Here is a 47789-nt window from a genome sequence, read left to right as displayed (position 1 = left end):
GAACGCTCTGTGTGCGGTCTGTCCGATTGCGGGCGGTCTGAATGCTCACCCTGGGGACGAGGACGGCTGGTATGCGTCCGATCATCTCTGGATCCTGCACTTCGCGAGGGGCTGCTCTCGCCCGCCGCACCATGATGCTCGCCGTGCCACACGTGCCCTTCCTGCCCACGACTGCTGGACCGCTCGGGACGATCGGGTCTTTCCTGATCGGCAGCGGCCATAGGCGTTGAAGGAGTCCTGTGCACCTCATGAGTGTCTTCTTCTGTCCTGCGGCGCCAATGGGCATCGTCCTCTCCCTCAGGCGCTATGTCGAACATCCCGAAGCCATGAGAGTTCTTGCCTCCCAGGCCGGATTCGTACAGGAACGACAACAGCTTGGCATCTCCAGTCAACTGGAAACGTCCGGTATAGCCATGCACGGGCGTGTCCTTGAACGAAATGACGGCAAGATGCGGCGTATGGTCGAGACAGCTGATGCTGAACCCATCGCTGGGGGCCTTCTCCTGTGTCCAGGCGTAGTACTTGCGAACGGCATTGTCCAGGACAAGCTTGGCGAACAGCGGGTCATCGGGCGCAAAGTAGTGTGCGGAGTTGCTGTCCTTGCTCTCGCTCTGGTACACGGTGATGGGGCTGATGGTGCGAATTCGCCATGTGACCAGCCCGTGAGTGGGGATGGTAACGGGGTAGGCAGCAACAACACGTACCGATTGCACGAGGTTCCGCTCGAGGTGAAGGTCGTGGGCCTGCTGCAGGCGAGGCGTGAGTGCCTCGATAAACTCGGGACTGGGCGACGACAGGTAGAACCAGACAGGTGATGACATCACCAGCTGATAGTGAACGTGTCCGTCCGCTTCAACTCCATCACGCGGGGCGATGTCGATACGTTCCACCGACTTCGCATACAGCTGTGAGAAGGTGAAGAGCTTGAAATGGGCTTCTTCCGTGCCCGTCGCGATGCCAGACCACTTGATGTCTTCGGGGATGCACGCATTGACAAGCCCCTGCACGTAGGGGTTGTACCCCTGAGGCAAAATGAACTTGTCGAGAGCGCTCTGTACTTCGATCCTGATACGCATAGAAACCTCCACTCAATTCAGAGAACAGACAACCGGAAAGGTGAGCCATTATGGCCATGACGCGCCCCAGCCACTGGGGTGCTCGTTCGAATGTCCTGCTGTAGATATATTATTATAGGAGTTGTCAGGCGCGGTGCAACCACAACTTCAAGAGGAACCGGCAAGACCTGCCCGCAGACGCTTGATGACATTCCCGGGCCACATATACTCAGCTCATGAATCTGCGTACACGGATCCAGAAATCATTCAACGGTCATACTCCGCGTCTTCAGGCATTGGAACTCCTGAAGTACATTGGTCCCGGCTTTCTCGTCACCGTCGGCTTCATCGACCCCGGCAACTGGGCATCGAATGTTGCTGCAGGCTCGCTTTATGGTTATCGCCTCCTGTGGATGGTGACCCTGTCGACACTGATGCTTATCGTCCTGCAGCATAATGCCGCCCACCTGGGCATCGTCACGGGTCTATGCATCTCCGAGGCAGCCACGAAGTTCATGCGTCCCTGGTTCGCCCGCCTTGTTCTCGGATCGGCTGTTGCCGCCTGCATCTCCACGGCCCTTGCGGAGATCATGGGAGCCGCTATTGGGCTCAACCTGCTGTTCAAGCTGCCTCTGCGTATCGGCGCCATTCTCGTGTCGGCCGCTGTCATCTGGCTCCTTCTCAGCAACGGTTACCGGCGCATCGAGAAGCTCATCATCGCATTCGTGTCGCTGATAGGGCTTTCTTTCCTGTATGAGTTGTCGCTCGTGCGTATCCCCTGGGCAGAGGTGGCGACCGGGTGGGTTACCCCCGCCATACCCCTGGGCTCCATTCCTGTCATCATGAGTGTCCTCGGCGCCGTCGTCATGCCGCATAACCTCTTCCTGCACAGCGAGATCATCCAGAGCCGCCAACTGAACCAGAAGGGTGCAGACGTCATAGAAAAGCAACTCCGGTTCGAATTCGTGGACACCCTGAACTCCATGGTGATCGGCTGGGCCATCAACAGCTCCATGATCATCCTTGCCGCAGCGACATTCTTTGTCAGCAGAACCGCCGTCACAGAACTTGGACAGGCTCAAGCCATGTTGCAGCCGATGCTGGGCCGGGCAGCCGCCATCGTCTTCGGTGGAGCACTTCTCATGGCCGGCCTCTCATCTTCAGTCACTGCGGGCATGGCTGGCGGCAGTATTGTTGCGGGCATGTCCGGGGAACCCTATGATCCGTCGGACAATCACACCAGGTTGGGCATCATGATAACACTGCTTGGAGCTCTGCTGATTACGCTCGTGATCACCAACCCGTTCAAGGGCCTGATCTTCAGCCAGATAGCACTCTCCATTCAGCTCCCGTGGACGATCGTCCTGCAGATTCTGCTCACCTCAAACCCGCGCGTGATGGGAAAGTATGTGAACACTATACTCGACCGCGTCTTCCTGTGGACGACGACCGTCGTCGTCAGTGGCCTCAACGTCCTTCTCCTGGTCGACACGCTTCGCAATCTCCTTCGTTAGCGGTGGAAGGAGCAGATTACATTCTTGCGCTCTTGACAAGACAACCGGCTTGGCTTTAATGAACTTGGCAGAAGGGAAGGGCTCCCCTTATCTGGCCATCCTAAGTCGGACCATGTGGGAAGTAAGGAGTTGTACTGTGACAAACTCGAAAGCAGAAGTACGCTGGAGAAGGCAGATTGCCATTGTTCTGGCCATCATCGTGGCGACAGCCTCCTCGGTAGTTCTTGCTCCTGCCCCACGCGTCAGCGCTGGGACGTACAACCCTCTCAAAGCTATCCAGTATGCGAACCAGTGGTGGAACAAGCGCAATCCCAAATTCCAGAGCTACGGTGTCGGTGATTGCGCCAACTTCGTTTCACAGTGCCTTATTGCAGGCGGACTCAACCTGCGAGCAAGCGCTTCGGCCGACACAAGCGGAAGCATTGGGGAGTGTGTGAACCTGGACGCCTTCCTGACGAAAACTCTCAAAGCCACTATCTGGAAGACGTCCTCGAGGTCGCGCGCGCCGACTGGTCTGCAACCTGGTGATGTCGCCATTTTCGGCAACTGGCTCGGTCTGCGTCACGCGGTCATTGTCTCGGCCAAACAATCGAACGGCCAACCCCTTTTCAACGCCCACACCTTTGACCGGAAGAATACAACTCTCGGCTGGCTGTTCAGCGCCTGGACGTATGTGAAGTACTACCACATCGTCAAATCGCCGATCACGGTCGCGGTGGCTTCCAAGCCCGCGGCCTCTGCAAAAACAGCTGTTGTGACTCCCAAACCTGCAATTTCCGCAAAGACGGCCGTTGTGGCCCAGCCTGCCGTGACGTCAAGAAGTTCAGTTCATGCCGCTGTTCTCGACCCTCAACTCGAATCAGTCAAGCCCGCAAATCTCGTCACAACGCTGGCTCCATCATTAGTAATGTTAACGTCGGCAGTGCTGAACGGAGTCATCAAACCTGATAGTCAGCTAGTTCTCTGGTTCTTCGAATATGGCGTTTCAGAAACTTATGGCTTCGCCACCAACAAGCAGGGGCCGCTCCTCGGAAACATGACCAATGATATTCATTTTGCAGTCACGGGACTCCAGCCGGATACACTGTATCACACGCGTCTGGTGGGAGTTGCCCTGGACGGCAGCCTCACGGCAGGATCGGACACCACGTTCCGGACCGCAGCGACTCCGCCCGCAGCAGCCACAGTCGAAGACTGACAGCAGGCCGGAAGTAGTAATCTGCTGCTGTTCACGATTCTTCGTTGCATTCCCTGTCTCCGAAGTACACTGACTGTCGACGCCCCACCACGACCGAAAGCGTGGGGAATGCCCGGGGAGGCAATGGCACTATGACAGCGCGAACGTTTACCGTTCACAACAAGAGTGGGTTGCATGCACGTCCCGCCACGTTGTTCGTTCAGACAGCGGTGCACTTCAAGTCAAAGATCAGAATTACTCGTGAAGGTCGTACAGTAGATGCCAAGAGTATCCTCGGCGTCCTTTCCCTGGGCGCTGGCAAGGACTCTGTCATCGAAGTGGAGGCTGAAGGAGCTGATGAGACTGCAGCACTCGACGCTCTGGAGACTCTGCTGACAACCACCATGGGCGAAGAAGAATGAGCACCCTCAAAGGAATTGCTGCATCAGCAGGCATCGCCGTCGGTCGAGTGTACATCTATCGCCCGGATGACGTCGTTCTGGATCTCGAATCTCACGACTCCATCTCCGCGGAGGAGAAACTCAAGGCGATCAGTCTGGCAAACGAGAGCGTCCATCATCAGGTCGAGGCACTGCACGCACGTATGGAAGAACAAGGCAAGAGCAAGGAAGCCGAGATCTTCTCCGCGTATCAGATGTTCCTGGACGACCCGACGCTGCAGGAGGCCATGGAACGGTATGCGCGAGAAGGATACAGCACCGCAGCAGCCGTACACCGCGCCTATGAGGACAGTGCCCAGCTTATGGACAACCTGGCCGACGCCTACTTCCGTGAGCGAGCCAAGGATATCCGGGATGTCGGGGATCGTGTGGTCCGCGCCCTCCTGGGAACGCCCAAGGCCGACCTGCGCGCCCTGCCGTATCGGGCGATCGTCGTTGCCCGTGACCTTGCTCCAGCGGATACCGCATCCGTCGACCGCGAGAATGTGCTGGGCTTTGTGACAGAACAGGGTAGCACAACAAGCCATACGGCCATCCTTGCTCAGGCACTCGGCCTTCCCGCCGTTGTCGGCTTGGGAACGGCGCTTGCAGGCGTCGACGAACACGCACGCCTGGGCGTCGACGGAGCCGCCGGGACGGTTGTTCTGGACCCCACCCCCGAGGAACGTGCGACCCTCGAAGAGCGCGCCCGCGCCCTTGCGGCAGAACAGGAGCTCCTGACCCAGTACAAGGATAAGGAAGTGGTCCTCGGAAACGGCAAGCATATTGAGGTTTCTGCCAACATCGGCGGCCCTGGTGATGTCGCCACAGCCCTGCGGTTCGGCGCGGACGGGGTCGGCCTGTATCGTACGGAGTTCCTGTTCCTCGACCGGGACAGCCCACCCACCGAGGAAGAACAGGTCGAAGCATACCGCTCTGTTCTCACTGCGTTTGGCACCAAACCCATCATCATCCGCACCCTGGATATCGGAGGAGACAAACAGATCCCATACCTGCACCTGCCCGCTGAGTCCAACCCATTCCTCGGCGTGCGCGCGACCCGTCTTGGTCTGCGCAGACCAACACTGTTCAAGACTCAGCTGCGCGCCATTCTGCGGGCGAGCACGGCTGGCAAGACGCGGATCATGTACCCAATGATCGCTGTCGCTGAAGAAATCGAACAGGCCAATCTTCTGCTCCAGAGCGTGCGCAAGGAACTGGACGCAGAAGAAATCGCGTATGACCACAACCTCGAGGTCGGCATTATGGTGGAAATCCCGTCTGCAGCACTCGATGCGGAGCGTCTTGCCGACAGAGTCGACTTCTTCTCGATCGGTACCAACGACCTGACACAGTACACCTTTGCCGCCGATCGAACGAACCGCGACCTCAACTATCTATACCAGCCGTTGCACCCAGCTGTACTATCACTCATCCGCATGACCATCGAAGCGGCACACGCCCATGGCAAATGGGTGGGCGTCTGTGGTGAACTGGCGGGCGACCCGCAGGCAATTCCTGTTCTTATCGCCATGGGCATCGACGAACTGTCCATGTCCTCCGCAAAGATCCCACGCGCCAAGCAGATCATCCTGTCCCTCTAGGCATCTCTTTTCTCGCAGAACAACAACCGGCCCCGTTCAAAGACGGGGCCGGTTCTGCTACTGCCATGAAACAATGGGGAAAGACCTCTTTCTGCTACACCCGGGCGACGAAGAAGACGCGGGGCTCGGACTCCGGGTCAGCAAGAGGTACGGTCAGGTCTGTGGCACGCGCCTGGTAGACCGCACTGAACCCGACCTCCAGCAGCGCCGTGGTCACCTCCCGCACCGACCAGGCGTTTTCCATGAATGTCTCGTCGAAGCGAAGCCAGCTGTCCGACTCCTGCCGGACAAATCCGGAGATCTTGATGCGCCCCTGACGCTTGCCTTCATCGTACATGCCGCGATTGATGACCATTGCATCCAGGGCGTCCTCCACAGTCATATTGTTCCAGCGTCGCAGTCCCATCACCGTATTGAGGTCGAACACAAACAGGCCTCCAGGCAGCAGGCATTGGTGCACACAGGCGAAACAGGACAGCAAGGTGTCGATGCCGGACAGGTGGTTGAGGGCATCGAACGTCGACACCGCAAGCCCAAACCGCGAGGACAGCGAGAAGTCGGCAGCGTCACCCTGGACAAGGGACACCTCGCCAGAGGATACGAACGAAGCGCAATTGATGCGCGCATGGGCTAGCATGGGTTCCGAATTGTCCAAGCCTGTCACGATGTACCCCGCCTGCAGAAACTGCAGCGCCAGCTGCCCAGTGCCACAGCAGACGTCGAGCACCGACCGCTCGCCCCGGGGGCAGACTTGCTCGTACAAGGTCCGCAGCCTCGGCCCGACCAGCGTCACGAACCCGGTCCACCGTTGATTGTATGCCTGTGCAAATGGTGCCGTATAGGACGACTCCATGCAAACCTCCCACCAATGCGCTTTCAGCCAATCTAGCACCAGCACGCCCCTGGGTCAACAACGTTGGGAACCGTATATCTTGTCCCTGCGTCCAAATCGCATAGAATATTTCGCATTACCAGATTGGCAAGGACAAGGTTCGGTGGAAAACATGAAACGAACAATGAAAGCAGTTCTTGTTGCAGTGATGATCCTGGCAGCACTGACCAGCATCATGCCTTCAGCGAAGGCCGTCTCGCGTTCCCCGGATATGGCGAAGCCACTTCCAGGCAATTCAATACGTATCGCCCTCGTTCGCCTTGAGGACGTCAGTCCGTGGTACGCTCTTAACCCAAAACGCCTCGAACTCCTGCGATATATCGCTGATTATCTGGCTTCGCGCCATGTTCCATTCCAAGTGGCGATGATCCCCATATATCTGGATCCTGCGACAGGTATCCGTATTGGCATCGATACTCCGGACGATCTACGCGTGAAGGAATTCATTACGACAATCCACTATATGATCAGCAAGGGTGGTGAAATAGGTCTGCACGGTTATACACATCAAATGGGTGAAGGAGTAACCGGAGACAGTATAGAATTCTCCAATAATCAACACGCTATTGAGGGCACTGTGGCATATATGGCCGCACGTGTAGACGCTGCCCTGGCAGCCGCCAAAACAGCCGACATCCCAATCACTTTCTGGGAAACGCCTCACTATACGGCGTCGCCGGAACAGTATACCTATCTGGAGAGCCGGTTTTCCATCATCTATGAGCCGGGGCCGACCAACCATCGCACAAAAGAGCCGTTTCTTCGCAGCAGTTCCAATCCAGCTACAGGAAAGGTTTGTTTTGTCCCTACTCCTCTCGGCATGGTGGAGGGACCAAAGCAAACCCAATCCATCGTTTTATTCGCTGATGACTCGCATCGACAAATACTTGCTTCTCTGTTTTTCCACCCCTTCCGCGAACGGCTACCCTCATCGGATGCAGCACCGTCCTCGCCAGAGGATGAAACAGGCGCCTATCTGGAGCGAATCATTCCTGCATTTCAGTCGCACGGCTTTGTTTTCGTTTCTGTCACACAGGTACGGAAACAACTCCTTGCCAAGACCCAGTCTCATCACGCCAAGGCTGCACAACCTACATTGCCGTAAACAAAAAGTCCCCTCCTTCGGAGGGGACTTCATATGTAAGAGCTGAAGCCGTCTTGAAGTAATTAACCGACAATACCCCACTGCGACGGCTTGACCTCGTCGCCGAAGGTCTTCTGTGCTTCCAGCAGACGCGCACGCTGGGCTTCGAGCTCAGTGAACAGGACCTCGGGGGTGTCGTGCGTGCTGTTCTTCCAGCTCGCGATGACGCGGTCGATCTTGCTCAGGTTCTCGGGGATGCGGAGTGAGAACTCGGCCTCATACTCCTCGTACGTGTACTCGCGATCGATGATGTCTTTGAACAGCGGGGCAAGGTCTTTGTACTCCGGGATCCAGCCCGTTGCGGTCTTGATAGCCTTGACATCACCGTTGCAGCGCAGCTCCATCCACTTGTACCAGACCTTCTTATCATTCTTACCATTGAGGAACTTGCCGTCGCGGCTCTTGAGGAAGTAGTTGACGCCGAAGATCTTTGGCAGCCGCTTGGCTCCCTTGGCGAAATCGACGTTGATCTGCAGGTACTTGCCCAGCGGGATGGACAGGAAGTCCAGGTTGGACATCGGGTTGTGCTGACGCACGCCGGCCTTGCCAATGGTTGCTGCTGTCGTTTCGGACTCGATAGAGGCACCGAAGGCGACGACGCCATGAGCCCAGTCGATGGACTCCTGTACTGGGACCCAGGTGTCCGAATCGCGACCGCCGTAGACATATGCACTGACCTCGACACCGTCAGGATTGTCAGCATTCTTGTCCAGGTTCTCAAGCATGCTCAAGCTGAGCGTGAAGCGGGCATTTGCATGAGAAGCGGGCACGGCCTTGCCATCCTTGTCGAGCTTGCCCGGGGTCCACTCGCCCTTGAAGTTGACGCCGTGCTCAGGAACCGCCGCGTCCTTGCCCTCCCAGTACACGCCGCCGTCATCTGTCTTGAGGACGTTGCTGAAGATGACTTGATGACCGGGAGCATGAAGCGCCTTCCACTGGATGGGATCGTCCTTGCTGTTGACGCCCAGGATGATGCCAAACATGCCGTGCTCGCAATTGACTGCACGCACGACGCCATCGATCTTGCGGAGATAGGCAATATCGTCGCCGACGATGCTCTCGCCGTCCAGCATGGCGGTCGAGGTCTTGCCACACATCGAAGGGAACGCGCCCGTGAAGTAGGTGACGCGGCCGTGAGGCCCGTGGATGCCCATGACCAGCATGTGCTCGCACAGCCAGCCTTCCTGCGACCCGCGGTGGATGGCGAGACGCATGGCCATCTTCTTCATGCCCAGCGTGTTGCCAGCATATTGGGTGTTGGCGCTGTAGACAATATCGTCCTTCAGGTCGATGTAGATGCGGCGTTTGTCGATGTTCTTCGTCGTCTTGCTCTCGGTCAGTTCGCCCTCGGAGTGCACGAACTTGAAGAAGTGTGCCTGCTCACTCTGACGGATAAACTCCTCATAGCCGGGCCGATACAGCAGCTTCTCCGAATGTGCGACGTAGGGACTGTCGGTAAGTTGAACTGCTGGGATAGCAAACTCGGAACCGTTCGGCCCGAGCGTAGCAAAGACGATCAGCATCTGACGTCCGCGCATGATACCGTCCATGACCTCGCTTATGTCTTTGAGACCTTCTGTGCGGTCACGCGTGGAAATTTGGGGACCCATCTCTTCGCCCGGGTCCACCAGGATGTTCGTATGCTCCTTATCTCGGCCCTGGTCGAGAGGCGAATCAAAGTGAATCGTATGACCATTCATTGCCAGGCGCTGCTCCTCACCATCGTGGATAGCCTTCTCGCTGATGTAGGAGAGATCCCCGGTCGAGTCATCACAGACGAAGACACTCGCTGGATCGAGCAACTTGATGAAGTGGGCAATGAAATCGTATAGCTTGCCATTTGAGATCCTGCTGAGCTTCGCGTACTGCTCTCCGCCGAGCCGTTCCTCCAGGAACTTGGCGACATTGTCGTTCATGCATACACCTCCGTCGATATTGGCCCACAGGTCATTGTCATTACTTTAATATAGTACACCATTGTGGAAAAACGCACAGGTCGCAGCCATCGATTGACCGGTCAAATCATCAGTCCACAAGCTCTTTTTGGTTGAACTGCCGTGTGAAGTCGGCGACAGCTGTGCTATCGTGAAACGGTTTTGCGTCTCCCTCCAGGTGTCAGGACCGGATCATCGTCAGCAACCAGATACATGGTTCCAGTGCATCGACAGCATGGATGGCGCCAGCTGGCATGACGATAGCGTCCCCCGCTGCCAAGATATGATGCACGCCATCCAGGATAATGTCGACACTCCCCTGCAGCGACGTCACCAGTGCATCGAATGGAGCTGTGTGCTCGCTCAGTTTCTGCCCCTTGTCAAACGCAAACAGTGTGACGGTCCCCGTTGGCCGCTCGATCAGCGTCTTGCTGACAACCGCACCTGGTTGGATTATAATGAGATCGACTAGTCGGGCCGATTGGCCGTAAAGTTCGTTTGTCGCCATGGAACACCTCCGCCTCGATTGTATCAGGATACGCGATGCAGAGCAACAGTCCGCATGCGGCGAGCGTAGTCCCGAGAGACGCGTCGGCACTCCGTACGTCCAAGGAATGACGGTCGCAGACACCGGCTGGTTCAAGGAGATGAGATCATGAAGAGAAAAATGCTGTTTGTCGTCGTGACTGTGGTGGTACTGGCGGTTGCCGCCGCGGTCGTTACTCTGGTGCTGACCCGAACCTCTCAAGGAAACAAAATCACCGGGGACACATTCGAAACGACCACCGGGAAGACGTTCACCATCGCACTCGACGCGAACGCCACCTCCGGATACAACTGGAGTCAGACGACAAAAAACACGAACGTCGTTGCATACGTCGACATTGCATATGTGGCAACAGCCTCCAGTACCCAAGTTGTCGGAGGGAGCGGCACCGTTACCTTCACGTTCAAGGCTGTTGGCAAGGGAACGACCACAATTTCCCTCGCCTACGCCCGTCCCTGGGAGAGCGTTCCCCCTGCCCAGACCAGGACCATCACAGTCACCGTCAAGTAGAACAATCGCGAGACCCGAACCGCCTCACAGCCTACCACGGCAGGCGCGGCAGTTTGCGTGAACGTCCTGGTACGCTCGTAGCCGGACACCGGCAGCAGGGAAAGTCCGGCACCATGTTACAGTGAATGCTCCTCGCCTTGTCCGAGCAAGGCCAACTCAGAGAGCTTTGCATGCAGAACTGCGACATGTTCATAGGTTTCAAACAGAACTCGACTGTGCATGTCACGGAATGCTGTCAAAGCGATCTTGTCCACAAATTCGCGCTGCCGTAAGGCGTCAGCTACAATGTAAAAGCGAGCAGCGAAGTCCTGCAATTGCACGAACTTTGACAGTGCATTCAGCATATCCGTCGAGTTCTCGACCTCAAAAAAGGCGTCAGGCATCTTCCTTTCGTTGAACCACACAACGTCCACAGTCTGAGCCTTTCTCAGCGTCTCGTCATACGTGAATTTGTACATCGCCGGGACAGTTGTGACCGATGCCAAGGTTCCTTGCATGAACGGCTTATTCTTGTCCTGCAACGGCACAAAAGTCTCCATGTGGCGCATAGCACCAACTTCGACAATGAGCCCCTGGTAGTATGCATGAGTGTTCTCGCTTACTTTGGCAACAGGGGTCTTCCCGGATGGCAAGACACTTTCAGGCAAGCGATCTCGAGAGTCGTTCAGTGCCCAAAGGCCCGGACGAATTCTGAAGAAGAAACGCGGGTCCTGCACGATCCTGCGAATCGATGCGAAGGGCGTCTTTGTCCCCCATGCGCACTCTGTGATGGTTGGTACAACCTGATAGAGTCGCCCGAGTGTCGCATATCCACCCTCGCGCTCCATCGCCTCAATAACGGCTTCGTGCTGCTTCATATTGGTCTTCTCCTATCTTCTTCGAGCAGGTCTCTCGGACGACTCCGACGCGTCGAACAGGCTTTCGGTCTCCAGTTCTCGTGACGCAGTCGGACCTTCCTCGCCGAGGAGCCAGTTGTGGTCGGACAGGAAGGCCATGAGCTCGCCCTTGCGGCGCTCATACAGATCGGGACGGAGGACCGGGTGCAGCTTCTGCACTGTGATGGGTGGGTCGAGGTAGTAGATGAAGTTGGCCCCGGACCGGCCGTGCTCGAGCACCTGCTCGGGAATTTCCGCGTCCAGCCGTGAGACTCGCATCAGCGCTAGATAACCGTCCTGCAAATCTTCGAAGTAGGCCAGCGGCGCCGAGGGGTTCCACAATGAGAACCAGCCCTCAGCGCACAGTCCCGCAAATACGTCGTAGTTGACAGGGACATGCAAGTAGTTGTCCACTTCGGCCAAGTAAGACAGGACATACGCGGTCTGATTGGCTGTCTCCTGAGCTGTGGCACCGAGCTGCGACAACTGAAACCGAGGGCGACCCTTGCGCGGGTCGAGGACGAACGGCCCACGGTGCCCGATGGGACGCTTCTTGCAAACGAACAACTGTGGCTCCAGGCGTATGCCCATGCTCACGCCGCTCAGAGCGAACACGTTGACCCGTTCGTCGCGCCACGCCATTTCGATCTGCATACGATATACCTCCGCCTTCGACACACCTGTACTAATCATGCTAGGCTGGCTGAACAAAACGTCAACACCTCTCTGTGGAACTCTGGTGCCCCGGGCAACGTCAGTGTTATTGGAGCTTCATCGCTTTTCCAAGGTTGACGCGGCGCCGGATGTGGTACAATGAACCATCCATTTGACAACACTATGGGGGTTTTGCTGAATGAAAATCGCAATCAAGGTGCTGGTCGTTCTCCTGGCTGTGCTGATCGTGGCAGCTGGGGTCGTATGGTACATGCTCGGCCACGGAGGCCTGCAAGGAGATACGAATGCTCCTGCGGCGGATATCGGCCCCGCCCGGCAGCTCCTGAGCGACCTGAAGACAAACAGCAGCCTCAAGTTCTCCATGGCTGTGCCGCACAGCTTTGACTGGTATGTCGCCACCGGCCAGGGCAACCCGACGCAGCTGAACCTCTCGGGCGTCGTCATGATCGCCAAGTCGGCGACCTCGGACGAAGCTGTGAACATCGACGCGTGGCTGCGCCAGCAAGGTTTCGCAGGTGATGCCGAAAACAATAGTTTCGGTGACACGACAGTCAGTGAGGGGTATGCCAAAGACTCGGTCGTGGTCCTGGTTGTGACGCCGGTTTCATCCAATGGTACAACAACGCAGGCGACGCAGCTCATCGTTTATGCAGGCGTGTTACCGAAGACCTCGGCCGTCAACTGACCTCAGGATACAGGAACTGTACAAGGCGGGAGCATGACTGCTCCCGCCTTTTTCATTGCATATGTTTCCTTCTGGCTACTCCGGCATCACCACGACGATGGGTGTCATGGAGTCGTCGTTGCCCGCCGGGTTGTCCTCCAGTGACCGCCTGAGCCAGTCTTCGTCGACGCCCTCGGTCGACGCTACGATCTCGGCACCAAAGACATCGTTGACGTCGACCACGCTGATACGAGCCCCCTTGCGTGCCAAGGCAGCGATACTCGCCTCAACGTCGAGCGGGCCGGGGACGAGGCACGCGTCGTAGGGCATCACTTTGTCACTGTCCACAGCCTTGGCCATGGGACCAACGACCGCATAGAACCAGCCCTTGCGATGGAACAGCTTTCCCAGTACCGTGGCGCCCGCCCCGAGAAGAACACGGAAGGTTCCTGCCAGCTCGATGTATGCCTGAACCTTCCATGCTGCTTCCATCGGATAGGTGTACCAGTGAATAAACTTTCCGCCGCCGTGCCCTGTGTACGGGCCGAGGAACCGCGCCAGGCGTGACGGCTTGAACGTCCCAACCCACATCAGTGTCCCTTCGCACATGGTCATCACGCTACTGGCAATCGTAACGACGCCCGTCGGGTGCTCCTGGTGGACCCTGTCCACGATCGACGAGAGGTCGCTCGCCTCGGTGAGCAACCCGGTGTACACGTTGTGTCGAACGGCCGCAGTCCCAGAGGTCTTCACCTTGTACGGAGGAAGCTGGCCAAATCCGAGTCTCTCCCAGCACGCTGTCAGCATCGGATCCCCGCGATAGAGGTAGAAACCACGGTCGAGCATCTCCCTCGCCTTGTCCAGCTCGCCACGCGATGCCAGGATGCCGACATAGTTGACGATGTCCTGTTGGCGGAAGTTGTCGGTGTCCAGTTCCGCAAACCGCTCGAGCAACACAGGGTCGCTGGTGATGCGACACAGCCTCTTGAGCAGGAGACGCGCGGGATTGTCCAGTTCGCGGGCGCTCTTCCAGTCCACCCTCTCATACGCCTTGCGCCACCATTGAGCTCCCTCGTTCTCGCGGTGAAGAAAAAAGTACAGCAGGTCACCCAGGAAGACCTCTTCCCAGATACCCATTGGAGGACTATAGAGCTGAACGGCTTTCTCGGGGTCCCGACGAAGGTACAGTGTTGCCAGAAGCCGCTTGGTACGCTTCCATTCGGGATGAACGGCGCGTACACGCGTCAGGAGGCCCAGTGCCTCCTCGTCTTTGCCGGACTCCATGAGACCGACCGCTCCCCACCATGCGGCGTAGTCTGAACGTGGAGCAGCAGCGAACAATCGCATGGCGACGCGCTTGGCGCCAAACCAGTCGCACAGCCAGGCAATGGCGTAGATCATGGTTTCTCCCGTCCGTTGCCGGCTATTGTGACTTCTTTTCCGAAATGGTGACTCCGATCATGTCGGGCCCCGAATACGTCCCGACGACAGGCCCAAGCTGGGCCAGAATGCTCGGCAGGCTGTACCTGGACATAAACTCTCGCTGAAAGCCTTCAACCTCGGCCCGGTTGGCACCGTAGTGGAACCCAATATATTCGATCCCCTTCTGCAGGTGCTTATCGATGATTGCCCAGAGATGTTCGAACGCAACTTTCTTGGTACGGGGACGGTCCACGACATCCGTGACCCCCTCGATGTAGGTGAGCACGGGCTTGATCTTCAGGATGTTGGCGGCGATGGCGGCGGCCTTTCCAATGCGCCCGCCTCTCTCGAGGTACTTAAGGGAATCGAGCACGAAGTAGGTATGGGTCCGCAGACACAGCGCCTCCACCTCAGCGACGACCTGCCACAGCGGGGCCCCGGCTTCGGCGAGCTCCACTGCCCGCATCACCGGAAATCCGATACCGAGAGCAGCATTCCAGGTGTCCACAAGCCGGACATGAACCGTATCCAACTGATTGCGCCCGGTGAGAGCCGAGTTGAGTGTGCCCGACATACGCGAACTGATGTGAATCGAGACGATGTCGCCCTGGGGGTCTTTGTCCAGAATCGCGCGATATGCACACGCGAATTCGTCGGGTGACGGCTGCGTGCTGGCGACTGTTGCGCCAGCCACGAGGCGGCGGTAGAACTCGTCGTTTGTAATGTCGATGCCGTCGCGGAAATACTCGCCGTCGAGTGAGACCTTGAGTGGAACGACCGTGATGCCGTGCTCTTCGGCATACCCTTGCGGCAGACACGCCGTGCTATCCGTTACGATGTGGATGGCCATTATCGACTCCTTCTCCGCTTGCGCATTCGTCCCGCCAGCGGAGACAGCGGGACTGCTCACATGGTTGCTGTACAAGGGGAAGGCTTCTCTCCCCATTTCACATTACACTACTTTGTCGACGATGACAACCCCCAGCGTCTCAGGTCCTGTAAGGCACCCGAGGACAGGGCTCAACTGGCTGAGGACGGATGGAATACCTGTGCGCCTCGTGAACTCAGTTTGCATGGCCTCGACCTCGGCTCTGTTGCCCGCATAGTGGAACCCAATGTACTCGATACCCCGTACGACTGCCTGGTCGATAAGTACCCTGATGCGCTCCTTCGCGACACGCATGGTTCGCGGCCGGTCGAACACGTCGACGATACCGTCCTTGAACGTGAGGATAGGCTTGATCTGCAGGATGCTGGCTGCGACGCCTGCTGCCTTGCCGATGCGCCCGCCCTCGACGATATACTTCATTGTGCCGACGAGAAAGTAGATATGCGTGCGTGGTTGCATCCCGTCCAGCACCGTGATGGTGTCGTCGATGCCGGCTCCGCCCTCAACAAGCTTGACGGCCTGCATGACCATGAACCCGAGTCCAAGAGCTGTCATCCGCACATCATAGAGATGGACGCGTCTGGGATCAGTCTGCTCGGCTGCAATGTGGGCACTGTTGAGTGTTCCACTCGTGGCGGACGACAGGTGAATGCTCAGCACTTCGTCGCCCGGGTTTGCAAGCAACCTGGTGTAGACCGCGATGAAATCCTCGGGGCCGGGCTGCGTGGTGCCAGACTTGGCTCCAGCTTTCTGCTTCGCGTAGAAGGCATCAGGAGATATCTCTGCAAACTCCCGGAAGAATACTCCGTCGACCGAAACCTTGAGCGGCACGACGGGAAGGTCGTGCTGTTCGGCAAAACCAGTGGGAAGGCAGCTTGTGGAGTCCGTTACAATGTGAATAGCCATAAACTCCTCTTAGTCGAGAATCCCGGACGCCTTGACGATGCGCACGTCCTCGACAGGATGTGAACGTTCACCCCGCGTCGCCTGGGTGACAGGTCTTGTCCTGGTTCGCCGCTACGTCCAAATTGGCCTTCTTGTTCAAACTGCTTTGTCGACAATGACGACTGCCATGGCCTCGGGTCCTGTATGACATCCGATGCAAGGACCCAGCTGGGTGAGGACGGACGGAATACCCGTTCGCTTCGTGAATTCAGCCTGCACTGCCTCAACCTCGGCTCTGTTGCCCGCATAGTGAAACCCAATACGCTCGATGCCCCGTACGACTGCCTGATCGATGAGTGCCCACATGCGGTCTCGAGCTGTCCGCATGGTTCGCGGCCGGTCGAACACGTCGACGATACCGTCCTTGACCGTGAGGATGGGCTTGATCTGCAGGATGCTGGCTGCCACGCCCGCTGCCTTGCCAATGCGCCCGCCCTCAATGAGGTACTTCATTGTACCAACGAGAAAGTAGAGATGCGTGCGTGGCTGCATCCCGTCCAGCATCGTGATGATGTCGTCGATGCCGGCTCCGCCCTCAGCAAGCTTGACGGCCTGCATGACCATGAACCCGAGTCCGAGACCTGACGTCCGCACATCATAGAGATGGACGCGTCTGGGATCGGTCTGTTCAGCTGCAATATACGCGCTGTTGAGTGTTCCACTCATGCCGGATGACAAATGAATGCTCAGCACTTCGTCGTCCGGGTTTGCGAGCAACCTGGTGTAGATCGTGATGAAATCCTCGGGGCCGGGCTGTGTGGTGCCAGACTTGGCTCCAGCTTTCTGCTTTGCATAGAAGACATCAGCAGATATCTCCACAAACTCCCGGAAGAATACTCCGTCGACCGAAACCTTGAGCGGCACGACGGGAAGGTCGTGTTGTTCGGCAAAACCAGTGGGAAGGTAGCTTGTGGAGTCCGTTACAATGTGAATAGCCATATGGGCGTTGCCATTCCTCCTAGTCGAGAATCTCGGACGCCTTGACGATGTGCACGTCCTCGACAGGACATGAACGTTCGCCCCACGGCGCCTGGGCGACGGGTGTCGCCGCGATGGCCGCCAGAACGTCCATGCCTTCAGAGACATGCCCGAACGCGGTGTAGCTGCCATCCAGCTGATCGGACGTGCTGGTCATGATGAAGAACTGCATGTCGGATTGGTCGACGTGCGCCTGCTGAGCAGCCATGCTGATGACGCCGGGAACGTGCTTGACGTCGGAGCCCTCGAACTTGACGTTGCCGCCGCCCGTGCCGGTTCCCTGTGGGTCGCCGCCCTGAACCATAAAGTCCTTGATGATGCGATGGAACTTGAGGCCGTCATACTTGCCGGCGTTGACCGCCACCATGAACCGCTCGACGGTCTTGGGCGCCCGAGCGGCGTACAGCTCGAGTGTCATCGTGCCCTTGGACGTCTCCATACGGACAACTCTGTTCTTTTCTTCCATGTGACGCTCCTAGTTGGCGACTTCGGTCGCCCGGATGATGGTGATTTTCGTGAGAGGGGCCGACATCTCGCCGGGCTTGCTGGGATTCTCTCCGACCGGCACGTTCGCAATCTTGTCGACGACGTCCATGCCCTCAATGACCTTGCCGAACGCAGGATACTGACCATCCAGAGAGGTTGTGTCTCCCTGCATGATAAAGAACTGCATGTTCGACTGCGTTACGCCTGCCTGTGACGCTGCCATGGAGATGACGCCCCGGACATGGCTGATGTCGGTTTTCTCAAAGGAGACCGTTCCGCCTCCCGTACCGTTGCCATTTGGGTCCCCGCCCTGGATCATAAATCCCTTCATGACCCGATGGAAGGTAAGTCCATCGTACTTGCCACCCACGACGTTCTCGAGAAACTGGGTGACGGTCCTGGGAGCCTTGTCCCCGTAGAGTTCAAGCTTGATCGTGCCCATGCTTGTCTCCAGCACAACGTACTTGTTGCCCACCACCTGCGGAGCCTGAGGCTTCCTGAGGAAGGCGAATACCAGCAACAGCGACAGGATGACTGTCGCTGCCAGCGTGATGACTACTGTCCGCGTGCTCGGCGGAATGGGCTTGTGGCCCGGATACTTCTTCTGCAGCTCCTGCGTCCGACTCAGTTTCGGTGTGGCTTTCCTGTTGTTGGTGCTCATCTGTGTTTTTACTCCTGACACTCTCCAAGAGACTTCGGCCGATAAGAAACGTCGCCGTCGCCTCGGTCACGACCTCACCGGTTGCAAGGTCTTTGATGCATGCTTCTGTCGCCTTGATACGGCTGCCACGGTCTTCGGCCAGCCTGGCCTCGACCCGGTACTTTCGGTTGGAATACATCGGCCGGTGGTAGCGCACATGGATGTCGACAGTGAACGCCGGAAGCCCCGTGCCGAAAAAGATGTTGGCCATTGCGTCATCCAGGATTGCCGCCTGGATGCCTCCATGCGTCACGCCACGATACCCATCGAACGTCGAATCCAGCAGAAACTCAGCTGTGCTGGTTCCGTTCCCCACGTCAAAACGGAGATGGAGACCAGCCGGGTTGTCTGACGAACAGACAAAGCAGTTGTCGATGCGCGCTTTCATGCGCCGTCAGACACGAAGGGGCCTGCCGGAGCAGACCCCATGACTGTCTTTCTAACGCTAGTAATCCTCCGACTTGACCTGATAGAAGCTCTGCGCATGGTGGCACGCCGGGCACACATCCGGAGCCTCCATCCCCTCATGAACATACCCGCATTCGCGGCACACCCAGATGATCTTGTGGTCTTTCTTGAAGACAGAAAGCCCTTTGACTTCCTTGAGGAGCTTGCCGTACCGCTCCTCATGGTGAGCTTCAGCGACAGCGATGGCACGCAGACGCGTCGCGATTTCCTTGTAGCCTTCCTGATCAGCGACGTCCGCAAAGCCCGGGTACATCGTTGTGGTCTCGTAGTGTTCACCGTCGATTGCGGCCTGCAGGTTCTCGGCCGTTGTTCCAAACCCTAGCGGGACTTCTGCATTTGAAAGCTTCAGTTCACCACCGTTCTCGGCCTTGATGTCCTGGAGAAAGTGAAACAGGACAGTAGCATGCTCCCGCTCCTGCTCCGCGGTCTCGGCAAAGATACCAGCTATCTGCTCATATCCCTCGGTCCGTGCTACCTTGTTGTACATGGTGTACCGGTTACGAGCCATGGATTCACCTACAAAAGCTGCACCAAGATTGAGAAATGTCTGTTTCAACGCTCACCTCCATGCACGAGTTGTGTTGCTACACTCCATTGTATCCAATCAGCACGGACGCCACAGAGCGGAATATTCACAGTGCCGGTCGGTTTCGGTGGATTAGCGAAGACCAGTGATCACACCGTCTCCGGTCACGTCAATATTCACCATCGCAGGGACCTTGGAGAGTGCCGGCATCGTCTGCATCGTCCCACCCAACGGATACAGGAAACGCGCACCGGTCGCGGCACGAATGTCGCGGATCGGGAACAGGTATCCAGAGGGAGCGCCCTTGACATCTGGATCATGGCTGATGGACAGATGCGTCTTTGCCATACAGATGGGCCACTTGTCATAACCGGCTGCGGTGAACTCCTTGATACGCTCGACCGCCACAGGCGTCAGATCAATGTCACTGGCACGATAGATGGTACGAACCAGCTTGCGCATCTTCTCCTCGATGGTGTCGGTCAGTTCATAGGGATAGTGGATGGCACCCACCTTGGATGTCGATGCAACTTCCTGGACTGCGCGTGCCAATTCCAGACCACCATCGCTTCCGTCAACGAAGAACGTATGAGGAACGGCGGCCAGCGCACCAAACTGCAGGGCTTTGGCCTGAACCATCGCCACCTCTTCGGCGGTGTCGTCCGGGAATCTGTTGACAGCGACAACAACTGGCAGGCCATAGGAACGAACATTCTCGATATGCACCCGGAGGTTCTCGCAGCCCAGTTCGAGTGCCGGCATATTGACAGCTGAAACAAGGGCGGGATCAAGCTTCTTGCCTGGCTTGATGGTGTACGCGCCACCGTGCATCTTGAGCGCGCGGATCGTGGCGACGATGACGACGCAATCAGGCCCCTTCATACCGGCCTGTCGAAGCTTGATGTCCATGAGTTTCTCGAAACCCATGTCGGCACCAAAGCCGCTCTCCGTCACAACATAATCACCAAGTTTCAGGGCAATCTGGTCAGACAGCACCGAGTTGTTGCCGAAGGCGATGTTGGCAAACGGTCCAATGTGAACAAAGGAGGGCGTGCCTTCTTCGGTCTGGACCAGGTTAGGATAGATGGCATCCTTGAGGACGGCAGCCAAGCCCCCGGTTGCCCGCAGATCCGCAACCGTCACGACCTTTCCACTGCGGCTGCGCGCAACGACGATCTCCGACAGGCGCTGGTGCAGATCTTCGAATCCGGTCGTCAGGCCCATGATGGCCATGATCGGCGAAGCCGCGGCAATGTCGAAGCCGGTATCGTACGACGTCTCAGTCTTGACGCCATCTTTCTTCTCTGTCAGATGAATCGTGAGCTTGCGCATCGACCGGTCCTCTACGTCCATGGTCCGGCGCCAGCTAATGCTCTGAGGATCGATGTCCAGTTCATTTCCCTGAAAGATGTGGTTGTCCACTACCGCGGCCAGCAGGTTAGTAGCCGTCTCTACTGCATGGATATCACCCGTAAAGTGCAGGTTGATCTGCTCCATCGGGAAGAGAGAAGCCTTGCCACCGCCTGTTCCACCGCCCTTGATACCAAAGACTGGACCCATGGACGGTTCACGCAGTGCGTTCACCGTCTTGAACCCCAGCTTGTTCAGCGCCATGCCCAGGCCAATGGTCGTGACGGTCTTGCCTTCGCCAAACGGTGTCGGCGTGACAGCTGTCACATCGATGTACTTGCCATCCGGCTTATCCTGCAAGCGGTTGAGGATATGGTAATCAATCTTGGCCATGTATCTGCCAAAGAAATCGATTTCCTCATCGCGAATACCCAGCGACAGCGCAAGATTGCCAATGTCTTTCTTGTCAGTTGCTTTTTCGAACATAGGTCACACTCCTCTTTTACGTGGTACGTTTTATTATTGTACCCTCAATTCGATTCCTACGCACCGGGCAACGCTCAGATAAGTCCGAAATAGTGGGCTGCAAACGTGAAAACTGCCGCGGCAACACAATACAATGCAAACCATTGCATCTTGCCTTTCCGCGCAACCTTGAGCAGCAACCCGATCGCGACGAGGCTGGTCAGTGCACTGACGACGACACCGATGCCGATATCGGTGAGAGCACTTGAGGACATCCCTGCTTGCAGAAAGTCCTTGAGCTTGAAGATCGCGGCGCCCGCAATGGTCGGGATCGCCATGAGGAAACTGAAATGGGCAGCATCCTCCTGCTTGAGGCCCCTGTAAACGCCAACAGACATCGTCGTCCCGCTGCGCGAAAGACCCGGCAGCAGCGCAAATACCTGGCCGATACCGATAGCTAGCGCATCCTTCCAGCCGACCTCGCGGATAGTTCTAGTCGTCGACGCAAAATGCTGCAGAAACAGCAGGGCAGCAGTGACCAGGAACATGGCCGCTACAACGTACAGACTAGCAAAAGCCTTCGCGATGGTCGCACTGAAAAGGACACCGATGACTCCAGACGGAATAATGGCCGCGATAATGAGCCAGAACATGTTGCGCTTGCGCGCTTCCTCATGAGACAGTCTGCCGCGGAAGGTCGCAAGGAATCCCCCGAACAAGCCCACAATATCACCCCAGAAGAAAATCACGAGCGCGATAAGGCTACCGAAGTGTAAGGCCACATCAAAGGCCAGCGTCGAATCGGCCTTGAGGAGTCCCGAGAACACGACTAGATGCCCCGAGCTGCTGACAGGCAGGAACTCAGTCAGCCCCTGTACAATTCCAAGCACGATGCTTTTCCACAGGACCATCAGTGGTACCTCCAAGTATGACCTCAAACATATGCAATATGGTAGACAAACGCCTCCAAAAAGCAAAGGCGCAGCTTCCAGGAAACCGCCGAATCCTTCTGCGGGGCGGTCCCTGTGCCCCCGATTCAGACCAGCGAAACGAGTGTGTGACCTGCAGGCGTCAAGACAGCCAGTGAGCCATTGGGCAACTCCTCCCAGGAAGCGGCGCCCAAGGGTTCACTGGCGACGAGCTCCCTGCCACTCTGATGCTGCAGGTACATGCTGTGTCGCTCTGGATCAGTGCTGTAATGGAAGGCATACATGCATCGTCCGTCGCACAGGAGGAAGTTGAGGCCAGTGAAATCTCCGACAGACGCCACCTCATGGACAGCATCCCTCAGAGCGTCGAGGGGGTCAGTCTCCGACTCAAGGTGCTGCAGCAACAAGGCGAAGTAAACTTCACTGTCGTTTTCACCCTCGAGACCGTTCCTGAACTTGGGCAGGAGATGCTCCATCAGACGCTCGCGCGAGCAGTGCCCGTTGTGGCAGAATGCCCAGCGTCCTGCGATGAACGGGTGCGTGTTGGCGAGCACAGACGACGTGCCGCTGCTGCGGCGGATGTGAGCAAGAGCAACACAGGCGCTGACTTCGCGAGCGGTCTGCTCAAACAGCAGCGATTCGTATGCGGGTCCTGGGTCCTTGACAACATGCGGAGCGTCCTGTTCGCCATTATACCATGCGATACCCCAGCCGTCAGGATTGGCCTCACCAGATTTGTCGGCAATCGCAAGTGAACGCAGCGAAGGCTCGACGTCGGTCATCCATGGAGCTATCGATTGTGGCATCGTGGCAACTATTCCGAACATCCTGCACATCAGCATTCCTCCACTAGCAGACCATCCATGGTCGCCATGCATTCAGGATACGTCGACAGCGTCATAGCGCAATTGTGAATACCGAAAGTACCTGGTACAATGGTCTTCACAATTGAAGACGACTCTCTTCAGCGCACAAGGCTGTTTGCGAACAGGGAACCCGCGATTGCAACGACGACGATGGAGATGACCCAGCCAATAAATAACCCCGAAAATAGCCGCTTGCGCTCGCCTTCAGTCATGTTGCGCAGGCCGAGGAACATGAACCCGAAGACGCCGGACAAGACGGCAAGGGTCAGGCCTGCCTTGAGGTTGACCTGATGCCAGACAGCCGGATCGGCGAACGTCGCAGGCACGCGAAACCCAAGCCAGGGATTGGGCGTAGAGAACGCCGACAGGACCCCGGCGATGGCGACGGCAAGACAGCCGATGGCGACCAGGACCGGTGTGGTCCTGCCAACCTCCATGTCACGGGCAGAAACGCCCGTGTCTCGCGCAACCCGTTCGGAATAGCGCCACAGCCAGACACTCGCGATGAGGACATAAACCACGAGGGCTCCCGTAACGTACAGTCCCACATCCCGCGTGACGACGCCGGCGACGGCAAGCACGTCGACAATCCCTGCCGCTGCTCCCCCCGCGACAAACACAAATCCCATCTTCCGATTCACGACATCCCAGACGCGGTCGTCTGCCATGGTGGCAGGGAACCGGGCGCCGTACAGGCTGTTGCGCTTCACCTTGCCCAGCATCAGCGGGATCCCGAGTGCCAGAAAGAGCAACGCTAGCCCAAGGCTTATCAGAAGAGTTTCCATCAGCATTCATCTCCTCGCCGGAGCCCCGGGCCCCGACACGGTGCTTGCTCATCACGTCCACCTGACATTATATATATTACTATACACATCCTTGGCGTGGAAACCACGATGACTCCTGCAAACGAAGACCTCAGGGACTCTTCGCCAAGTCCCGGAGGAAAGCATTACCCCGAGAGTGAGACGACGCGAGTGGCGGCCTCGCGCGCCGTCTCCACAACGTCACCTTGACTCATCTCCACGCAACCCTACAATGGAGGCGCGCTACATCTACTATTAGTATGTACGAATGGAGGTCGACTTACAGATGAGAATCGGAATCCTGACAGGCGGCGGGGATTGCCCCGGACTCAACCCGGCGATACGCGGTGCAGTGTTCAGAGCGCTCGACTATGGAGACGAGTGTGTCGGTATCGTTCAAGGCTGGCAAGGACTTCTGTCCTGTGAGACGGAGCCCCTTGATCTGGCCCGCGTCGATGACATCATCGACCGGGGTGGCACCATTCTGGGCACCTCCAGAACCAACCCGTTCAAGGACCCCGCACTTGTCCAGCAGACCATTGCCAACATTGCGGCCCTGGGTCTGGATGCCGTCATCGCCATCGGCGGGGACGACACGCTGGGCGTAGCCGCCAAACTTGCAGCGATGGGCGTCAAGGTCGTCGGCGTCCCGAAGACGATGGACAATGACCTGTCAGGAACAGACTCCACATTCGGGTTCGACACGTCAGTGAATGTCGCTCTCGACGCTTCGCGAAGGTTGAAGGACACTGCTTTGTCCCATCGGCGCATCATCGTCCTGGAAGTCATGGGCAGGTACGCCGGATGGGTCGCACTCTACACCGGCATTGGCTCAGGAGCCGATTACACACTAATCCCCGAGGTCCCCGTCGACTGGGATGCCATGGTGCAGCAGGTCATGACCGCCTACAAGCGCAAGAAGTACGCCTTCATCGTCGTGAGCGAGGGAGTACAAGTCACGCCGGCCACCAGCGAGAGTCTGGACGACTTCGGCCACATGCTGCTGCAGAACAGGGGTGTGGGGCCGGAAGTGGCCAGGATCCTGGAGGAGAAGACGGGAGTCTCAACGCGTTCGGCCACGATAGGGCACATCCAGCGGGGAGGCAGTCCTACTCTGTTCGACCGCATCCTGGGATCCCGCGTCGGTGTGAAAGCCGTTGAGATGATCCATGACGGCGAATTTGGCAAGATGGCTGCTCTCCGCGGTACCGAAATAATTGCAATTCCGCTTACTGAAGCTGTTGGCAAGCTCAAGACGGTGTCTCAGGAGTGGGTCGACCTCCTGAAGGTCTTCTCCAAGTAGCCATGAAACGCATCGGACTTCTGACGAGCGGCGGCGATGCCAGCGGTATGAACGCTGCCATCCGCGCAATTGCACGAACGGCTGCGTCTATGGGAGTCGAGGCAATCGGGTTCGAGCGCGGCTACGACGGACTGGTATCCAACACCTGGATAGAACTCAACGCACGCAGCGTCTCCGGCATCCTGGAACTCGGAGGCACGATGCTCAAGAGTGCCCGCAGTGAGCTGTTCCGAACTGAGGAAGGCCGTAAGCAGGCAGCGTTCGTCGTCCAGGAGAACCAGCTGGACGGCATGGTCATCATCGGGGGCAACGGCTCACAGACTGGTGGTTACCTGCTCGGCCAGTTGGGTGTTCCCGTCGTCGGGGTCGCCTCGACCATCGACAACGACCTGTATGGCTTCGACTACACCATCGGGTTTGATACTGCCGTCAACATCGCCATTGACGCTATCGACCGTATTCGCGATGTAGCAGAATCTCACGACCGCGTGTTTGTCGTTGAGGTCATGGGCAGAGACAATGGCTCCATTGCACTCGAAGCTGCTCTGGCGACTGGCGCCGACATCGTTCTGACTCCGGAACTGCCCTTCAGCATCCCCAAACTCATCACCCGCCTGCACGACGACGTCATGGCACACAAGAAACACCACATTATCGTCATGGCAGAAGGCGCAGGGCATGCAGAGGAACTGTCGCACTACATCAATGCCAACCTGCCCGTGGAGTGCAGGGCGACCGTCCTTGGCTATGTCCAGCGAGGGGGGAGCCCCACACGCTTCGACCGCATCCTGGCCAGCACATCGGGCGAAGCGGCAGTTGTCGCTCTCAGTGAAGGCCACTCAGCTGTCATCGCAGGAACACGCGACGGACATATTGTCCTTCAGGAGACGCTCGAAGCAGTCAACCGGCGCAACCTTCTCAAACCCGAGCTTGTGGAACTGCTGAAGAGAATATCCATCTAGCCTTGTTTCATCCCGGGAGGGCCAATTGGGTCGAGTCTTCAAGTCGCTGACTTTCCAGATCATCGTGACTGCCCTGCTCATCGTGGGTGTCTCGATGGCGATTCTGAGCAACCGTCTCATTGCTGAGTTTCAGAACGAACTCGTCAGCAAGGAGAGCGAGACCCTCCAGGCCATAGGATCACAGGCCGTCGAGCGCTGGAACCGCATGTACCGCGAACTGTTCAACAGCTACAAGTTCGACAGTTTGAGCCAGACCAAGCAGAACGAACTGATGAGCATCTTCCTCTCCAAATCCTATTATGACTATATCAACGTGTTTAAGGACAACTTCCCCAGTGTCAGCATCGGGTATCAGGTTAGCCTCTTCACCCCAAGCCTCGTCTACCTGACCGACGCGTCGCACAACCCATTACCCAAGCTGACCGTCGCTCTTCCTTTGAAGGCAGGCACACAAACACTCGGCTACCTGGTCGTCGACAGGGACATGCCTCAGGTCCTCGCTCCCTTGCAACGCGTCCGCTTCGAGGCCTTCAAGACTTCGACTGTCTCCATCGGGCTGAGCGGCGCAGCAACCATCGTCCTGCTGACCTTCTTCCTGATACGGCTGCTGTCCCTGCGCCGCAGCGTCGTCCGACTCAAGACCAACCTGGACACGCGCGTGCCACGCGGTGGAGGGGAGCTGGGAGAGATCTCGCGCGCTGTCGCCGACCTGGCACACTCACTCAAGCGGAATATCGAAGAGGCGAAGCAGACCGAGGCCCTTAAGACGCTCGGCATCTTTACGACCGGTATCGCCCACGAGGTACGCAATCCGCTCACAAGCATCAAGGGATATGCAAGCCTTCTGGAGAAGAAACTGCAAGGGCGTCCCGAAGCCAAGTACATCATCCCCATCCGCAGCGAAGCCGACCGCCTGGAAGCGCTGGTCAAGGACCTCCTCACCTTCGGGCGCCCGTCGCCGGTCCAGCCGATCGAATTCGATCTCCATGTGTTCTTTGTTTCGCTCGGCGAGCTCATGGCACAGCAGTTCAAGGATGGCCACGCGACGCTCGACCTCCAGGTGCCGCAGGTCATGGTCACCTGGGATGCGCGCCAAACCGAGCAGATGTTCATGAACCTGCTGCAGAACGCCATACAATCGATGCAGGACAAGGAAGGCGGAACTGTCACCGTCACTGCAAAGACTGAGGCGGATCGGGTCATCGTCGAAGTACGTGATGTCGGTGTCGGTATCAGGAACGAGGACAGGCCCAAGATGTTCACCCCGTTCTTCACAACCAAAGAACACGGTACGGGTCTTGGCCTTCCCATTTCCCAGAAGATCGCATCCTTCCACAATGGGGTTATCACCTATGAGAGTACAGAGGGAGCAGGCACGACTTTCACTGTCAACATGCAGCGAATCATCAATCCTGGCGTTTGACTCGGACTTCGAAACCGATAAAATGTGCAATTGCCTATGAAAACCCTGAGCAAGCTCATTCTGGTCGTGGATGACGAGGAAAACATACGCGAACTGCTTCGCGAATCACTTGAGGACGAGGGCTATCGCGTCAATGTTGCCAAGAACGGCCAGGAAGCAGTCGAGAAGGTTAAAGCTATAAGCCCGGACACCGTCCTGATGGACGTCAAGATGCCCGTCATGAGTGGTATGGATGCTTTTCTCAAGATCAAAGAGTCCCAGCCCGATCTCCCCGTCATTTTCCTGACAGCGTTCGGCTCATCGGATCTCGCCATTTCGGCCATGAAGTCCGGCGCCTATGACTATCTGACCAAACCGTTTGACATCGATGAGGTGAGAATCAAGGTGAAGAGGGCTCTCGAGCTTCGCGAGCTGTCATTTCTCTCAGGACGAACCCGCCCCGAGGATCTTCCCGTTATCAACAGCGACGAGCTGGTCGGCCAGAGTCCACTCATGCAGGAAGTCTACAAGCAGATTGGCAAGGTTGCCAGTTCAGATGCGACCGTTCTCGTTCTCGGGGAATCCGGCACAGGCAAGGAGCTGGTTGCCAAGGCCGTTCACAATAACAGCCATCGGAAAGACGGTGCGTTCGTCGTCGTCAACTGCGCGGCAATCCCGGAGAACCTTCTCGAGAGCGAGCTGTTCGGTCACGAAAAGGGAGCCTTCACTGATGCCTTCGAGACACACATCGGCAAGTTCGAGCAAGCATCCAGTGGCACCATCTTCCTCGACGAAATCGGCGACATGTCGCTGCCGCTCCAGGCCAAACTACTGCGAATCCTGCAGGACGGAGGCTTCGAACGCGTCGGCGGTCGAGAGCACCTGACATCGTCGGCACGTGTCATCGCAGCCACGAACCAGGACTTGACCAGACTGGTCTCTGAACGGAAGTTCCGCGAGGACCTGTTTTACCGTCTCAACGTCATTACGCTGCGGCTTCCCCCGCTGCGCGACCGGCGCGGTGATACCGTGTTGCTGGCTCGCCACTTCCTTAGAAAATACACCGCCAAGTATGGGCGCGATGTCACCGAGATTGCGGACCAAACCCTGGAGCGCCTCGATGCATACGAGTGGCCGGGAAATGTCAGAGAGCTGGAAAATGTCATCGCCCGGGCAGTCATCATCTCCCAGGCACACGTGCTCCTTCCCGAAACAGTGGACCTTAGCTCTCAACCCATTCTGCATCGGCGCGAGGAGTCTTCAGATCCTGAGGGTCAACCGCTGGCAGCACAACCCGCACAGCCGCAGCCCATCGCTGCAGACGGGAACGGTGGGCTCCGTCTGTCAGACGCCATCCAGCAAATGGAGATCGACATGATCCGTAAGGCCTTACACGAATCCGGCGGCAATAAGACCAAGGCCGCCCAGATCCTCGGCATCTCCCGCAAATCGCTGTTCAACAAGATCCGGGACTACAAGCTGCTGGACCGGAACCAGTAGCGACGACACCCTGCAACTGACCTCCTTATTCTACGAAGCCCCGGACATGAACCACCGGGGCTTCTCTCCTTCTCGGCAGTACAGGTGTAGCCTCGCACCCCCCCTCTTTGACAAGAGCTGCTGGTAGAGGTACCATCATACAATCATGCGGACAAGCCGAACTGCCAACATAGCGTCCGTCGTAGCATCAGCGTTCGTCTGGGGAACGTCCTTTACCGTGTCCAAGCTGGCCCTGCGCTCGATTCCGCCGCTTTCGCTCGCCTGGATACGCTTCGTGCTCGCAAGCGCTATCCTGCTCGTCTGGCTGCTCTTTCGTCACGAAGACCTCCGCCTGGACCGCCGGGCATTCGGCACCATGATTCTGGGAGGAGTCCTGGGCTATACGCTGAACCACATCTTCGAGAACGTGGGACTCACCCTGTCAACGGCCTCCGAGATCTCGCTCATGATGGGTGTCTTTCCCGTGCTGTCGCTCCTGGTGGAAGCTCTTGTGTACCACAGGAGGTTCTCGCATACCACCCTCGCGGGCATTGCGCTGTCCGTCGTCGGCGTCGTCCTCATCGTCAACCCACGTTCGCTGGGAGGGACTCTGGAAGGGAAACGCCTGCTTGGCGATGGACTCATTATCCTCTCAGGCATCTGCTGGGCATTCTACAGCATCCTGGTCAAGAACTTGTCCAAGAACAGCTCAGCCAGCAGGACTGCGATGTTTCAGATGCTGTTCGGCAGTATCGTCCTGCTTCCTCTGGTAGGGGTGTTCGAGCGGCCGGTCTTCCCAATCCCCGCCGCAGCTGTCTGGGCCGTCATCTATCTGGCGGTATTCTGTTCGGTCGGAGGGTACTCACTATACAACTATGGGGTCGCCAGAATGACATCGACCCAGGCGGTCAACATCCTCAACCTTATCCCGGTCTTCGGTGTGCTAACCTCCTGGGTCGTGCTGCACGAAACAGTAACAGTGATGCAACTGACAGGTGGAGCCGTCGTCCTTCTGGGCGTCCTGCTCAGTCTACGCGATTTTTCGCCTTTGGCTTCTCCTTCATGACGACGACGGGTCCCAGAACCGTCGGACCCACGTGACAGCCGACGACACAGGAGACCCTGTTGTACTCGACTGGTACGTGGAGCACAGATTCCATCCAGTCTCCGAATTCCTTGGCTTCATCCCAGTTATCGGCCCAGTGCAACCCTGCAGACACCACGCCATATGAGGCCATTTCCAGGACCAGCTCCTTGAGTCGTTCCTTGCCCGCTTTGATTGTTCGGATCTTGTCGTGCGTTACCATGCGACCAAGGTCGTCAAACCAGACAATAGGTTTGAGCTGGATGATCGTCCCGATGAGGGCCTGCGCGCCCGTGAGGCGGCCGCCCTTGTACAGCCAGTGGAGCGATTCCATGATGAAGTAGACCCACGTGCGGTCCCGCAGCTCGGTGAGCGCTTCGACGATCTGAGCACGACTCTTGCCCTCATCTGCCATGCTCTTGGCCAGCCTGCCCATCGTAAGCTGGCAGTAGCCGCTTTGGCGAGAGTCCACGATGGAAATCCGATCCTCGGCCTCCAGCGTCTGGGCGGCAACGCGACCCGCATTGACGGACCCCGAAATAGCCCCCGATATCATGACACAGACGATTTCGTCTCCAGCCTCCACGATCGGCCGGAAGATGCGCACCAGGTCGTCGGGATTGGTCTGCGCGCTCTCGAAGATGACGCCCTCCCGCTCCTTCCTGTAGAACTCGGCCGGCTTGATGTCGACGCCGTCGCGATAGAGAGTCTCTCCTTCACGGATGTAAAGAGGCACCATGACCATACCTGCCTTCTCGAAGTCCTCGACAGTCATGCCACTCGTCGAGTCCATGACAACTTTGATCATTCGACTCCTTTCCAGGGCCCTTTTGTGGGCCGCCTGTCACTATTTTCTGTTGTCACTTGCAAACGCGTCCATCGTGCTACACGACAGCTTGAGGGTCGGCATCGCCGGCTGATCCGACTAGATGATGTGGTCACGACGCCTTCATGATGATACAAGGCCCGAGAAGGTCAGGGCCCGTGTGCACGCCCAGTACACACGACAGCTTGGTATAGGACACGGGGGCCTGGAGGATTTCCTCCATCTCGGCGTGGAACCCCTGAGCCTCATTCAGATTGTCCGGCCAATGCAGGGTCGCAGCCTCGACCCCGTTCTTGCCACAGTCTGCGACAAGCTGGCGCATGTGGTCCTTGGCAACCTTGATGGTTCGTGTCTTGTCGTAGGACGTCATACGTCCAGCCTCATCAAACCAGACAATCGGGTTCAACTTGATCACAGATCCAACGAAGTACTGTGCTCCCGTCAGACGACCCCCGTGGAACAGCCACTTGAGTGATTCCATGATGAAGTACGTGCGCGTCCGACTCCGAATGTCGGCAAGAGCCCGAACAATTTCCACGCGACTTTCCCCGGCATCGGCCATCTTCTTTGCCGTGTGACCAAGGTATGCCTCACCGTAGCCGGATTCCAGAGAATCTACGACAGTAATCCTGTCTTCGGCCCCGAGCATCTGGGCAGCGACATGCGCTGCGTTCACAGAACCCGAGATGGCGCTTGAGATGAGCACACATACGACTTCGTCGCCAGCTTCCACGATGGGCTTGAACACGGAAACCAGGTCTGCAGGATTCGTCTGAGCGGTCTCATAAATGAGACCCGCCCTTTCCCGCCGGTAGAACTCGTCAGGAAAGATATCCACCTGTTCCCGGTAGACCTTGTCGCCGTCCCGGACGTAGAGAGGGATCATCGTTATGCCTGACTGGTCGAACTCCTGTCTGGTCATGCCTGTTGTCGTGTCCATGACAACTTGTACCATGCGTCGTTCACCTCCGCGTATTCGCTTGTGTAGTCTACCAGAAAAAGCGGTTCGCAACAACCAGCCAAGGTTGAGATCTCGTCCCGGTACCCCTGTGGCATCCTCTTGCACCGCTCCAGCATTGCAAATCAGCCCTGTCACCGTACAATATTTGTAGTCTGCAGTACTTGGCTGACTGGCAAAGAGGTGGTCTTGGCATGAGGCACTCGGGATACCGTGCAAGACAGGACATGGAATCGTGAGGGCGGCATGAGGCGAATTCTCCGCGTCGCAGGCCGCGCAATCCTTATATCCTCGCTCGCGACGGTATCATGGCTCATCCTCGGCACCCGGTCCCTGTTCTATCTTGCGACCCTCATCACAACGTACACGGCAATCATGGTCCCGCTGGTATTGCGGACAAGTGACCGCATCAGTGTCGTCAAGCGTCTGCGACAGGCAGTCGTGCAGATGAAGTCACAGGACACACTGACGATTTCTCTTGAGGGCATCCCGCGACGTTCCCCTCTCTCGATCCAACTTGAGCCACTGGTCCCTGAATACATCATCCGCGAAAGCTCCTCGTGGCACGACCGGACGTACGTCCTGCAGTTCCACGTCAACCGTCGAGGGGTGTATGACCTGGGGGAGTGTATCCTGACCGTGACCGACCCTCTACGCCTGTTCCGCATCAGCAGACGCCTGATAGCAGATGAGAAGCTCACGGTATTCCCCACGGTCCTTCCCCTCGAGAAACTGCGCATCTCACTGACCTCTCCCCTCGATGGTCAGCGGGTCAAGTTCGCACCCAACTATGATGTCTCGCAGCTTGCGGGAGTGCGACCCTACGAAAGTGACCCCATGAACCGTATTCACTGGAAGATGAGTGCTCACAGGGGTGAGCTCATGGTGAAGGAGTTTGCCCCGTCCGCTTCAAAGACCGTTGTCATCCTGCTCAACCTGACGCTTCGGCGCGAGCCCAGTTTTACCCTGGAAACCTTCGAAGATTACATGACCATGGTGGGCGCGAGTGTCCTCCAATATTCCTATGACCACAAGCTGCCCTTCGGGCTTACCGTTCTGGGAGAGGAGACGCTCTCCTCCAATAGCTTCTCGAAGGACGCGACCCATCTGTTCGCCTGTTATCGCCTGCTTGCGCACGCGCGGGCCCGTATGGACCGGGAACCGTCCAGTACGGTGTTCCTCGACTATCTCAGACGGGAACGGCTCCGCATCCCCGCCCGCTCACAACTGTTTCTCATCCAGCACGAGCTGAAGGAAGAGGAGATTGGAGCGCTGCTTCGCATGCAGGGGCAGTTCTCTCGCATTTCGATCTGCCTGTTCCCATACGGAAGCTTCCTGCTGTACGGTGAGCGGGCAGTCCCATACTTCATGCCAGATATCGAACAGATTGCCCGGCTCAAGAAGACGCAGAGAATCCTGAGAGATGCCAGCGTGGATTTGTCCATCATCGGTCTCAACGATACCCTCGCCGCCCTGGGAGAGACCTGACCATGAACCACGAGAAATCACTGCTGCATGTCTCCTTCATGATGGTAGCGACACTCCTGGTCTTCTGGACAGCACGCGCTACTATCCCACTGTGGATCGTGGTGCCGGCACTGGCTGTCCTGGTGGCGGGACCGTGGCTTCAACGGCGCAGGCTGACGTGGGAAGCCATCATCGCCGTTGCCCTGGTGAGTGTTCTGGCCACAAATAATCAGCGTCTGGCCATCGATTACGCGGCCCGCTACCGGGAATTCTTCTTCCTCCTCGTACCAATGCTCTTCTACGCCGGCATCGTGCTCACCAGGCTGAAGACTCCCGGGGAACCGGTTTACCTTGGCAATGTCGTGTGGCTGGCACTGCTGATCACGCTGGACGTCGCAGGCGCCGCCGTGTCAATCGCCGTGCTGTCACTCCTCCTCGTGCTGGCACTGCTGCTCGCAGGAACAGACGAGGATCGGCCGAGGTTTCTGCAGCGACTGATACCAGTTGCCATCATTCTGATCGTGGTCACGGTCCTGGCGACGTCATTACCGGTCGAGACGGGCCCGTTCAGCGCATCGACTGCCCAGAGTTTGCAAAACTTCCTGTTTGGCCGTCCTACCGCCGTGGACTTCATCACAAGACGCCATACCACGAACTGGTGGAAACCCTGGCCAGCCGCTGCGACGAGTCTCCTCGGTTCCTGGTTGATGCGGATTTCACTCGCCGAAGAACTCCAGGTTCTCGCCCTCTCCATGCTGATGGCCCCACTCATGATCCTGCTTGCGTGGATATTCCTAGGAGGCGTCCTGCAGCAGGGTCCGGGAAGATCCCTGCGGAGACTTGTGCCTGCCCTCCTCCTGTTGCTCGGCATGGACTGCATCTTCCTCGTTCTCATAAGCATGCACAGCAAGACTCTGAACACGCTGATGTTTGGCCCTTCTTCGCCCTGGATCATCGACGGGAAACTTCTGGTGCCGCGTACCTGGCAGATGTTCCTGGCACTCAGGTTGAAGGTCAATCTCTTCCCATCTTCTGCCGTCATAGCATTGCGACTCGTCCTGCGCAACCTGTCGATTCTGACAGTGCTTTATTGCGCCATCACGTGTACTCGGCAAGCTTTCGCAACGCAGTGGGGCCGTCTCGAGGGTATTGGACGCAGGCGTGACCGCATCATCATCGAACGAACCATCAAGAGGATCCGCAGTCTGGATGACGAAGACTTGCTGCGCGACCCACGCGGGACAGTCATCGCGATCTTCTATATGGCCGCCAACGCCTTGTATCCACTCGACCTTGCGATGGTGCGTGGAGAAACGCCGACAGAACTGACGGCTCGCGTTGCCCGGTGGTATCCTGACCTGGCCGAGCAGGTCGACGTTCTGGGACGACTGTTCTACATCGCGCGTTACTCAACGGTCGACGTGACTCCCGATCAGGTGAGACTTGCCAAAGCCGCATACCAGAAACTGCTGGAAATGCTAAAGGTCGAGGCGCAGCACCCACGGATCAGAACCGAGGGGGCATTGCCCGTCTCCTCATAACCCGACCGACCTGTAACGTGCCGGTGACCGGTGCGGGGGTCGTTGATTTCGAGCTGAATGGTCTACAATGGAGAAGACAGTAGACTACAGAAGGAGTCGACGATGAACGAAAACCTGAACAAAGCCATATCCTACGTCGAACAGTACTTCGTTGGCAAGAATACGGTTGTCGACGTGGCCTTTGCGACGCTGCTCGCCGGTGGGCACATCTTCCTCGAGGATGTCCCTGGCCTGGGCAAGACAACACTCGCCAACCTCATCTCCCGCTCGCTGGGGCTGGAGTTCAAGCGTATCCAGTTCACTCCGGACCTCTTGCCATCGGATATTTCCGGCGTCTCAGTCTATGACCAGAAAACGCAGGAATTCCGGCTGAAACGAGGGCCGATCTTCACCAACCTTCTGCTCGCAGACGAGATCAACCGCGGCACCCCCAAGACGCAGTCAGCGCTTCTCGAGGCCATGGCCGAATACCAGGTCACTATCGACGGGACCATCGTCAAGCTGGACCGCCCGTTCGTGGTCATGGCGACCATGAACCCCATCGAGTACGAGGGTACGTTCCCGTTGCCCGAGGCCCAGCTGGACCGCTTCATGGCCCGGCTGACGATTGGATACCCGAGCAAGGAGAAGGAAGAGGAGATCGTAACCGGCTTCTACGCCCGGGTCAAGGTCATCAGCGACGACGTCCGTATCGTCTCCCGTGACGACCTGACAACGATGCAAAAAGAGGTCGAGGACGTCTTCATCGCACCGGAACTCATCAGCTACGTCGTCTCCCTGGTCGACGCCACGCGGCATGACGATACGGTCTACCTGGGACTGTCTCCCCGTGGCAGCATCGACCTTATGCGCCTCAGTAAGGCATACGCGTATCTCCAGAATCGCGACTTCGTCATCCCGGATGACATCAAGCTGGTTTTCCCGTTCGTCTCGGGACACCGGCTCATTCTGCAGGCTGAAGCCCGTCTCCGGGGCGTTACAACCAACGAGGTCGTGACCAATACTCTCAAGAACGTCTCCATCCCCAAACTGGCCGACTACAGCAAGCAATGAAGCGGTACCTCCCCCTAAGCATGTTGGTTCAATGCGAGGGGTACTTCTGTACGGCCTCGGGATGCGTACAGGAGTCTTGTCGCCGCCGCCAAGACCAGGATTGAGAGCAAGCGGTCCTCCCATTCGCGCGTCGTCACGATCAAGTGGACAATTCAGAACGGGGCGTCCTTCCCAGAACAGGTATTTTCGTTCTGTCAAGCCCCTGAGCCGCATCTTCACAATACTTGACGCACACCCTTGCCACCGTAGAATGGTTATGTGCCCGCTGAGGGTGCAACAATCTGAAGTATCCGGCGCACAATGAGTCAAGGCCATCAACAACAGCTGGGGGCGATACGTATGCAATACGTAATCAAGCGCACGGGTGAAAAAGTACTCTTCGACCAAGCCAAGATCCGCATCGCCATCACAAAAGCCGGCAAGGCTACGAAGGAATTCNNGACATCGCCACGGTCGAACAGATCCAGGACCTCGTCGAGCAGACGCTCATGGAATCACGCTATCACAAGACGGCCAAGGCCTATATCCTGTATCGCGAACAACACCGGAAGTTGCGCGACCTCAAGACGCTGCTCGACCCGCGCGAGACCATCCAGAAATACTTGGAAAAACTGGACTGGCGCGTCAACGAGAACTCCAACACCAGCTACTCTCTTCAAGGACTCAATATGCACCTTGCGACCAGTGTCGTGAGTCGGTACTGGTTGAACGAGGTCTATCCGCCGGAGGTGCGGGACGCGCATGTGAACGGCGACATGTACATCCACGACCTGGGATACCTTGCTGCCTACTGTGTCGGCTGGGACCTCAAGGACCTTCTCCTGAGAGGACTCGGAGGCGTGTACGGCAAGGTCGAAAGCAAGCCCGCCAAACATTTCCGCTCGGCGCTGGGGCAGATGGTCAACTTTATCTTCACCATGCAGGGCGAGGCGGCCGGCGCACAAGCGTTCAGCTCGGTCGACACCTATCTCGCGCCCTTTATCCGCTACGATCACCTGCGCTATGACGAGGTCAAGCAGGCCGTGCAGGAATTCGTGTTCAACATGAATGTCCCCACGCGGTCAGGCTTTCAGTCCCCCTTCAGCAATATCACCCTAGATCTACACCCGCACGGCGCCACGGCCGGCGAGGCTGCCATCATTGGCGGAAAACCTGTATCTGACACCTACGCGGACTTCCAGCCGGAGATGGACATGTTCAACCGTGCTTTCGCCGAAGTCATGCTTGCCGGCGACGCCAGGGGCCGTGTGTTCTCGTTCCCCATCCCCACGTACAATATTACAAAGGACTTCGACTGGCAGAACCCTGTCTACGACCCCATCTTCGAGATGACCGCCAAGTTTGGCATCCCGTACTGGAGCAACTTCGTGAACAGCGACATGGACCCGGACGATGCCCGCTCAATGTGCTGTCGTTTGAGGCTCGACACGCGCGAACTGCGCAAGAGGGGCGGCGGATTGTTTGCGTCCAATCCTCTCACCGGCTCCATTGGGGTGGTCACCATCGACCTCCCACGTATCGGCTACCTCTCTCATAGCAAAGACGAGCTGCTCGAGCGCCTGTCCCACGTCATGGACGTCGCTCGCACGTCGCTCGAGATCAAGCGCAAGATCATCGAGAACCTGACGGCGGCAGGACTCTACCCCTATTCGCGCCACTACCTTGATGCAGTCAAGCAGTGCAACGGGTTCTACTGGGCCAACCATTTCAACACGATCGGCATCAACGGCATGAACGAACTCCTGCTCAACTTCGCCGGTGTCACGATTGCCGAGCCCGATGGACGACGTCTGGCGCTCGAGATCATGGACTTCATGCTGGGCAAGCTCGAGGAGTTCCAGCACGAAAGTGGACAGCTCTATAACCTTGAAGCAACTCCCGCCGAATCAGCAACCTATGTGCTGGCCAAGCAGGACAAGGCTCTGTATCCGGACATCCTCGTGGCAAACGAAGAGGCCGTCAAGAACGGCGGTGATCCCTACTACACGAACTCTACGCAGTTGCCTGTGGCGTACACGACCGACCCGTTCGAGGCGCTTGACCTCCAGGACCCTCTTCAGGTCAAGTATACAGGAGGCACTGTCGTCCACCTGTTTCTCGGCGAACGGCTGGAAAGCGCAGACCAAGCCAAGCAGCTGGTGCGCGCAGTCACGAACAGCTACCGACTGCCCTACTTCACGCTCACGCCCACGTTCTCCATATGCCCCAAACACGGGTACATCAACGGCAACCATCCATTCTGCCCCAAGTGCGATGAAGAGCTGGTCGTCGAGGCACAGAAGGTGGCTGCGGGCCCTGCCTCTGGAGACGTCTCCTTTGCAACCCGTCCTGAAAGCTAGGAGGTGTTTGCCCTATGAGAGGATTCCGTCGTCCCAAGAAGAAAGCCATTTTCCTTGCCGTCGCCGTTCTGGTTCTTGCTGTCTCCATCTTCATCGTTGCACGCTACCTGAATTCTAACGGCACGCCAGGCACTCCGGGGGCGACACCAGGCACCACGACAAAACCCTCGAAGAATGACATCGGTCTGTATCTGGACAAGGGCGACCTCTGGCAATGGGTGAACGGGCGCAAGACACAGCTGACCAAGCTTGGCACGATCATCACCTTCGACTGGCACCCCGCCGGCTCCGCCGGAGGAGAACTCGTGTACGTGACCAGTGAGACCGACGGTTCATACAAGGTCGTCGACCGTAAGCTCGCGTCCAGGCAGGAACTGGTCATTTACCAGGGTAAAGCCGAGATGCCTCCCAAGGTGCTGTGCTCCTCGAACGGTGTCCTGCTGGTCGAGGCATCACCGACGACGACTCTGCGGCTGTTGCAGCTGACCATAACCTCTGTGGGCTACGATGGCACGACCAATGGCTCATTCTGGACGCAGGTTCCACTGACAAAAGAGCAGTTTGATCGGACAACACAACTCATTCTGAGCGGAACGACACCTCTCATCGTCTCTCCCGGCGGCATCTGGACCATCGCCGCCTCAAGCCTCGGCTTCGATACGACTCACACCTTCCTCGGTCCGACAGGGGTCACGTTTGCCGACGGTACATTCTTTGGCCCCATGCAGGATACAAAAGGGACGTTCCTCGGCATCAAGACCAAGGCTGGCAAGGTCACGAGCGTGACTCCGCCGCCCACCTCAACCGGTATCCTCCCGCCGTTCGTGCGCGGCGCATCACGGACAACCGATGGCAAGACCCTTGTCTACGAACTTGGTATCTATGGTTCGGGCACGGGTGCCGACGGCAAGACCGCCCCACTGACCTATGAGACATGGCAGTACGTCGAGGGCTCCCGCAAACCCAAGCTCGTCGTCAAGAGCAATACCCCATCGTTGTTCGCCTATCAATTCACGGGCGGCAGTGCCCCCGTTGCCGCCGGCAAGCAGCTTGGCGCGACGCTCACGACCGAAACGGGACTCATGTTCCGGGACCAACCCATTACGATCGGCAGCACTGTCCTCGAAGTGGCCGCACCCACGGAGACCCGAACTGCACTTGGGCTGGGCCAGGGCTGGGTTCAGGCGAAGGGACTCGGTCAGGCGAAGGGAAAGACCGGCTGGGTCTATGGCGGGTACGCTAGAATAACGCGTGGGAAAGCAACGTATGTACCGTTTGCCAGGGTGACAGCCTCCACGTCTGTCAAGGTCTACCTCGACGAGAGTCTCAGCGGAACGGCGACGACAGTACTTGCAAAGGGCGACAACGTCGTTGCAATGAGAATGACTGCGAACAAACGGGCAATCCAGATCCTGTTGCCGTCGGGAACGACAGCGTTCGTAGCAGCAGGCAGTGTCACTGTATCCAATTGAAATCCTGACTATACTCTGCTCAGTAAGAGGAGGTGGCGATTGAAAGAACTAGAAAATGGGGACTTGCTGCTGGACAACGGAATGACGATACCAGCGTGCAGGCGTACAAAGACTGAGGTTTACAGCCGTGTGGTTGGCTACCTGAGGCCTGTTTCCCAGTGGAACAAGGGGAAGAAGGCGGAATGGGCCGACAGAATATGCTTCGAGGCCAAGACTCAACACAACACGGCACAATGAACGTAATGGGTGAAACGCCGCTGGACATGGTCCTCCTGCAGGACTGTCAGCGGCGTTTTCATATTGTCACACGGGAAGTACCCATTGGTGAGAAAATAGAGAAATGAGACTGGCGCACTACGAACCACTATCGCTCACTGACTTCCCGGGCAGACTGGCCACAACTGTGTTCACGGTCGGCTGCAACTTCGCATGTCCATACTGCCACAACCCTGAGCTCGTCACCGTGAGGGAGGATACGCCGCAACTGACCGAAGAGACATTCTTCGCCTTTCTCGAACGCCGCAGGGGCAAACTCAACGGCGTCTGCATCACCGGGGGAGAACCGACGCTTCACGCCGACCTTGTCGGATTCGTCGAGCGCATCCGCGCTCTAGGCTATGCTGTCAAGCTGGATACCAACGGATCCAACCCCGAAGTGCTTGGACACCTCCTGGAAACAAGCTCCCTGGACTACGTTGCCATGGATGTGAAAGCCCCTCCCTCTGGCTACAGTGAGATGACGGGTAACCCGTATGCTCTCGTTCTCGCGGAGGCCTCAATACGACTTCTGGCCGAGAGTAATACCGTCCATGAATATCGGACGACCGTCTTGCCTCTGCTGTTTGCCGAGATCGACATCGACAATATCATCTGCATGCTGCCCCCTGGATCGCACTATGTCATCCAGAACTTCGTCGCTACCAAGACCCTCGACCCGAACCTTGTCCATGCCAGAGGTTTTGCGTCCGGCGACCTCGAAGCCATTGCGGACCGCATGCGCCTGCACTACCCTCTCCTCCACATCAGCACACGAAACGGCATCTAGGATGAGTCGGCCCGTTGACTGCATCTACCCCAGCCGCTCATATCTGAAGGCGATGGCCTTTTAACAATAATCTCAGCAACTGATGTTCGTTTGGTCGCTGTGGACAACCTCCGCCCAGTGCTATACTAAATATTGTCGGGAGCACAATCCTGTCCCGGCACGAGGAGGAACGCGTGAAAACCACGAAATACATCACAAGAGCTGCTGTCATCCTGGCGCTTACCATCGCACTTCAGTTCGGCATCAGGATGATCATCCCATCGGTACCGCCGTTCAATATCGTCAATCTGTTTGTCGTCGGCAGTATCGTCAATCTTGGACTGCTCCTTGCAACCGAGACGACAGGGCTCTGGGCCGGAGTCGTCATTGCCCTTGCAGCGCCCGTCACCGCATGGCTCCAGCAACATCTTCCATCCCCGACCATGATCCCTGCCGTCATGGCGGGCAACCTCATCCTTGTCATCGTCTTCTGGCTTGTTACGCGCAAGGGCTCCAGACAGACGTGGATGCGCTGGCTCGGCCTTGTGGTCGGTGCAGCAGCCAAGATGGCATTCCTGTACTACGCCATTGGAGCGATCGTTGGCACACTGTCCGCTCTGCCGCCCGTTGCTGCCGCGTTCATCAGATTCTCATTCAGCTGGCCTCAGTTCGTGACCGCCATTATTGCAGGCTTCCTCTCGGTTATGATTGCCGGCCGTATCAAGCCACTGGCCTGATTCTGGAACTGCGCGCAAAACACGACACCCCGCGTACGCGGGGTGTCGTCATATACCTGCTGCTCAGCCCGGAACGGCTCTCTCAGATGCAGTCCGCCGAACGACCACCCGAGACAGCCTCATAGACCCGCTCGGATACCTCTGTCATGAGACGCTTGGCCTGTACTGCACGGTCAAATCCCGACGCAAACACGCACAGCGAGTACGTCGGCCCGTCCGCTACGCTCACGAGTTCCGCATCCAGCAGAGAACCGGGCATGCCGCCCGTCTTTCCCGCAAGGGCAGCACTCCCGGGAAGCGTCCAGGCAATCAGATCTTTCAGCTGGTTCATGCGCAGATAGCCAAGCATACGTTGGCTCGCCTCGTTCGAGACCAGACGATGCGCATAGAGTCGCGCCAGCATGTCGGCGATATCGGCAGCGGTCACGCTATTATCGATTCCACGAGCGAGCATCTCATGGTCCATCATCCGACGACGGATACTTGTCGCCTCATACCCAAGGTCGTGCAGGACATCGTTCAGACGCTCTATGCCGATCTCCTCGATAAGCTGGTTGCAGGCCATGTTGTCGGACACGCCCATCATCATGATGCAGAGATCCTGGACCGACCACGGGCGAGACCTGTCCAGATACTCGAGAAGGCCAGTCCCATGAGGGGCAGCGACTGTCAGACGAATCGGCCGGTCCCACACCAGGTCACCCAGTTCCACCAGTTGCGCAACGCAAACCAGGACTGGAAGCTTGATGATCGACGCTGCTCCGAACGGGAGATTACTATTTTGAGAGAAGATGAGACAGCGGTCTTCTGCGCTCAAGAGCTCGGCGTGCACGGCGCATGGAAACGTGACCGTCGCAAGAACTCCTTGAAGCGCTTTCTGGACGGGAAGGTACCGGGCGTCCTGCTTCATTCAGTCTCAGGCTTCGGGCAGTCGCGGTACACGCGGTGAACCAGCTTTCCGACCGTAGAGAGAACCTCGTAGCTGATCGTCTGGGCGAGTGAACCCAGGTCGCCAGCAGTGATGCGCTGATTTCCGGCTTCGCCCATGAGCACAGCTTCGTCGCCCACCGTCACGCCCTGGACGTCCGACAGGTCGATCATGATCTGATCCATGGTCACCCGCCCTATGACCGGCGCCCGCTTGCCACGGATGAGCACCGAGGCCTTATTGGACAACATGCGGGAATACCCATCCCTGTAGCCGACCGGAAGGATTCCTACCGTCGTCGGTTTGTAGGTCAAATAGCTGCGCCCATAGCTGATTCCGTAGCCGGCGGGAACCTGTTTGAACGCAATCAGCCGCGACTTCATCGACATTGCCGGCCGCAATCCCACAATCGGCACGCCCTCGATGGGCGAACAACCATAGAGCAGTAACCCCGGACGGACTCCTTCGAAAGTCGCAGCCTTCATGGTCAGGATACCAGCCGAGTTACAGAAATGGGCAACAGGAGGGCGTATCCCCTCCACAGTCGACTGATGAAGGATTTTCTCGAACCTGCGCAGTTGCATGGAAGAGTAGGATTCGTCCGAATCCGCACAGGAAAAGTGCGAATATATCCCCTCTACCTCAAGACCTTTCATCCCGTTCAACTTGTGCAGCACGTCCAGCGCCCCTTCCGCGAGAACGCCACCTCTTCCCATGCCCGTATCCACCTCGAGATGGACGGTCAGCTGCTTTCCGGCAGCTGCTCCGACGAGTTCGCGTGCGACGTCGTCGTCGGGGATGCTGAGCGTAATATTCTGAGCGATTGTCTCCTGGACTCCCGATGCGGGGACAGAGCCAAACACGAGCATGTGACCTTTGATGCCGGCCCGTCGAAGCTCAAGAGCCTCTTCCAGCGTAGCAAGCGCAAACCAGTTGGCCCCCTCTTCCTGGAGGACTCGCGTCACATCCACCGCGCCATGCCCATAGGCATCGTCCTTGACGACACACAGGACATGGGTCTTTGCCGGCACCATTCCACGGATGACATGATAGTTGCCCCGTACGCAAGCCAGATCGATCTCCAACCACGTAGGACGCCCGAACTGCTCGACCGAAACACTGTCCTCTCTCTTCATGACAAAACCATAGCACGATTCAGAGAGCGTTCAACACAGGAATACTCACTGATACGCAGTCTACAGCCACGCTGTCCATGTCCACCACCAAGTATGCAAACGTTGCCATTGACAAGAGTCGGGTATTCCGTATAGTAGCGGTGTAATCGGTAACTTCGTTATCGGTTACATGCCCTCCTTCGAAAATGGCCCGGACCGCAATCGCGCTTCGGGCCATTTTCTTTGCTGCCCCTCCTACCAGAATCTGACAGGCTGATAGTCCGCAGTCGACTGGTGCAGTGGTGGCAACTCCCTGTCTCCTGCCGTGCTCCGCAACGCTTCTTCCATCGCAGCTGCGAAAAAACGCTCAGAGCTGTAATGGTCGACAATAACTACGCAGCCTCCGGCCTGAGACACGTCGAGTGCCCTGTGATAAGTGACATCTCCCGTGATCAGTACTTGAGCTCCCGCCTTGCTTGCAGCCGGGAGAAGTGACGATCCCGATCCGGAGCAGAAGGCCACGCATTCGATAGTCTCCGGCAGGGTCCCCGCCACCGGCAACACCGACACAGCGAAGAATGACTTGATGAATGCGACGAACTCTTCCGGACCCATGACATGAGGCAGCCTCCCTATGTGCCCGAACCCGGCAACTGGGCTCCCAGGAAGATGCTCCTCGAAAACGTCGACTGCCGGCTCCTCGTAGGGATGAACCCCGCGCAGGGCCTTCAGGACAGATACCAGGTCCCGGCCGGACACAATGGTCTCGACGCGGTCCTCTACCACGCTGGTCATGGCATTCTCCTCGCCCACAAAGGGATGCGTCCCAGGATCAGGCACGAACCCACCCGTCCCGGCGGCCCGGTACGACGTGTGCGAGTAGGAGCCGGTATGCCCTGCCCCGGCTGTAAACATCGCGTCGAGAACCTGTTCCCTGAACTCGGGAGGAACGAACGTGACAATTTTGTACAACCGTTCCGACTCGTGAAGCTCAAGGATACGCAGGTCTGTAAGGCCCATCCGACGCGCCACAAATGCGTTGAGACCGTCCGACACAGCGTCGAAGTTCGTATGTACTGCCAGCAGAGCCATGCCCATACGAACGGCGGCCAACAGCGCCGAGTGCTGGATCGGGTCCAGCTTTTTGATCGCCCTGAAGATGGGGGGATGATGGGAAAGAATGAGATTGGCGCCCACCCGGTGCGCTTCCTCGACCGTCTCGTGCGTGACATCCAGACAAAGGAGAACACCGCGAACTTCATCGTCCATTGAACCGACGATCAGTCCGGCATTGTCATACTCCTCCTGCAGTCGAAACGGGGCCACAATATCGATGAGATCGTACAATTCCTGGATGCGCATTGCGCACCTCCTGTGCCAGCACGTTGCTTTCAACAAGAGTATACGCCACGAACGACCGAACCGACAGGCAACCAACCAGGGAGGAAGGCTCGGGGCTAGCTCCTGGTTCCAGGAAGCTTGTCCCCGGTTGAACCAGCGTGTGCCGTTCCTCCCGCTCGTACCATCCCATACACCAGAGCGGCTTCTCCCGCAAGAGCTACGAGATCGCCCGCGCTGTAGGCCGAACCAACGTCACCGAGAAACGGCAGGACAATATGGTCTCCCAGGAAATTGAAGTGCGTCTGGTCACTCATGAGGACAACGTTGGCTGCGGTGCCATTCCTGAGCAGCTCCTCTGCGTGGGAGCCTTGACCCGTGGCGACAAGTGCCTGCGGGTCAGCCGGCATACGCCCGTGGTTTGCGCCGATGACAAGAACGTTGAGCATCAGTCCGACCAGGAGGATCGGAACACCGAAAACGCTGTGGTTCACCAGCAGAAACGCCAGGAGCATGAGGAGGCTCAGGACATAGATCTCTGGAAGCAGCGCACCAAGCAGCAATTCCCCGCGAGACGTAAAAATAAGCAGCTGAACCACGAACGCCCCCACGCCGAGAGGCAGAGCCTTCAGGTGAAAGTTTTCGATGTAACGCAGCCGTCCGCCGGTAGCCAGACTCAGGCAGAGGGCACATCCAAGAACAACAAGAACAAACACAGGTCAGCCTTCCCCTGCTGGAACAGCATTACTGACAAGAAACCTGTTTTCAGCCATCATTTTCGCACCCCAGCCCATTTCGATATAATAAAGATTCCAAGCAGTTTCCGTCGCTATTGTGGAAGCAGGCCAGTCACACCCTTTCTTCTGATTGATGACCTGCAGGCTTTGCTCTCAACACGCCGAACACGACCACGGCTTCGCCGGCAAGCGCAACCAGGTCACCGACGCTGTATGCTGAACCGGTTGGGCCACCCAGCCGGATCACGATGTTGTCCCCCAGCAGGTTCAGCCTTGTGGAATCGCTCATCAGGACGCAGTTGGCAACGGCTCCACGCAGTCGGAGCAGATCCGCCTCCTCGACCCGGCCCGCGGCGGCCAGTGCCACCACGGAAGCAGGCATCCGTCCAGCATTGGCGCTGATGACGAGCATGTTGAGCATCAGTCCGGCCAGGAGAATCGGAACACCCAGAACGCGTCGGTTGGTGACCAGAAACGCCACCAGGACGCTCAGCGTGACGATGTAAACGACGGGGACAAGCGCCTCACTGACGAAACCCGTTCCCCACCGAGTGAACAGAGCTGTCTGAATCACAAACGTTCCCAGGGCCATCCATAGTCCCTTGAGCTGCCAGTTCCGGGTATACTCCAGCCGTCCCCCGGTGAGCAGACTGGAAACCAGTGCAACACCCAGAACAGCCAGAACCAGCATGCTAGACCTGACCGCCCGCTGGAATGCTGACTTCATCCGTCGAGTCGATCTGAACGGCGGAGGGAAAATTGGTCATGTCTCCTGTAGCAAGGTGTTCATGAACAAGCTTCGTGAATGTGACCACCAGCTCTGGATCGAACTGTGCCCCGCGCTCGTCGTCCAGAATCTTCAGGGCTTCCGTGACCGTGAGGCTCTTGGCCCGGTAGGGCCGCACACTCACCATGGCGTCGAACGAATCTGCGACAGCAATGATGCGCGCACCAAAAGGAATGTTCTCGCCCGCGAGATGGTCCGGGTAACCACTGCCGTCATATCGCTCATGGTGGTGCAGGACGATGTTCCGCCCCCCTTCGAACAACGTCAGCCCCTCCAGTAAGCTGGCAGACACCGCGGGGTGTTCCATGATCTGATGGAACTCCTCTGCACTGAGACCGGGTTTGCGCAGTAAGTTGTCGTCCAGCCCGACTTTCCCCAGGTCGTGCAGCACGGCAGCCTGCAGTACCATCTCCGCTTCGCCACTCTCCATGCCAAGCTCATCACACATATCTTCAACCCACGCCCGCACGCGCTTCGAGTGCTGTGCGGTTTCGGGGCTCTTGCTCTCAAGGACATCAACCAACTTCTCAAGAATCGTCTGTGTTTGGCTTCGTAGGGTCTGCTCTCTTTTGAGAGCATAGGACAGCACGACGAAGACAGGAACCAGAAACAGGACAGTCCATGGGCTCTGCCAGTACAGAACCGTGATGACCATCCCGAGAAGAAGCAACGTCAGGTTGGTGAGCCACGTCGTCCTCACGAGCGAACCCAACGTACGGACGAAACTACCACGAGACAGCAGTAAAAACAAGCCAGCAAGAAGCAGGTACTCGCTTCCAAGATACCAGACGGCCGAGAGTACAAGTGCCCGCCCGTTCTCTATGGCCAGAAAGTCCAGCGATACGTCTACAAAACGATGATAAACAAAACTTGCTCCGCCAACTGCTATGGCATATTCGGCCATATTATATATGGTCGTGATTGCCCTTTTGTGCGTCAGGCGATCGCTCACCAGTGACACAACGACGGCAATGACTGCAGCAATTTGGGGTGGAAACAGACATGCGACAGCAAAAGTGACAGCCATGGCAACCGAGATCTCCATCTTGGACACACCATAAGCCTGCCACACGATAGGGAATGCGTCCGCAAGGATTCCGACTGTAAGGAAGAACCCGGCCCAGAACCAAGAAAACCCAGGTGTGGCCCCCAAGAGCCTCGGGCTGAACACAATCACAGCTACGCCTACAAATGCAACCGCACATATGTAGACAATCACCCGGGCAGAGACACGATCACTCAATGGCAGACCTCCGCCGGTGCGACGTCAAGCATCGATCGGCGCGTCTAATTATGCCTCCAGACTCATGTTTGTCAACAATACTGCAACTATCAATGGTGTCGGGTTGGTGGGCTTAATGCCACTTCATGTTGGCGAG

44 protein-coding genes and 2 pseudogenes are annotated in these 47789 nt (G+C 57.5%); 20 read left to right on the top strand and 26 right to left on the bottom strand.

Features of this window, described 5'->3' with window-relative positions; translation table 11 throughout:
• Positions 1-1076, bottom strand: a 1076-nt coding sequence (cas6, locus tag SMC3_RS06290; protein ID WP_119089948.1) for a CRISPR-associated endoribonuclease Cas6, incomplete at its 3' end; no start/stop codon positions are given.
• A gap of 215 nt (positions 1077-1291) precedes the next feature.
• Between cas6 and SMC3_RS06285 the strand changes: the two genes are divergently transcribed.
• The 4 genes from SMC3_RS06285 to ptsP all read left to right on the top strand — a co-directional run bounded on the left by SMC3_RS06285 (position 1292) and on the right by ptsP (position 5790).
• Positions 1292-2569 carry an Nramp family divalent metal transporter gene (locus SMC3_RS06285; RefSeq protein WP_119087903.1) on the top strand — a complete coding sequence of 426 codons (1278 nt, stop codon included), beginning with the start codon at positions 1292-1294 and terminating at the stop codon, positions 2567-2569.
• Between the two features lie 136 nt (positions 2570-2705).
• The gene (locus SMC3_RS06280; RefSeq protein WP_165846627.1) at positions 2706-3767 is read left to right on the top strand and encodes an amidase domain-containing protein; all 1062 of its coding nucleotides are present in this window, start codon (positions 2706-2708) and stop codon (positions 3765-3767) included.
• Between the two features lie 131 nt (positions 3768-3898).
• Positions 3899-4168 (top strand): HPr family phosphocarrier protein, encoded by a 270-nt coding sequence (locus tag SMC3_RS06275; RefSeq protein ID WP_119087901.1) that lies wholly within the window; start codon positions 3899-3901, stop codon positions 4166-4168.
• Positions 4165-5790, top strand: a complete 1626-nt coding sequence (ptsP, locus tag SMC3_RS06270) for a phosphoenolpyruvate--protein phosphotransferase (protein WP_119087900.1) — start codon at positions 4165-4167, stop codon at positions 5788-5790. Before SMC3_RS06275 ends, ptsP begins: the two co-directional genes overlap by 4 nt.
• A gap of 94 nt (positions 5791-5884) precedes the next feature.
• On the opposite strand, the gene SMC3_RS06265 is transcribed toward ptsP, so the two are convergent.
• Entirely contained in the window at positions 5885-6643 is a 759-nt protein-coding gene (locus SMC3_RS06265; protein WP_119087899.1) for a class I SAM-dependent DNA methyltransferase, read from the bottom strand.
• A gap of 151 nt (positions 6644-6794) precedes the next feature.
• Between SMC3_RS06265 and SMC3_RS06260 the strand changes: the two genes are divergently transcribed.
• Complete coding sequence (locus tag SMC3_RS06260; protein ID WP_243621733.1) at positions 6795-7787, top strand: DUF2334 domain-containing protein; 993 nt, start codon at positions 6795-6797, stop codon at positions 7785-7787.
• A 62-nt stretch (positions 7788-7849) separates the two neighbouring features.
• Here SMC3_RS06260 and SMC3_RS06255 read toward each other — a convergent pair whose 3' ends face one another.
• The gene (locus SMC3_RS06255; RefSeq protein WP_119087897.1) at positions 7850-9742 is read right to left on the bottom strand and encodes a phosphoenolpyruvate carboxykinase (GTP); all 1893 of its coding nucleotides are present in this window, start codon (positions 9740-9742) and stop codon (positions 7850-7852) included.
• A 199-nt stretch (positions 9743-9941) separates the two neighbouring features.
• Positions 9942-10268, bottom strand: a complete 327-nt coding sequence (locus tag SMC3_RS06250; protein ID WP_119089939.1) for a cupin domain-containing protein — start codon at positions 10266-10268, stop codon at positions 9942-9944.
• A gap of 147 nt (positions 10269-10415) precedes the next feature.
• Between SMC3_RS06250 and SMC3_RS06245 the strand changes: the two genes are divergently transcribed.
• Positions 10416-10817: a protease inhibitor I42 family protein gene (locus SMC3_RS06245; RefSeq protein WP_119087893.1), complete on the top strand. Its 402-nt coding sequence runs from the start codon at positions 10416-10418 to the stop codon at positions 10815-10817.
• A gap of 116 nt (positions 10818-10933) precedes the next feature.
• Here SMC3_RS06245 and SMC3_RS06240 read toward each other — a convergent pair whose 3' ends face one another.
• Positions 10934-11674: a hypothetical protein gene (locus tag SMC3_RS06240; protein WP_165846625.1), complete on the bottom strand. Its 741-nt coding sequence runs from the start codon at positions 11672-11674 to the stop codon at positions 10934-10936.
• Between the two features lie 12 nt (positions 11675-11686).
• A complete protein-coding gene (locus SMC3_RS06235; protein ID WP_119087892.1) occupies positions 11687-12346 on the bottom strand; it encodes a hypothetical protein in 660 nt (219 codons plus the stop codon).
• A gap of 199 nt (positions 12347-12545) precedes the next feature.
• Between SMC3_RS06235 and SMC3_RS06230 the strand changes: the two genes are divergently transcribed.
• Positions 12546-13052: a hypothetical protein gene (locus tag SMC3_RS06230; protein WP_119089938.1), complete on the top strand. Its 507-nt coding sequence runs from the start codon at positions 12546-12548 to the stop codon at positions 13050-13052.
• A 75-nt stretch (positions 13053-13127) separates the two neighbouring features.
• On the opposite strand, the gene SMC3_RS06225 is transcribed toward SMC3_RS06230, so the two are convergent.
• From SMC3_RS06225 to SMC3_RS06170, 12 genes are all read right to left on the bottom strand, one after another.
• Positions 13128-14432: a tetratricopeptide repeat protein gene (locus SMC3_RS06225; protein ID WP_207799699.1), complete on the bottom strand. Its 1305-nt coding sequence runs from the start codon at positions 14430-14432 to the stop codon at positions 13128-13130.
• Positions 14433-14454: 22 nt separating this feature from the next.
• The gene (locus tag SMC3_RS06220; protein WP_165846624.1) at positions 14455-15303 is read right to left on the bottom strand and encodes a DegV family protein; all 849 of its coding nucleotides are present in this window, start codon (positions 15301-15303) and stop codon (positions 14455-14457) included.
• A gap of 102 nt (positions 15304-15405) precedes the next feature.
• Positions 15406-16248: a DegV family protein gene (locus SMC3_RS06215; protein WP_119089936.1), complete on the bottom strand. Its 843-nt coding sequence runs from the start codon at positions 16246-16248 to the stop codon at positions 15406-15408.
• A gap of 135 nt (positions 16249-16383) precedes the next feature.
• Complete coding sequence (locus SMC3_RS06210; RefSeq protein WP_165846623.1) at positions 16384-17226, bottom strand: DegV family protein; 843 nt, start codon at positions 17224-17226, stop codon at positions 16384-16386.
• A gap of 19 nt (positions 17227-17245) precedes the next feature.
• Positions 17246-17731, bottom strand: a complete 486-nt coding sequence (locus SMC3_RS06205; protein WP_119088035.1) for a peptidylprolyl isomerase — start codon at positions 17729-17731, stop codon at positions 17246-17248.
• Positions 17732-17740: 9 nt separating this feature from the next.
• The gene (locus tag SMC3_RS06200; protein WP_243623377.1) at positions 17741-18193 is read right to left on the bottom strand and encodes a peptidylprolyl isomerase; all 453 of its coding nucleotides are present in this window, start codon (positions 18191-18193) and stop codon (positions 17741-17743) included.
• Positions 18174-18839 (bottom strand): PaaI family thioesterase, encoded by a 666-nt coding sequence (locus tag SMC3_RS09745; protein ID WP_119088033.1) that lies wholly within the window; start codon positions 18837-18839, stop codon positions 18174-18176. Before SMC3_RS09745 ends, SMC3_RS06200 begins: the two co-directional genes overlap by 20 nt.
• 57 nt (positions 18840-18896) lie before the next feature.
• On the bottom strand, positions 18897-19475 hold the full coding sequence (gene rbr / locus SMC3_RS06190; protein ID WP_119088032.1) for a rubrerythrin: 579 nt from the start codon (positions 19473-19475) through the stop codon (positions 18897-18899).
• Between the two features lie 102 nt (positions 19476-19577).
• Positions 19578-21281 carry a formate--tetrahydrofolate ligase gene (locus SMC3_RS06185; RefSeq protein WP_119089933.1) on the bottom strand — a complete coding sequence of 568 codons (1704 nt, stop codon included), beginning with the start codon at positions 21279-21281 and terminating at the stop codon, positions 19578-19580.
• A 74-nt stretch (positions 21282-21355) separates the two neighbouring features.
• Complete coding sequence (locus SMC3_RS06180) at positions 21356-22171, bottom strand: undecaprenyl-diphosphate phosphatase (RefSeq protein WP_119088031.1); 816 nt, start codon at positions 22169-22171, stop codon at positions 21356-21358.
• Positions 22172-22296: 125 nt separating this feature from the next.
• Positions 22297-23025 (bottom strand): class II glutamine amidotransferase, encoded by a 729-nt coding sequence (locus SMC3_RS06175; protein ID WP_165846622.1) that lies wholly within the window; start codon positions 23023-23025, stop codon positions 22297-22299.
• A 128-nt stretch (positions 23026-23153) separates the two neighbouring features.
• The gene (locus tag SMC3_RS06170; RefSeq protein WP_165846621.1) at positions 23154-23840 is read right to left on the bottom strand and encodes an SdpI family protein; all 687 of its coding nucleotides are present in this window, start codon (positions 23838-23840) and stop codon (positions 23154-23156) included.
• Positions 23841-24144: 304 nt separating this feature from the next.
• Here SMC3_RS06170 and SMC3_RS06165 point away from each other — a divergent pair, with 304 nt between their 5' ends.
• The 5 genes from SMC3_RS06165 to SMC3_RS06145 all read left to right on the top strand — a co-directional run bounded on the left by SMC3_RS06165 (position 24145) and on the right by SMC3_RS06145 (position 30070).
• Positions 24145-25161 carry a 6-phosphofructokinase gene (locus SMC3_RS06165; protein ID WP_119088040.1) on the top strand — a complete coding sequence of 339 codons (1017 nt, stop codon included), beginning with the start codon at positions 24145-24147 and terminating at the stop codon, positions 25159-25161.
• A 2-nt stretch (positions 25162-25163) separates the two neighbouring features.
• Complete coding sequence (locus tag SMC3_RS06160) at positions 25164-26123, top strand: ATP-dependent 6-phosphofructokinase (RefSeq protein ID WP_119088028.1); 960 nt, start codon at positions 25164-25166, stop codon at positions 26121-26123.
• A gap of 25 nt (positions 26124-26148) precedes the next feature.
• Positions 26149-27546: a sensor histidine kinase gene (locus SMC3_RS06155; protein WP_119088027.1), complete on the top strand. Its 1398-nt coding sequence runs from the start codon at positions 26149-26151 to the stop codon at positions 27544-27546.
• 36 nt (positions 27547-27582) lie between these two features.
• Positions 27583-29025 (top strand): sigma-54-dependent transcriptional regulator, encoded by a 1443-nt coding sequence (locus tag SMC3_RS06150; protein WP_119088026.1) that lies wholly within the window; start codon positions 27583-27585, stop codon positions 29023-29025.
• Positions 29026-29170: 145 nt separating this feature from the next.
• Positions 29171-30070 carry a DMT family transporter gene (locus SMC3_RS06145; protein ID WP_119088025.1) on the top strand — a complete coding sequence of 300 codons (900 nt, stop codon included), beginning with the start codon at positions 29171-29173 and terminating at the stop codon, positions 30068-30070.
• Here SMC3_RS06145 and SMC3_RS06140 read toward each other — a convergent pair.
• Together SMC3_RS06140 and SMC3_RS06135 are read right to left on the bottom strand one after the other, a co-directional pair.
• Entirely contained in the window at positions 30030-30896 is an 867-nt protein-coding gene (locus SMC3_RS06140) for a DegV family protein (protein ID WP_119088024.1), read from the bottom strand. The genes SMC3_RS06145 and SMC3_RS06140 overlap by 41 nt on opposite strands.
• Before the next feature lie 130 nt (positions 30897-31026).
• Positions 31027-31869 carry a DegV family protein gene (locus SMC3_RS06135; protein WP_119085371.1) on the bottom strand — a complete coding sequence of 281 codons (843 nt, stop codon included), beginning with the start codon at positions 31867-31869 and terminating at the stop codon, positions 31027-31029.
• Between the two features lie 249 nt (positions 31870-32118).
• Between SMC3_RS06135 and SMC3_RS06130 the strand changes: the two genes are divergently transcribed.
• The 8 genes and pseudogenes from SMC3_RS06130 (at position 32119) to SMC3_RS06095 (ending at position 41505) form a co-directional block, all read left to right on the top strand.
• The gene (locus tag SMC3_RS06130) at positions 32119-33360 is read left to right on the top strand and encodes a DUF58 domain-containing protein (protein ID WP_119088023.1); all 1242 of its coding nucleotides are present in this window, start codon (positions 32119-32121) and stop codon (positions 33358-33360) included.
• Positions 33361-33362: 2 nt separating this feature from the next.
• Positions 33363-34880: a DUF4129 domain-containing protein gene (locus tag SMC3_RS06125; protein ID WP_119088022.1), complete on the top strand. Its 1518-nt coding sequence runs from the start codon at positions 33363-33365 to the stop codon at positions 34878-34880.
• A gap of 102 nt (positions 34881-34982) precedes the next feature.
• On the top strand, positions 34983-35933 hold the full coding sequence (locus SMC3_RS06120; RefSeq protein ID WP_119088021.1) for an AAA family ATPase: 951 nt from the start codon (positions 34983-34985) through the stop codon (positions 35931-35933).
• Positions 35934-36272: 339 nt separating this feature from the next.
• A pseudogene (locus SMC3_RS06115) lies at positions 36273-38272 on the top strand (ribonucleoside triphosphate reductase).
• A 14-nt stretch (positions 38273-38286) separates the two neighbouring features.
• The gene (locus SMC3_RS06110; RefSeq protein ID WP_119088019.1) at positions 38287-39744 is read left to right on the top strand and encodes a hypothetical protein; all 1458 of its coding nucleotides are present in this window, start codon (positions 38287-38289) and stop codon (positions 39742-39744) included.
• Between the two features lie 84 nt (positions 39745-39828).
• Positions 39829-39981, top strand: a pseudogene (nrdD, locus tag SMC3_RS06105) (anaerobic ribonucleoside-triphosphate reductase); the annotation flags it as partial.
• Between the two features lie 103 nt (positions 39982-40084).
• On the top strand, positions 40085-40789 hold the full coding sequence (locus SMC3_RS06100) for an anaerobic ribonucleoside-triphosphate reductase activating protein (protein ID WP_119088018.1): 705 nt from the start codon (positions 40085-40087) through the stop codon (positions 40787-40789).
• A 173-nt stretch (positions 40790-40962) separates the two neighbouring features.
• Positions 40963-41505 (top strand): hypothetical protein, encoded by a 543-nt coding sequence (locus tag SMC3_RS06095; protein WP_119088017.1) that lies wholly within the window; start codon positions 40963-40965, stop codon positions 41503-41505.
• Between the two features lie 82 nt (positions 41506-41587).
• Here the strand turns inward: SMC3_RS06095 and SMC3_RS06090 are convergent, their stop codons facing one another.
• The 6 genes from SMC3_RS06090 to SMC3_RS06060 all read right to left on the bottom strand — a co-directional run bounded on the left by SMC3_RS06090 (position 41588) and on the right by SMC3_RS06060 (position 47653).
• Complete coding sequence (locus tag SMC3_RS06090; protein WP_119088016.1) at positions 41588-42415, bottom strand: serine hydrolase; 828 nt, start codon at positions 42413-42415, stop codon at positions 41588-41590.
• Positions 42412-43569, bottom strand: a complete 1158-nt coding sequence (gene alr / locus SMC3_RS06085; RefSeq protein ID WP_119089932.1) for an alanine racemase — start codon at positions 43567-43569, stop codon at positions 42412-42414. Before alr ends, SMC3_RS06090 begins: the two co-directional genes overlap by 4 nt.
• A gap of 234 nt (positions 43570-43803) precedes the next feature.
• Entirely contained in the window at positions 43804-44910 is a 1107-nt protein-coding gene (locus SMC3_RS06075; RefSeq protein ID WP_119088013.1) for a Nif3-like dinuclear metal center hexameric protein, read from the bottom strand.
• A gap of 95 nt (positions 44911-45005) precedes the next feature.
• On the bottom strand, positions 45006-45602 hold the full coding sequence (locus tag SMC3_RS06070; RefSeq protein WP_119088012.1) for a DUF5317 family protein: 597 nt from the start codon (positions 45600-45602) through the stop codon (positions 45006-45008).
• A 133-nt stretch (positions 45603-45735) separates the two neighbouring features.
• Positions 45736-46314 (bottom strand): DUF5317 family protein, encoded by a 579-nt coding sequence (locus SMC3_RS06065; RefSeq protein WP_119088011.1) that lies wholly within the window; start codon positions 46312-46314, stop codon positions 45736-45738.
• A 1-nt stretch (position 46315) separates the two neighbouring features.
• Positions 46316-47653 carry an HD-GYP domain-containing protein gene (locus tag SMC3_RS06060; RefSeq protein WP_126850797.1) on the bottom strand — a complete coding sequence of 446 codons (1338 nt, stop codon included), beginning with the start codon at positions 47651-47653 and terminating at the stop codon, positions 46316-46318.
• Positions 47654-47789: the final 136 nt, after the last annotated feature.

It is taken from the genome of Candidatus Cryosericum hinesii (assembly GCF_003570985.1).
In the GTDB taxonomy this organism is placed as follows: Bacteria; Caldisericota; Caldisericia; order Cryosericales; family Cryosericaceae; genus Cryosericum; species Cryosericum hinesii.
Note: the sequence above shows the minus strand (reverse complement) of the source record. Positions and strands in the feature narration are given on the sequence as shown.

Coding starts and splice junctions, on each gene's coding strand:
- SMC3_RS06075 (WP_119088013.1), bottom strand. CDS start 44,910: ATGCGCATCCAGGAATTGTACGATCTCATCGATATTGTGGCCCCGTTT.
- alr (WP_119089932.1), bottom strand. CDS start 43,569: ATGAAGAGAGAGGACAGTGTTTCGGTCGAGCAGTTCGGGCGTCCTACG.
- SMC3_RS06215 (WP_119089936.1), bottom strand. CDS start 16,248: ATGGCTATTCACATTGTAACGGACTCCACAAGCTGCCTTCCCACTGGT.
- SMC3_RS06065 (WP_119088011.1), bottom strand. CDS start 46,314: ATGCTGGTTCTGGCTGTTCTGGGTGTTGCACTGGTTTCCAGTCTGCTC.
- SMC3_RS06225 (WP_207799699.1), bottom strand. CDS start 14,432: ATGATCTACGCCATTGCCTGGCTGTGCGACTGGTTTGGCGCCAAGCGC.
- SMC3_RS06205 (WP_119088035.1), bottom strand. CDS start 17,731: ATGGAAGAAAAGAACAGAGTTGTCCGTATGGAGACGTCCAAGGGCACG.
- SMC3_RS06210 (WP_165846623.1), bottom strand. CDS start 17,226: ATGGCTATTCACATTGTAACGGACTCCACAAGCTACCTTCCCACTGGT.
- SMC3_RS06100 (WP_119088018.1), top strand. CDS start 40,085: ATGAGACTGGCGCACTACGAACCACTATCGCTCACTGACTTCCCGGGC.
- SMC3_RS06140 (WP_119088024.1), bottom strand. CDS start 30,896: ATGATCAAAGTTGTCATGGACTCGACGAGTGGCATGACTGTCGAGGAC.
- SMC3_RS06130 (WP_119088023.1), top strand. CDS start 32,119: ATGAGGCGAATTCTCCGCGTCGCAGGCCGCGCAATCCTTATATCCTCG.
- SMC3_RS06170 (WP_165846621.1), bottom strand. CDS start 23,840: ATGGAAACTCTTCTGATAAGCCTTGGGCTAGCGTTGCTCTTTCTGGCA.
- SMC3_RS06125 (WP_119088022.1), top strand. CDS start 33,363: ATGAACCACGAGAAATCACTGCTGCATGTCTCCTTCATGATGGTAGCG.
- SMC3_RS06275 (WP_119087901.1), top strand. CDS start 3,899: ATGACAGCGCGAACGTTTACCGTTCACAACAAGAGTGGGTTGCATGCA.
- SMC3_RS06150 (WP_119088026.1), top strand. CDS start 27,583: ATGAAAACCCTGAGCAAGCTCATTCTGGTCGTGGATGACGAGGAAAAC.
- SMC3_RS06245 (WP_119087893.1), top strand. CDS start 10,416: ATGAAGAGAAAAATGCTGTTTGTCGTCGTGACTGTGGTGGTACTGGCG.
- SMC3_RS06265 (WP_119087899.1), bottom strand. CDS start 6,643: ATGGAGTCGTCCTATACGGCACCATTTGCACAGGCATACAATCAACGG.
- SMC3_RS06255 (WP_119087897.1), bottom strand. CDS start 9,742: ATGAACGACAATGTCGCCAAGTTCCTGGAGGAACGGCTCGGCGGAGAG.
- SMC3_RS06165 (WP_119088040.1), top strand. CDS start 24,145: ATGAGAATCGGAATCCTGACAGGCGGCGGGGATTGCCCCGGACTCAAC.
- SMC3_RS06200 (WP_243623377.1), bottom strand. CDS start 18,193: ATGGGCACGATCAAGCTTGAACTCTACGGGGACAAGGCTCCCAGGACC.
- SMC3_RS06220 (WP_165846624.1), bottom strand. CDS start 15,303: ATGGCCATCCACATCGTAACGGATAGCACGGCGTGTCTGCCGCAAGGG.
- SMC3_RS06240 (WP_165846625.1), bottom strand. CDS start 11,674: ATGAAGCAGCACGAAGCCGTTATTGAGGCGATGGAGCGCGAGGGTGGA.
- SMC3_RS06185 (WP_119089933.1), bottom strand. CDS start 21,281: ATGTTCGAAAAAGCAACTGACAAGAAAGACATTGGCAATCTTGCGCTG.
- SMC3_RS06180 (WP_119088031.1), bottom strand. CDS start 22,171: ATGGTCCTGTGGAAAAGCATCGTGCTTGGAATTGTACAGGGGCTGACT.
- SMC3_RS06090 (WP_119088016.1), bottom strand. CDS start 42,415: ATGAAGCAGGACGCCCGGTACCTTCCCGTCCAGAAAGCGCTTCAAGGA.
- SMC3_RS06250 (WP_119089939.1), bottom strand. CDS start 10,268: ATGGCGACAAACGAACTTTACGGCCAATCGGCCCGACTAGTCGATCTC.
- SMC3_RS09745 (WP_119088033.1), bottom strand. CDS start 18,839: ATGAAAGCGCGCATCGACAACTGCTTTGTCTGTTCGTCAGACAACCCG.
- SMC3_RS06230 (WP_119089938.1), top strand. CDS start 12,546: ATGAAAATCGCAATCAAGGTGCTGGTCGTTCTCCTGGCTGTGCTGATC.
- SMC3_RS06120 (WP_119088021.1), top strand. CDS start 34,983: ATGAACGAAAACCTGAACAAAGCCATATCCTACGTCGAACAGTACTTC.
- SMC3_RS06235 (WP_119087892.1), bottom strand. CDS start 12,346: ATGCAGATCGAAATGGCGTGGCGCGACGAACGGGTCAACGTGTTCGCT.
- ptsP (WP_119087900.1), top strand. CDS start 4,165: ATGAGCACCCTCAAAGGAATTGCTGCATCAGCAGGCATCGCCGTCGGT.
- SMC3_RS06285 (WP_119087903.1), top strand. CDS start 1,292: ATGAATCTGCGTACACGGATCCAGAAATCATTCAACGGTCATACTCCG.
- SMC3_RS06110 (WP_119088019.1), top strand. CDS start 38,287: ATGAGAGGATTCCGTCGTCCCAAGAAGAAAGCCATTTTCCTTGCCGTC.
- SMC3_RS06145 (WP_119088025.1), top strand. CDS start 29,171: ATGCGGACAAGCCGAACTGCCAACATAGCGTCCGTCGTAGCATCAGCG.
- SMC3_RS06135 (WP_119085371.1), bottom strand. CDS start 31,869: ATGGTACAAGTTGTCATGGACACGACAACAGGCATGACCAGACAGGAG.
- SMC3_RS06175 (WP_165846622.1), bottom strand. CDS start 23,025: ATGTGCAGGATGTTCGGAATAGTTGCCACGATGCCACAATCGATAGCT.
- SMC3_RS06160 (WP_119088028.1), top strand. CDS start 25,164: ATGAAACGCATCGGACTTCTGACGAGCGGCGGCGATGCCAGCGGTATG.
- SMC3_RS06260 (WP_243621733.1), top strand. CDS start 6,795: ATGAAACGAACAATGAAAGCAGTTCTTGTTGCAGTGATGATCCTGGCA.